This is a genomic window from Cytobacillus solani (assembly GCF_001420595.1).
Classification (GTDB): domain Bacteria; phylum Bacillota; class Bacilli; order Bacillales; family Cytobacillaceae; genus Cytobacillus; species Cytobacillus solani.
The window spans coordinates 1843683-1901353 of record NZ_LJIX01000006.1 but is presented as its reverse complement, the minus strand read 5'-3'; the positions used below and the strand labels follow the sequence as shown (position 1 = coordinate 1901353).

Sequence of the window (57671 nt, the reverse complement as noted above, 5' to 3'; positions counted from 1 at the left end):
GTTTCTTGCATTGATAACTATTTGCTGGTAATGATTGATTGTTTTTTCAAGATTATAGATAAAATGCTGATGGTGCCTCATTTCCTGAACATGTATTCCATTTACAAGCCTTTCAGATTGGAAACTTTCGAGATCTTCTTTTTTCTTTAGTAGACCATATAACTTTTCAGCTGCCTCTTCGAATTTTTTCACTGCCTGATTATAGACATTAAAGGCTTCATCTTTTTCTCTTTCTTTAATAGAAAGAATTTTTGCGAATTTATACTGATAATGCACGAAAGTTACTCTCCTTTCCCTACTAGGCTAAATAATTGCTGAATACTTTCCTGAAATGAGATCTTTTCATGTGTCGCCTGTTTTAAGAACGAAATGATCGTTGGATAAAGTCTGATTGCTTCATCAATATCCATTGAGGAGCCTTTCTTGTATGCCCCAATATTAATTAAATCCTCAGAATTTACATAAGTACTTAATATTTCCCGCAGTTTTTCCGCAGATTTCACATGATTCGTATCTACAATATTATTCATAACCCTGCTGACACTTTTAAGGACATTGACAGCTGGGTACTGACCTTTATTTGCTAAAGCACGATCAAGAACAAAGTGACCGTCTAAAATACCACGGACTGTGTCCGCAATTGGCTCATTCATATCATCACCATCAACCAAAACTGTATAAATAGCCGTAATTGAGCCTTTTTCATTTGTACCTGTTCTTTCCAATAGCTTCGGCAGAATGGCAAATACAGAAGGTGTATACCCCTTTGTTGTTGGCGGCTCACCGATTGCCAATCCAATTTCTCTTTGTGCCATTGCTACCCTTGTCACAGAGTCCATCATCATCATGACATTCAAGCCTTTATCTCGAAAATACTCAGCGATTGCTGTAGCAGTAAATGCACCTTTTATTCGCATCAATGCAGGCTGGTCTGATGTGGCAACAATAACTATTGATCGGCTTAAGCCCTCTGGTCCAAGATCCTTCTCAATAAATTCTCGTACTTCTCTTCCACGTTCCCCTATTAGCGCGATTACATTTAAATCTGCCGTCGTATTCCTCGCTACCATTCCAAGCAACGTACTTTTCCCCACGCCACTGCCGGCAAATATTCCAACACGCTGTCCAATTCCAATTGTAAGCAGACTATCAATCATGCGAACACCAACTTCAATTGGTGAAGAAATCGGCGGTCTTTGAAGCGGGTTTGGCGGATCCTGGTCTGTTGGAACGGACGAAAGTCCTTTCGGCAACACTGATCCATCTAAAGGCTGACCAACTGAATCAAGAACCGAGCCAATTAATTGAGCTCCAACTTTTATTTCTAATGGTTTAGAAGTAGCTTCAACTAAACTGCCAGGAGAAATATCATTGATCGATGTATAAGGCATTAAAATGACATCTTCATCCTTGAACCCTACAACTTCAGCCTTTATGATTCTTTTTCGTTTATGTCCAACATGAATATAACAAACATCCCCAATTGAACTTTCTGGCCCCTGGGATTCAATCATCAAACCGACAACCCTTTTCACTCGCCCATAACGTTTAAATGTATCCAATTGGTCAATCTCTTCAATTAAATCAGCGAGTTCCATTCCTTATTCACCCTCTAGCAATTCGATAAGCTTCTGCTTTATTTCTTCTAGCTGACTATCAATGCTCGCGTCAATTCTTCCATTTTCCGATTCTATTAAACAGCTTGTTTCGGATAAATCATCGTTCGGATAAATATAAAAATCGATGTCTTTCGGAAACAATGCCATGATCTCTTCTTTATTTGCCAAAAGAAAATCATATTGAACTGGGTGAACATGTAGCTGAACTTCCTTATTATCTCTTGCTTCTTTTAAAGCACGTTTTACAACAGATAAAAATTCCTCTTCCTTATCTTTCAATGTTTTCCCAAGAATTTTACCGGCAACTTTTAATCCAAGCTCAAGGATTGTTTTCTCTGATGAATCTACATGCATACGGTAATCCCTTTTTGCCGATTCCACAACGTCCTTAGCAGATTGAATGATTTCATGAAATTCATGATAACCTTGCCGGCGTCCTTCCTCTAAACCCTGTGTAAACCCCGTATTGCGTGCCAGCTCAGCTATTTCTGCTTTTTCAATTTCAAAGGCTATTCTCTCGTCTTCTATTTGTTTACGAAGATTTTCCGCTTCATGTTGAGCGTGACTTACAATCGATTCAGCCTGCATTTCTGCCTCATGTAACATCGTCTGTATCAGTTTTTCTGTATCGATAGAAGTAAATTCTGGTTCTTCTCTTTGATTTAATGGGTCAAACACTTTAATTGAAATTATTTTCTTTTCACTCTGTACGGGAGGAGCCCATCCAGTTCCTTTGATGAGCCTAGACAATAATATCATCTCCTCCGCCACGAGCAACAACGATTTCTCCAGCTTCCTCTAGACGGCGGATAATCGCAACGATTCGAGATTGTGCCTCTTCAACATCGCGAAGTCTGACAGGACCCATAAACTCCATTTCCTCTTTAAACGTTTCTGCCATCCGTGAAGACATATTTTTGAAAATGATATCCTTCACTTCATCACTAGAAACCTTAAGTGAAAGCATTAAATCTTCGCTCTCACAATCACGAATAACTCTTTGAATTGCACGATTATCAAGCGTAACAATATCTTCAAATACAAACATTCTCTTCTTAATTTCTTCAGCAAGTTCAGGATCCTGGATCTCTAATGCATCCAAAATTGTCCGTTCTGTTGAACGGTCAACCCCATTAAGGACATCCACAACCGCCTCAATTCCACCTGTTTGTGTGTAATCCTGTGTAACTGTTGCTGAAAGCTTTCTTTCAAGTATTTGTTCAACTTCATTAATAATTTCTGGAGAGGTACTATCCATCACAGCAATCCTGCGAGCGATATCTGCCTGCATTTCCTGTGGAAGTTCTGATAAAATTTGCCCCGCCTGTGCCGCATCTAAATAAGATAGGATTAATGCTATCGTTTGCGGATGCTCATTCTGAATAAAGTTTAATATTTGTCCTGGATCCGCTTTTCTAGCAAAATCAAAAGGTCTAACTTGTAATGATGAGGTCAATCGATTAATTATTATTGCTGCTTGTTCATTTCCTAATGCTTTTTCAAGAACTGTTTTCGCATAACCAATCCCGCCTTGAGAAATATAATCCTGTGCTAAAGCAATATTGTGGAACTCCTCAAGAATTTCTTCCTTCGCCTGTGATTCAACTTTACGCACGCCAGAAATCTCTAAAGTTAGTTTTTCAATCTCTTCCTCACTTAAATGTTTATAAACAGAAGAGGCTACCTCAGGACCAAGGGAAATTAAAAGGATGGCTGCTTTTTGCTTACCAGTTAATTCTTTTTGATCTCTTTTTGCCACTATTCATTCCCCCTAATCTTCAGCAATCCATGTACGTAACAGTTTTGCAAAGTCTTCCGGTTTTTCTTTAGCCATTTTCTCCAACTGTTTCTTTCTCATTGTGCTTTCTGTTTCATGTTCTTCATTCACATCAGGTACATGTAACAGTTCTTCTTGTAGTGCATTTTCTTCTTCCTCTTGGGCACGTTTCTTTTTCGCTCTAATAAATAGGAAGATAAGCAGTGCAATAATCACTAATAGAATTCCACCTACAATGTATGCCCATAGTGGCAGAAGCGGTTTTGATTCATCTGGGAACTCAACTTTTCCATTGAAAGGCTGAACTGAAACAACCACTTTTTCATTGATTTCTTCGTCCGTTAGTTCTCCATCATTGGCTTGCTTATCAATCGTTGTCCGTACAATGGTTCCGAGGATTTTCGTAATATCATCAATTCTTTCCTGTGGAAGCTCCCCATCTTTTGGAGGATTAACCATCACTTGAATCCCTAAATCTCTAACCTTATATGGACTTTCAACAATTTCTTTGCGAATTTTATTTACTTCATTATTAATCGTTTCTTCAATTCTTTCGTAATCCCCATTTGCTCCATTTCCTTCAAGATAACTAGAACCAAGCGCATCACCTGGATCTTCGCCCTGTGGAATACCTCCTGCAGCATCCCCATTTCCCGTAAAGGTTTCAGTGATTTTATGTGCACTGATCGCAATACCTTCCATATCTTCTTCATTCACAGGAGTTACAAGATTCTCTTCTCTGTTTTCCTGCGTAAAGTCAATATCTGTTGAAACAGAAACAACTACATTACCAGGACCCATTAACGTACCAAGCATATTTTGGACTTGACGCTGAACATCCTTCTCGATTTGCTTCTTAATTTCATGCTGTGAAGCAAATTGAGAACCCGGTGTTGAATTTTCAGTATTTTTTAAATCAAAGTACTCAAAATTCTGATTTGTTATGACGATATTATCAGTGGGTAAATTTGGAATGCTCTTTGATACTAAATGATATAAGGCTTGAATTTGAGATTCTTCAAATTGATAGCCTGGCTTTGTGTTTAATACGATTGAAGCAGAAGCTGCTTCAGAAGGGTCACTGACAAAAATACCTTTTTCTGGTAAATTAATCATCACCTTCGCATCCTGAACGCCATCAATTCCTTTCATAAGATTAGCTAATTCTGATTGCATGGCGTCTAGCTTTAATACGTTAAATTCATTTTCTGTCATTCCGATTCCAGCATTTTGGCTAAAAAACGAATAATCAATGCTGCCTGATTTCGGAATCCCTTCGGCAGCTAATTCAACTTTAAGTGTATCCACAACTTCTTCCGGGACTTTTATTGTTGATCCGCCATCAGCGATTTCAGATTGTATCCCCCTGCCGTCCAGGTTTTCTTTAATTGTGCCTGTTTCGGATGGAGACAGATTGCTATAAAGTGGAACTAGCGTTGTTCTTGTAGAAAAAAAGGATATTAATGCGATTAATACAATGAATAAAAGAGCGGAACCAAAAAGCAATATCTTTTGCTTTTTGGTTCGGCTGCTAAAATATTCTTTCACTTTATCAAAATATCTTCGAAACGATTCTTTCATTTTAATCCTCCGGTTATCTGTCTCATATTAGGCTTTCTAATAACCGCAAATTATTAGTTTTCAGCTTTAATCAAGAAACCTATAATTGCTCTCTTACCTTCAGCTAGTTTCGGTCATTTAGCAAAGAACAAGACTAGAGCTTTCCTATTAAACTTGCATTCTCATTGTCTCTTGGTAAGCTTCAATCACTTTATTACGAATCTCTAACGTTGCTGACATTGCTACACTTGCCTTTTGAGAGGCAATCATTACTTGATGTAAATCTATATTCTCACCATTAACAAGCTTTTCTGTCGCTTTGTCAGATTGAACCTGTAGTTCATTCACCTTATCAATAGATTCCTTCAATACAGACGCAAAGCTTTTTTGTGCTTCAGATGGTGAATTTGTATGAATCTTATTTTCAGTTTGAGGTTTTAATACGTGAGCTGCCGATGTAACTGAGTCGATATTAATCATTTATTCTTCTCCTTTACTTGCCGATTTCAAGAGCCTTCATCATCATGCCCTTAGATGCATTAAAGACGGTTACGTTTGCTTCATAGGATCTTGTAGCACTAATTAAATCTACCATTTCCCGTAAAGGGTCAACATTTGGCAGTTCGACATAGCCTTCAGCATTAGCATCAGGGTGTTCTGGATTGTAAACAAGCTTAAATGGAGTTTCATCTTCAACGATCTTTGTTGCTTTCACACCATTACCAACCGAACCATCATTGCTTCTATTCATAGCAATATGTAAGAAATTAGAAAATTGCCCTTCCTTCGGCTGAAGCACAACTGATTTACGTTTGTACGGCTGCCATTCTCCATTCACATATTTCGCTCTTGTTGAATCTACATTAGCCATATTTGAGGAGATGACATCCATGCGTAATCGTTGAGCAGATAACGCTGATGCAGTATTATTCATACTATGAAAAATCGTCATTTTTATTTGCCTCCCCTTATGACATTTTGTAAGCTGGAGAACTTCCCGCTAATTCTTTCAGTTAATGCGTTGTAATAGATTTGATTTGTAGCTAAATCAGCCATTTCATTATCAATATCTACACTGTTCCCATTTTCATTAAAAGAAACATTTTTCCTTGTAACGACCCCCTTAATGGATGGTTCGCTAATATTAAATTCATAATGCCTGCTATCTGTACGATATGCGGGTATTCCTTGATTAACAGCCGTTTGCAATGTTTCTTTGAAACTAACATCCTTCGCTTTATATCCCGGAGTAGCTTCATTGGCAATGTTTTGCGAGATTACTTTTTGTTTAAGTGAAGAATAATTTAACCCTTTTTCAAGGGTTGTTATCGTATTAGAAAACAACTTCATATACGCACCTCATTTTTATTCAGTTCATTGTAAGTATATTAATTGTAAATGTATTATTTTGATGATTATTCGCATAATTTGTCGACCTATAGTACATTGTAAAGAAAATGAAATAATATGTCTATGCACAATAGAATACTTTTAACAGGACATTCGACCCATTTTCATTATAATTTGATTGTTTGAATTCTTGTACAGGAAATCATTGTAAATAATTACGATTTTCCGAACAATTTAAACCGTACAAACAGACTTTACATATGTATACACTCTTTTCTTTAATTACCTTAGTTCTTTTGTAGCGAGCATTACTTACTATAAATCACCTTGCAATATTGTAATGGTCTTGTAATAAAAAAACACCAACTTGTCGAAAGTTGGTGTTTTTCAATGTATTTTTATTTATTGCACAATTGCATGTTAAATTAGTTTGATTTTAATTTTTCTAGTTCAAATAAAAACTTGTCATTAAGTACCTTAATGTAAGTACCCTTCATACCTAGAGAGCGTGATTCAATCACACCAGCGCTTTCTAATTTTCTAAGGGCATTTACTATAACAGATCTTGTAATTCCTACGCGATCAGCGATCTTCGAGGCAACTAGTAAACCTTCTTTGCCGTTTAATTCTTCAAAGATATGTTCAATCGCTTCAAGTTCGCTGTATGAAAGTGAACTAATAGCCATTTGAACAACCGCTTTACTTCTTGCTTCTTCCTCGATTTCTTCTGCCTTTTCACGAAGAATTTCCATTCCTACTACAGTTGCTCCATACTCAGCCAGGATTAGATCATCATCATGGAACTGCTCCTTCAATCTTGCAAGAATTAGCGTACCAAGACGGTCTCCTCCGCCAATAATTGGAACAATTGTTGTTAAACCATTGCTGAATAGCTCTTTATTTTCGATCGGGAATGCAGTGTATTCACTATTTACATCAATATTTGAAGATGTTTCCTGAATGTTGAAAAGGCTATTTGTATATTCTTCAGGAAATTGACGATCTTCAAGCATTTTTTTCATTCGCTCATTCTCGATTTGTTGATTTGCAGCATAACCTAGAAGTTTTCCTCTTCTGCTAACAACATAAATATTCGCTTCAATTACATCACTTAAAATTTCAGCCATTTCCTTAAAATTTACCGGTTTACCTGCTGCTCTTTGTAACATTGCATTAATTTTTCTTGTTCTCGTTAATAAATCCATTCTTTCTTCCTCCTAAATGCTAAACACAAGTCCTATTTTTATTTATTTGTCTACCCTTTCACAAACAATTTAAAACAAAACCTACAAAATGAATTGGCTTAAATCTTTGTTTCTTGAGATAGCTCCTAATTTCTCCTCCACGTATTGTGGAGTAATTGTAATTTTATCTAACGTAATTTCTGGTGCTTCAAAAGATAAATCTTCAAGCAGCTTTTCCATTATCGTATGGAGACGTCTTGCTCCAATATTATCTGTGTTTTGATTCACTTCAAAGGCAAATTCAGCGATCCTACGTATAGCATCGTCAGAAAATTCAATTTGTATACCTTCCGTTTCCAATAATGCTTCATATTGTTTAATTAACGCATTATCAGGCTCAACGAGTATATTGAAGAAATCATCAACAGTGAGCTTTGTCAGCTCCACTCGAATTGGAAAACGCCCTTGTAATTCAGGGATTAAATCAGATGGTTTTGCCATATGGAAGGCACCTGCTGCCATAAACAGGACATGATCCGTTTTCACAGATCCGTATTTCGTTACAACTGTAGAGCCTTCAACAACAGGTAATATATCTCTCTGTACACCCTCTCGAGATACATCAGCAGTCGATCCACCACTATTTTTGCTAGCGATCTTGTCAATTTCATCGATAAAGATAATACCAGATTGTTCTGCGCGGAAAACTGCCTCTTGTGTTACTTCATCCATGTCAATGAGTTTTTGCGCTTCTTCATTCGTTAAGACCTTTCGCGCTTCACTTACAGTTAGCTTTCTTTTTTTCCTGCGTTTAGGCATCATACTGCCAAGTGCATCCTGCATGTTCATTCCCATTTGTTCCATTCCAGAACCTTGAAGCATGTCGAACATAGAAGGCTGCTGCTCCTCTAGCTCAACTGTAATAACTTCATTTTCAAGCTCACCTAATACAAGCTTTTCCCTCACAACCTTGCGTTTCCCTTGAAGGTCCAAATCATCCGTTGTGTGATTGTCTTGCTCAGATTGAACGTTTCCACCGCCAAATAACATTTCAAGCGGATTCTTGTAATTTACGGACTTTTTACTTGAAGGTACGAGCAATTCAACGATAATGCGATTTGCACTTTCTTCTGCACGTTCCTTTACACTTGCCATTTTTTCCTCTTTGACAAGACGTACCGATGTTTCAACCAGGTCTCTTACCATTGATTCAACATCTCTGCCTACGTAGCCTACTTCAGTAAATTTAGTTGCTTCAACCTTAACAAATGGTGCTCCAACTAACTTGGCCATTCGGCGGGCAATTTCAGTTTTACCGACACCTGTAGGTCCGATCATTAAAATGTTTTTTGGACTGATTTCATCCCGCATTTGGTCTTCAAGCAAACCGCGGCGGTATCTGTTCCTTAAAGCAACTGCAACTGCCTTCTTCGCATCTTTTTGGCCAATAATAAATTGATCAAGCTTTTCAACAATTTGGCGGGGTGTTAAGTTCGTTCCTTTAACCATTGATCGCACACACCTTCCCTTAAAGTTCTTCCACAATGATATTGGTATTTGTATATACGCATATTTCAGCTGCCATCTCAAGGGATGCTCTAGCTATTTCTTTAGCCGATAAATGATCCCCAGCATATCTTTTCAGAGATCTTCCTGCAGCTAGTGCATAGTTCCCTCCTGAACCGATTGCTAAAACGCCATCATCTGGTTCAATAACTTCCCCAGTACCTGAAATAAGAAGCAGGTTTTCAGCATTCATCACAATAAGCATTGCTTCTAACTTTCGTAAAACTTTGTCGCTTCTCCATTGTTTTGCAAGCTCAACTGCTGCACGCTGCAAATTCCCATTATATTCCTCTAGTTTCCCTTCAAACATTTCAAATAATGTAAATGCATCTGCAACTGAGCCAGCAAATCCAGCAATTACCTTTCCATTAAACAGCTTTCGAACCTTTCTCGCAGTGTGTTTCATCACAACCGCATTCCCAAAAGTAACTTGACCATCTCCAGCCATTGCACAATCCCCATTGTGCTGCACAGCGAAAATAGTTGTTGCGTGGAATTGAGACATGATTAATCCTCCTTTTACTTATTATCCATCGTCCTCTTACTAGCCAATACCTTGCCTAAACAAAAGAACGTTTGTTTAGGCTCTAGGGTGGTGGGTATTATATGTTTTTCTTAAGTATTCATTCGAAACATGTGTATACACCTGAGTCGATGACAAAAAAGCATGACCTAGTAATTCCTGAACCGTTCTCATATCTGCTCCGTTCGCAAGTAAATGAGTAGCAAACGTATGTCTAAGCATATGTGGATGTATTTTACCCGTTAAGGTAGATTGTTCAATCAGTTTATCAAGGATCAATCTTATTCCGCGAGACGTTAACTGACCTCCCCGAAAATTTAAGAATAAATAATCATTGGGAGTATCTCTTTTTGAAAGCAAGCTCTTACGGCCGTTGTCTATGTAATTCTGGAGCGCATCATGCGCAAAGCTTCCAAACGGAATATAACGCTGCTTATTCCCTTTTCCATGTACTAGCACTGTTGAGAGATACATATCAAGATCCTTCATGCGAATTTGACTGCATTCACTTACACGCATCCCAGTTGCATAGAGCAGTTCAAGTAGCGCTTTATTTCGTTGACCTAAAGAAGTTTCCGTTTCACAAGCATGAAATAAAGCATCCATTTCCTCTTCATAAAAAAATTCCGGTAGCTTTTTTTCTGCCTTTGGAATAAATGCAAGCGCAAATGGGTTATCTTGTACGAGTCTTTCTCTAACCAAAAACTTAAAAAAACTGCGAAGACAAGAGATCTTCCTTGCAACGGTCTTTCTGGCAAGTTTCTCATCATATAACTTTGTCAAGTAAATACGAACATCTAAATACTTAACATCATCTATGCTGCTAATTGATTGTTCAGTCATGAACATAAAGAATTCACTGATGTCATGGTGATAATGTTCAATAGTATATTGTGAATAATTTTTCTCGATTTGTAAATATTCAATAAACAAAGTTAACGAATTGTTCACATTTGGATCCATTCTATCACCTCACAAGGGCTTCTAAAGCGTAACATATTTTAGAAACCCTTGCAATTAAATCTCCTTATTTTTCGCAAAGTTCTGAATTGTTTCTAACGCTCGAGCAGCATGCTGTTCATTTCTTTCTTTTTTCCCTTTAATCTTAACCGGAAGATCTGGCAGTAATCCGAAATTTGCATTCATTGGCTGAAAGCTTTTAGCATTCGCAGAGGTAATATATCTAGCCATACTTCCTATCGTCGTTTCATGAGGAAATTCAAGAAGTTCCTTGCCTTTTACTAGACGGGCAGCATTGATGCCAGCAACTAAGCCGCTTGCTGCCGATTCTACATATCCTTCCACCCCCGTCATTTGCCCTGCAAAAAATAAATCATTCCGATTGATAAATTGATAGGTAGGACGCAGCACTTTTGGTGAGTTAATAAATGTGTTACGGTGCATAACCCCATAACGGACAATCTCTGCATTTTCTAGTCCTGGAATTAATTGAATGACTTCTTTTTGTGGACCCCATTTTAAATGAGTTTGAAATCCTACAATATTGAATAACGTTCCAGCAGCATCATCCTGGCGAAGCTGGACGACAGCAAACGGTCTTTTCCCCGTCTTAGGGTCTTCTAAACCAACTGGCTTCATCGGTCCGAAAAGCATGGTTTTCTTTCCTCTACCTGCCATTACTTCAATTGGCATACATCCTTCAAAAAAGATTTCTTTTTCAAATTCTTTTAAAGGAACAGTTTCAGCAGAAATTAACGCTTCGTAAAATGTATTGAATTCTTCTTCTGTCATTGGACAGTTTAAATAAGCTGCTTCCCCTTTATCATAGCGTGACTTCAAATAAACCTTATCCATATTAATGGATTCTTTTTCAATGATTGGCGCAGCCGCATCATAGAAATATAAATATTCTTCACCAGATAATTCTTTAAGTTTGGACGAAAGTGCTTCACTCGTAAGCGGTCCAGTTGCAATAACCGTAGGGCCCTCTGGAATCTCTGCTACTTCTTCTGTAATGACCGTTACATTCGGATGATTCTTGACTTTCTCTGTCACCAATGCCGCAAACTCATGTCTATCGACTGCTAAAGCACCTCCGGCCGGAACAGCACATGCATCAGCGGAAGCGATAATGACGGAGTCCAAATTTCTCATTTCTTCTTTCAACACACCAACTGCATTTGTTAGTGTATTTGCTCTTAATGAATTGCTGCATACAAGCTCAGCAAATTTATCTGTATGGTGGGCCGGAGTTTGTCGTACTGGCCGCATTTCGTATAATCGGACTTGGATTCCGCGATTAGCAATTTGCCAAGCAGCTTCGCTGCCAGCTAAACCAGCACCTATAACATTAACTGTTTCCTTCATTTGATAAGAACCTCCAACTATGTAAATGAAACTCCAATCTTAACTTTCCCAAATTTCAAACCATCTTGCATTATATACTACGTTTGAAAAATAATAAAGTTTTAAATGTTAGGCAAAATAACTGTTTTTTTCTTAAAGATTGGCACAATAGAAAAAAGTGAGCCTTTTGGCCCACCTCTTAACCTTGCTTCTCTTCCTTGTAGTCACATTCAACACATTGTACTTGGACACCTTTTTTCAGCTTCTTTTCCACAAGAAGGTTCTCGCATTTTGGACAGCTACGCGGCAAAGGTTTGTCCCAAGAAATAAAATCACATTCAGGGAATCGATCACACCCATAAAAAATCCGGCGTTTCTTACTTTTTCTCTCTATTATATTTCCTTCTTTACAGCTCGGGCACTTTACTCCAACCTCTTTAACAATGGCTTTCGTATTTCGGCAATCTGGAAAATTACTGCACGCCATAAACTTCCCATATCGGCCCATTTTAAATACCATTGGATTTCCACACTGTTCACAATCTTCGCCAGCTGGCTCATCCTTTATTTCTACTTCCTGCATTTCTTTTTCTGCAATTTTTAAATGCTTTTCGAAATCTCCGTAAAAGTCATCGATAATCTGTACCCAATTGACTTTTCCTTCTTCAATATGGTCAAGATCCTTTTCCATTTTAGCTGTAAACTCGACATCAAGTATATCTGGGAAAAACTCTAGAATTAGTTCTAAAACGATTTCTCCTAGTTCTGTAGGAACGAACCTTTTATTATCCAATCCTACATAACCGCGCTTTTGTATTGTATCCAAAGTTGGAGCAAATGTAGACGGTCGCCCTATTCCAAGCTCTTCTAACGTTTTCACTAGCCTTGCTTCCGTATATCTTGGTGGCGGCTGAGTAAAATGCTGCTTAGGCTCGATATCTTTCTTTAACACAATATCCCCTTCTTGGAGATCAGGGAGCATTTTATCCTTTTCTTCAGATGAATCATCCGTTCCTTCTACATATACCTTCATGAACCCAGGGAACTTTACTTTTGATCCTGTCGCACGGAAAAGAACATCTTCATTTTTCAAATCAACACTCATTGTATCCATAATCGCAGCAGACATTTGGCTTGCAACAAAACGCTCCCATATTAATCGATAAAGCCGCAGTTGATCCCTTGATAAATATTCTTTTAAGCTATTCGGTTCTTTCATTATACTAGTTGGACGGATAGCCTCATGAGCATCCTGAGTATTTGACTTTTTCTTTTCTTTTTTCTTTTCAGTTGATAAGTACTCTTTTCCGTATGAATGTTCAATAAATTGTGTTGCCTCCGCCTGGGCGATTTCTGATACACGGGTAGAATCTGTTCGCATATAAGTGATCAGACCAACCGTTCCTTCCTTGCCAAGGTCAATCCCTTCATAAAGCTGCTGTGCAAGCATCATCGTTTTCTTCGCACGGAAATTTAATTTTCGTGCAGCTTCCTGCTGTAAGGATGAAGTAGTAAACGGTGCGGCAGGGTTTCGCTTTCGCTCTTTTTTAGTGACAGATGAAACTTGGAATTCGTTTCCCTTCATCTTGCTGAGGACACGATCAACTTCTTCCTTCGAATGTAATTCAAGCTTTTCATTCCCGATCCCGTAAAAGTTCGCTTCAAAGCTTTCCTTTCTCTTTAGAAAGTCACCTTCAATGGACCAATATTCTTCAGGAACAAATGCTTTAATTTCCTTCTCCCTGTCAATAATTAATCGAACAGCAACAGACTGAACTCTCCCAGCACTTAAACCTTTCTTGACTTTCTTCCATAGTAAAGGACTAATATTGTAACCAACAAGGCGGTCAAGTAGTCTTCTGGCCTGTTGTGCATCGACAAGATCCATGTTTATCGGCCGAGGATGCTTAAAAGATTCTTTAATGGCATCCTTTGTAATTTCATTAAAAACTACACGGCAATCCGATGTAACATCCATATTTAAGCTATGGGCTAAATGCCATGCAATTGCCTCCCCTTCACGATCAGGGTCGGCTGCAAGATAGATTTTCTTAGCTTTTTTCGCAGCAGTCTTTAATTCTTTTAAAATTGGGCCTTTTCCGCGTATAGTTATATACTTTGGCTCAAATTGTTTTTCTACGTCGACACCCATTTGGCTTTTTGGTAAATCTCTAATATGGCCCATAGATGCTTTTACTTTATATTTTTTCCCAAGATAACGCTCAATCGTTTTTGCCTTTGCTGGCGACTCAACGATTACAAGAAACTCTGACATCAATAGTCCTCCTTAAGAGGGATTTTTAAATTATTTACTTGCGATTCACTTTGTTATTCGATCATTTTTATAAAACTTTAGACCAACATATGGTTTCTATATTAATAAATGACAATGGTAAAATTTTTTCACTTAAAATTGATTGCATCTCATTTTTGTTTAGAAATGTATAATCATTTTACTTCTATCATGAAATTCTCCATTATTATTGTACATATATTACATATTTGTCAAACATAATCGTAATGTTTCGAAAGCGCTTTTATACTTTACCACATATCTAAGTATAAATCTAAAGAATATGTTTTTTAGAAATTATACAGCAATTTATTAAAAATAATACATAAAGATTAATATATTAATTCTTCTAAAATATCTTCCGGTGTATTGACTAATTTCGCCCCTTGCTGAATGAGCTCATTGGTACCGCTTGAATAGGCACTAAATATACTCCCAGGCAGGGCGAATACTTCTCTCCCTTCCTGCACAGCATAGTTTGCAGTGATCAGTGATCCACTTTTGCTCTTAGCTTGAACAATAAATGTTCCTTTGCTGATTCCGCTTATAATTCGATTTCTCATCGGGAATTGCCATCTATCCGGTTTGGTGTGGGGTGGATATTCTGAAATAATCAATTGATTTTTCATCATTTCTGCCGCCAGACTTTCATTTGTATTTGGATAAATATGAAATAGTCCACCAGCGATCACTCCAATCGTTTGCCCATGATTTTGGATGGCTGAATGATGGGCAATCGTATCAATCCCCAAGGCTAACCCGCTAACAATGACAATTCCTTTCTCTATTAATTTCGGCAATATATATTTTATGGCGTTTTCACCGTACTCTGTATATTGTCTTGAACCAACAACAGCTAATAGATTGTCTTTTTTTAATAAGCGTATATCCCCTTTTGCATAAATAACCCATGGCGGCTGATAGGTTTCTTTTAATAATAGTGGATATTCGTCATCAAAAATAGTAATGATTCGAATGCCGTTTAGTGAATATTGTCGGATTTGTTCAAGAATAAGATCAGAATGAAGGTCATTGATAGCTATAATCGAGGAGGATTTTTGCAGATATAAAGGATCAAAGGTATTGTGATAAAGGGATTTGAGCTCAGGGTCAGATTTTAAAATATAATAAATAGTCTTCCAGCCAATACCTCTGCAATGATGCAAATGAACTAGCCTTTTTGTAAATTCATCCATTGGGGACCTCCTATAAAATTAGATTGGAGTTGAGGAAATATACTTGGGGGATAAATGCATAAATAGTCCCCCTATTTAGGGGGACTTATCATTGATATTTAAATTCGCTTATTAATGTGTCTTACATTTGTCATAAAGCCCTTTTTCTTTAAGGACTTTAATTAATGTTTCACCCATTACAGATGGTGTATCGGCAACTTCAATGCCGCATTCGTTCATTACTCGGATTTTCTCATCAGCCGTACCTTTACCGCCTGAGATAATTGCCCCAGCATGCCCCATACGCTTTCCAGGAGGTGCCGTGCGTCCGCCAATAAAGCCTACAACAGGTTTGGTCATATTTGCTTTTACCCATTCAGCTGCTTCTTCTTCAGCCGTTCCGCCAATTTCTCCGATCATGATCACAGCATATGTTTCAGGATCTTCATTGAATGCCTTTAATACATCAATAAAGTTAGTTCCGTTAACAGGGTCGCCACCAATACCAACTGCTGTTGTTTGTCCGATTCCTGCTTCCGTTAATTGATGAACTGCTTCATAAGTTAATGTTCCAGAACGAGAAACTACGCCAACATGTCCCTTTTTATGGATATATCCTGGCATGATCCCAATCTTACATTCATCAGGAGTAATCACACCTGGACAGTTTGGTCCTACTAAGCGAGTTTTCTTGCCTTCCATATAGCGTTTCACTTTAACCATATCTAGAACAGGGATATGTTCAGTTATACAGATTGCTAAATCCAGCTCTGCATCAACAGCTTCTAAAATCGCATCAGCAGCAAAAGGAGCAGGAACATAAATTACAGAAGCGGTAGCGCCAGTAGCTTTTACTGCTTCTTGTACTGTATTGAATACAGGCACTCCTTCTACTTCAGAACCACCTTTACCAGGTGAAGTTCCTCCAACAATTTTTGTACCATATTCAAGCATTTGTTTTGTATGAAAAAGGGCTGTTGAACCCGTAATTCCTTGAACAATAACCTTCGTATCTTTATTAATAAAAACGCTCACGTCAATTCCCCTTTCTTATCTCCAGTGCTTAGCCAACTAAGGAAACGATTTTTTGTGCACCGTCAGCCATAGACTCTGCTGCAACAATCTCAATATCAGATTCGGCAAGAATTTTCTTCCCTAAGTCTACATTCGTACCTTCTAAACGTACAACTAACGGTACTTTCAAACCAACTTGCTTAGCAGCTTCAACAACACCTGTTGCGATAACGTCGCACTTCATGATTCCACCAAAGATATTAACAAAAATACCTTTTACATTTGGATCAGAAAGAATAATTTTGAATGCTTCTGTAACCTTTTCTGCAGTAGCACCGCCCCCAACATCAAGGAAGTTAGCCGGGTCGCCGCCATAATGTTTAATGATATCCATTGTAGACATCGCGAGACCAGCTCCGTTAACCATACAGCCGATATTTCCATCTAATGAAATATAGCTAAGATCATATTTTGATGCTTCGATTTCTTTCGCATCTTCCTCTTCAAGGTCACGATACTCTAGTACGTCTTTTTGACGGTATAATGCATTTGAATCAAAGTTTAATTTTGCATCCAATGCCATAACTTTTCCGTCGCCAGTGACAACTAATGGGTTGATTTCGGCGATTGAGCAATCCTTTTCAATATAAGCAGTATATAAGCTCATCATGAACTTAACCGCTTGGCCCACAAGCTCTTTCGGAATATTGATGTTAAAAGCGATACGGCGTGCTTGGTACGCGCTTAAACCAACAACTGGATCAATTTCTTCCTTGAAAATTTTCTCAGGTGTCTTTTCTGCCACTTCTTCAATTTCTGTTCCGCCTTCTTCAGAAGCCATCAGAACTACACGTGAAGTTGCACGGTCTAGTACTAAACCAATATAGTATTCTTTTTTAATGTCACAGCCCTCTTCAATTAGCAGGCGTTTGACTTCTTTTCCTTCTGGACCTGTTTGGTGCGTTACAAGTGTTTTGCCAAGAATTTCATTAGCATATGTACGAACTTCATCTAAATTTTTCGCAACTTTAACACCGCCAGCCTTCCCACGGCCGCCAGCATGAATTTGTGCTTTTACTACACAAACCTCTGTGCCTAATTCTTTAGCCGCTTCAACAGCTTCTTCAACTGTGAATGCAACTTTTCCGTTTGGTACTGCTACCCCGTATTTTCTGAGGATTTCTTTACCTTGGTACTCATGGATATTCATTTCCCATCCTCCTATAAGCTCTTTACAAAAAATAGACTGCGCTTTCATTTTATAAAACTACACAAACCTTGTCCACCTTTATTAGGGAAATATTATATTTCTTTTAAAATTTATAAAATTCAGAAACCAAATAATCCATTCCCTATTACAATATTTGCTTGCTTTAGTAGAAAAATTACTTTTTTAATATAAAAAAGATGGGGATTTCGTTTAAAACGAATCCCCCAGATTTAACGCGATTGGAAAAAAATTCAAATTATTTATCTGTTTTTTTCGCTGCTTGGTCCGTACGATAAATAAATGCAAAGATCTCAGCAACTGCTTGATATAGTTCGTCAGGGATTTGCTCATTGATTTCTAGCTTGCCAAGAAGCTCGACTAATGATGGATCCTCTTGAATGGGAACATGATGTTCCTTTGCCTGATCTAGGATGTTTTCGGCAACTAAGCCCTTTCCCTTCGCAATCACTCTTGGAATATCATGCCCATATTTATTATATGATAATGCCACTGCCTCTTTCCGAAGATGCTGCTTTTTCATATTCGAAAATCAACCCCATTAACATGACTCATTGCAGAACGTGAAGAAATCGTCTCCTTCAATTTATTCACATTCTCATCTTTCGGTTTCTCAAATGCAATAGATGATAGCTGATAATTGATCTTTATTAAATTTTCCTTTAACTGGGCAATGAAAGGTGCGGCCAGCATTCTCATATCAGTCCGCTCATTAATAATCGATATGTTCATTACCCTGTTCTGCACCTGTAAATCTACAATTGTTTCTTTTAATTGATTCAGATTCAGATAGAAAAGGACACGGCAGAAATTCGGATCAATCTTGCCATTTTCTGTTTTCCGCCCACTCCATTGCATCGTTAAGTCTGATTTTATCTCCCGGAAAGACAATGGAACTTGAAACACATATTGTAGAAGTGGTCCAACCTCCTGTGAGAGCAGCTGGAACCCTGTTATTTTGAATAATAGCTTCTCTGCAGCATCTTTTATTGCAGGTGAGACTTCCTCCGATAACAGCTGCATTAAAAGCGGTTTAACCGTCTCAGCTTTATTAGCCGTATCCCCTTCTGGATTTTTCAGCGCACTTAACAGTTCATGTTCATAAGAAAGACCGATTGATTGGATTAAATGTTTGATCTGATCCTTTACTGCATGTGAGTTCTCCCACTGCATACCTGCTAATTTTATGTCATTTTTCATTTGATTTATAAGTGTTTGTTCCTCATTCGAAAGATTTGTCGATAATTCAGCCTGATCCATAAATAGCATGTTATCCAGTTTTGAAAGTGACTGGTGCGTTTGGTTTAAAATAGGAAGAATTTGCTTCCATACTGCCGTACCATTGGGTAATTCCATCCTGTCCGTTTCTTGTGCTAACAGTTGAAAAATGGCTTGAGCTAAAGCTTTCATATCCCTTTCATTTAAAGGAAGAGCAATGTTAGAGTTTCTTATATCCGATAGTACTTTCTGGATTTCACTCAAAGCTTTCGAGTCCATCCCGCCGTTTGCATCATTTTTAATTATATTTTGAAGCTTAGTTAAAGTTAAAATAAGTTCCTCTCTGCTGCCAGTACGATTGATCTCTACTAATTCAGGAATAATATTTAACGCTGGACTGCTTTTGGTTTGCACCAAGTCTGCTTTTGCCCATTTTTCAAGACCTTGCTGAACCATACTCTCTTCACTTGCATTAGTGGAAATGAACCCTGTATTCTGCAGGAAATGAAAGGCTGTTTTAGATTTTAGTTGATCCGGCGAACTGAGCCAGTCTTTTACTAGCTTCATTAAGGCAATATTACTTATCTTTTCTTTTTCTGTTATTGTCATTTCTGTTAATATCGCTGAAAGCTTATTACTAGATTCAGTTGGAATTTCACCCTTTATTTGAGTTAATAGATTCTCCATTAACAAGGACATCGGTTCATTTTTTAGGATAGAAGTCAGGGAATGGAAGACATCCTTTGTAAAAGGGAGCTGCTTAGTCAGCAATAATCTTATCCCTTCTAACCCTTCCTGAAAAGAGTCGCTGCTTTTAAGCCATTCAGCTGCCATATGTATTGTATCCTTTGTAATTGGAAGCTGTTCTCTCAAGAAGAATTGGAGCAAGGAGACATATTCTTTTGTAACTGGAAGGTTCAGTTGCTTTAATAGATTCTCTACCGAGGGCTGCTTTCCGTTTAAACCAGGTGATTCCAATACTTTAAGCTGTACTTGTCCATCGATCGATTGAACCTGAAAAAAGTGGCGGTCATTGACGGAAAGACCCACCTCTAATTGTGCAATAACCTTTTGAGAACCCACTTGCACTTCAGCTATCTGATTCGGAAAGAGCTTTAAAACCTTCCCGCTAATAATCTGCCCTGGCCGAAAAGTAAGGGGTCTGTTCGTCGTTCGTTTATCTTGCGTGATTAGATCCTGAACAATATTCGAAGCTCGCATGCTATCACCTTCTTCCTATTTTTCCACATACTCCTTTATCGGAGAAAAGCTTTTTCGATGATAGGGAGTAATACCAAACTGTTGAATGGCTGCAAGATGCTCTTTCGTTCCATAGCCCATATGCTTAGCAAATCCATATTCAGGATACTCCTTTCCTATATCTGACATTAGCCGGTCACGTGTTACCTTAGCAATGATTGAGGCGGCTGCAATCGATATACTTTTGCCATCGCCTTTAATAATTACTTCAGATGGATAGGGAGTGTTGAGTTTAACTGCATCAATTAGCAGAAAATCCGGCTGGACATTTAAATGGATAATGGCTGATTTCATGGCCTTTTTCGTCGCTTCATAAATATTTATGCGATCGATCTCGTCGACGTCGATCATTCCAACTCCAATGGCAATTGCTGATGATTGAAGGATTTCAAAATACTCATCACGTTTTTGCTCTGAAAGTTTTTTTGAGTCATCAAGGCCTGGCAAATAAAAATCGGCTGGTAATATAACGGCAGCTGTTACAACTGGTCCTGCTAGCGGGCCGCGACTTATTATACTTTTTAAACTCATACATTTATCGGGTGACTAGACTAAAACATATAACACCATCGGATTTCGACTAAACTATCAATTAAATTTTGTATGAGTACGTTAGTTCGAATTTGTCTAAGTTTAACCACGTAAACTCAAGTAATATAAAACGGTTCTTATACTAAAAATATATGACTTTGTTTATATTAGTGAAGAAAAATGTCTATTCAACTTTATGATTTAGTCCGATGATTTTCCAAACAAAGAGCTTTTAATCAAATTAAAAACCATAAAGCTCTATATTATTATCGGCTTAATCAACTTCGCTTTTTATATACTCCATAAATTTTTCTGTAATTCGTTTGTTCGTAGCTCAGTGTAAAACAGCTATCTCTGATAAAAAACTTCTCGTGAGGATTAGTTTTCATTGGGATCTTGATTCATCTGTATATTTTTTTCTTCTATTATATATATAAATATTTCTAAAGGACAAAATTTCCTTTCTTATTTTTTTCATTTTTTTCAATTTAAATAAGGTTAAACAATAACCATCAACGTTAGAAGTGAATCTATAATTTTTTTCGAAAATAAAAGTCTCTAATGAGAAAAATTTTTCAAATCATAAATCCCTCTGGTGTGCCATTACATAGCAACTAGAGGGATTTTATTTAAAACGGTTATACAAATAATGCTCCATTAATTCATGTACTTTGTTACGTATCATTGGATTAAAGTAATTATGTTGCTCTTCAAAACCTTCATATAAAAATGAATACATCGTAAATGCTTCGTCATGACCAATTTGCTGAACCTTCATATTCTTCTGCCGCATCTTATCCTTAACAACTTTTAAATCCTTTTGTACAGCTCTTATTGTTTCCTCCACAAGATTTAGATAAGGCTCCTTTAATATAAATGGTGCTTTATCTATAATATTTCGATCTTTTTCCAACACGGTAAGAAACATAGGTAAATACATAGCTTGCTCGATTATATCTCTATCCTCATTAGGTATCCTGATCATCCTTAAATCCTCTCCACACCAGTAATATCATTGATCATTATACTTTCGGTATTTTTGTTAATCTCCATTAGTATGCACAACTTTATCGGGTCAACTTTACCAACTATACCTATAAAATTAATAAAAAGGCCATTACGTCAAATAGTTACTTTTATAGGCAATGTGTAGTTTAGTGAATTCATGACAATAATATTTATGTCTTCAATTTCTTTTTCATCTAAGGTTGGCTTTTCACTTTAGTATCATAATGGTATATCCCCTTTTCATCGTCCATTGCTGGGAAAAAAACTAGCAGCCTACCATTTTTCAATCCGCGATCACGAATCATCCGAATCAACTCCTTATCACTAATTATGCGAACGTATGTTTGTTAAGTGAGTTGGATTCGAGTCATATTGTGTTTCTTTAAAATAAAGTTTGATCAAAGACCTCCTACAAACTTTTTTGTCACTCAAAATAAAAAGTATCCATTTTAAAAAATTGTTCAAAATGGAATCTGATTCAGTAGATTTAGGTTTGATATTATAAAAAATTCGGTTACTCTCATTACTATGCATTGTGGAATAAAAAAATCCTGTATATCACTACAAGACTGTTTAAGTAAAGGTTGTTGAACAGAATATAACTATCACATTATTGGTTTCTTTCTTTTCTAAATTCCTCATTGTATAAATTTACTATTGCTAAAATTACACCTGATATAAAACCTGCTATTGTTATAATAGATATATCAAAAATGGATAAAAGTATTATTGTAAAAACAAGTGTGAAAATTAGCCAATTAATAGATGAAGGAAAGTTATACAATTTTTTCATTCCTTCATTCCCCCATTCTCTTCCCAGTAAACATCTGTAAATACTTCTGCAAATATATCTATTGTCCTATTTAATTCATCGAGATTATTATCAACTCCCCCTACTTCAATTAATATTGCACGATCAGATACGTCCTGATTATACACACCATTTCCATCAGCTGTAGTTTTTAAGAAAACCCCTCTACTTATTCCAGGATATTTATTCTCAATCTCAGTATTAAGTTTTTCTGCAAAAGCCAAATTCTTTTTGTAATCTTCATTCTCTTTACCAACAATGAAATAGAGTTTAGCATACGATTTTCCCTCTATTATTTTTGTTGTCTTTTCTTTACGTGCTGAATCACGGTGTATATCAATAAAATACTCTAAATTGGGGTAATTTGATGTTGCGGTATTCACTATCTCATTTGATACTGCATATGAAGCAGAATACTTCCATCCCCTATTTAACAGTTCTTGATTAATATTTGTTGTATCATGATAGACTTTTAAACCATTGTTAAGTAATTTAGCTGTTAAATATTTTCCTAAACCAACTACATTTGCTCTTTCATTCGATGTTATTGCCTCTTTTGGGGTTGTTGCGTTTTTTAGTAGTGGTAGAAATGATTCCACATTATGAGTATGATAGACGAAAATATTACTATCTTTTGGTGAGGGTAATACTGTGTTATTCGGAGGAGTATTCTCTTTTAAATTTTCTTCTATCACTTCCATTTCTTTCATAAGAACTTCTATTGGAGGTGTTGATTCATATGGCAAAGTTGTAAGGTCAGTTCCTTCTCCGGCAACAACAATTTCGGTATCATAGTAAGATAAACCAGGTAGCCCATTTCTTATGAATGATCGGTGATCAGTTGTTCTAATACTTGACGCTAATGAGAAAAATATATCAGTTAGATTTTTTAGATTTAGTGGGTCGTTATTTTCATTAATAAATATATGATTTACAGAACTCATTGAAGAAAGAAACATATCATCTGATTCAATGTCTCTAATCAATTTTTCCAATGTGCTAGAGCCTAGTTGCAAATTAAGAATTAAAATAAATATTAGGGAGCTAAAAACAATTAAGAAAAATATCGATCTTTCAATTTTCTTTTCACTAAATTTAATAATTTTTATCATTAAAATCATCTCCCCTATTATTTTATGTAATAGACCAGAAAATATTACTATATTAAAGTTAAAACTATGATTAGATGGGGAGCTGAATAATGTAAATTCAATGATTAAGTCTCATAGTTTTTAAAGTTTACTTCTGAGTAATATCTAACCTAACAAATTTTTAAAAAGATGAGATAGATGTTTTAGCAAAAATTATTGAAGAATATAAGATTATCCAATCCATCCCCGGTATCGGTGAAAAAATCGCGGCAACGATTATTTCTGAAATAGGGGAAATTGATCGGTTTAATCACCCAAAGAAACTTGTCGCATTTGCAGGACTTGATCCAAGCATCTTTGAATCTGGAACATTCAAAGGTACTCAAAATCGAATTACTAAAAGAGGCTCCAGTAGGTTACGACATGCCTTGTATATGGCCGTTAAATGCGCCATTCGTGATTGTCGCAAGCAGAAAACGACAGATGAAATAATTCCTCGTAACATGAGATTACGAGTGTTTATGATAAGAAACGTGAAGAAGGAAAACCCTTCAAAGTAGCTGTGATCGCATGTGCCAATAAACTCTTACAATGGATTTATGCGTTTTTAAAAAGTAAATCGATTTTCAAAGATCTAGTCTAGTATAAAAATATAACTAAACAATCTAAATCTTTCCAACCACAGAACCTTGGAAGGTTATTTGGTATGCGCATATTTAGTATAGCGTGAAGTATTTTAAGTTTTATTGAAAAATATTGACAAACTATTAGCTGGTTTAGTTAAAATCTTCTATCGTTTACGTTTTTTGAACCTCTTAATCAAAAATACAATTATGACCATGATGAATGTAATCATTATAGAGTATTCCAGAATCATAAAGAAAAAGTCTGGATAAGGAATTTCCCAACTTGAACGCATTCCATTAAAATCTTCCGATGTTCCCGCTCTATTAACCAATACCAACAATGCTGAAAAAGAAATAATAAAGGAATAAATAGCTGTTTTTATTAAAGTTCTTTCCATGTTCCTCCCCCTTTTATCTTCTTCTTTACTTTACCATAAAAATCTATTTTATTTTTGTGCTAACCTGCTTCTTTAGTGAAAAAGAAATAGCTGCCTAATTGGCAGCTGGATCTTTTTCACAGGCACCCTTTACTTGAAGAAGGAATTATTTTCATTCCAACCTTTTTCCAGTCTAATCAAACCGTAAAAAGCAAAAGTAACCCCTAATTGCAATCATTCAATCTAAAAAATCAATACCTCAGCAAATATTGAAATTTCGAATGATAATTTTCAAATTTCAGCGAAGACACTGGCGTTATAAGCAAAAATAGAAGAAAAAGATGTAGATGAATTTATGCGAGACTTTGATTCTTTAATATTTGAAAAATGCTACCGATTGGCAGTTGTAGTAACTATCATGTTTTGATGGTAATTCGTAATTCCTGTTGTTTATCAAACTACCCGTTACTAGAAGAAAAATGATGCAATTATAAAACCTATTATGAATACAAGGATAAGTATCCCAGTTCCTTTCCACCCAAAACTTTCTACTAAATCCATAAGACTTCCGCTGTTTGCTCTATTGAAAGCATCGTTCAAATTTCCCGTTGGATTTCTTTTCGTTTCCTCTTGCCTTAATCTCTCTCTTTTTTGTTCAGGTGTTTCTTTGTTATAGTGCATTTAAACACCTCCTAAAAAAAATAACAATTATTTTATTTGAATTTTAAATCTGCACCGTTAATTAAAGTACAAACTTACATGAACACCATACTTTCTTTACATTAAGTATTCAATTTTTCTTGAAATTCTTCCTCCATTAAATGGTACTTTTCATGAAGAAAGACGCTTTCCTTATTTCAGAGAAGCGCCCGTTTATGGAATATTGAAGAACTTCAAAAAAAAATAGTTCCTCAGAATTTTGCTAAAGTACCCGTAAGAGAAGTCACTCTAAATTCATTACAATTTCAAGACCTGTTGGTTTATCCTTTATAGTGTCGCTATATTCTTTAAATACTAAATCAATTTCTGAAATATCATCTGGTAACGTTGGTGAAACAATGAAATGGTATGTTAAATGACCTATTGACCCCCCTGCTCGTTTCAGCCAACAATCATATTGCTTGCTTATAAACAGTTCAAACGTATTATTATTGCGTCGATTAATTCGATTATTGTTTGAAAGCTCTTTTCGCTGTTTTAATAAAGCACAAATTTGTTCATCAACTTGGTGAAGTTGTTTATCATAATGTTCTGTTGGACGGGGGTATCGATTTAGCTTCATCTGGTCACTTCCTTTCAGAAAGTTAAGGATTATCATTATTCTTACTTTAGCACAGAAATGGATATTTTGTGATTATTTTACATTAAACTAATCTTTCTGTTAGCTGAAAAAGCGACTGCCCCGTTGAGCAATCGCACCCGTTAGTTAAATAATGAATAGCAGTTTAATGGTATTGAAACCAAACAAACCATCCTTTTTCCTTACTTTTTGCTAAAAATATTTGACCTTGGGCTAAGTTAGCTCCAGGTGCTTTCGGGAAATCTAAACGTACAAGCCATGATTTTTCAGCAATTTCTTTACCACAAAAAGTCTTTGCCATTCCAAAATAGTCTTCTTCTTCTTTATTACCAACTGTTTTAAGAAAAGGTTTGGCAGTTACAACATTCCATTTAGTATATATGTCAGGAAAATCATCTATTCCAATTCCATAAGTTTTCGGTATTAAAGTATTTAATTCTTCAATTACCTCTTTTCTATCCTTAATGGATGTTTGCTTCAATTCACTTAATACAGGACATTCTTTAGGTTGGGCGTGGACTTCAAATGACCCCAAAGTAAAAAAGGATATGATAAAGAGCAGTAAACCCAATGTTTCAAAATAAATTCACCTCTTTTCTAATTTTCCCCAAATAGAAAAGAGTTATCAATTTTCCTTAAAGTAGCCTACTTAATTACTTCAAGTACATTTCTTCACGAACTATTCGAAACATTAACTCTTCTTCGCATCAACGGCTGGCTTTAATAAAAAAGAAGCTAATTATGCACTTATGGGTTCAGTTTAGAGGTTCAAAGAATAAAAGAGTAGCTTGTTGTTTCACTTCCCTAATTTAGTACCAATACTAAAAAATCACATAGGAAAATCGCTTGTTAAAATATGTAATTTAAAACACGATAGGTCATATATATTATTACAGGACAAGTATGGAGGGATAGTTTTGAATAAAATTGTAATTCTGTCTATCGTATTGCTTGTAATTTTTATTATAATTATCTGTATTTACTTTATTTCGAGACACAAACAAAAGGCTATACAAGTATTTACGTTTGAGAGTTTTATAAATGCCTATCATCTGAATGATGATGGAAGTCAGAATAAAGGCATAATTGATTCTATTAATGATTTTTTCGATGATGTCGATGATTAAGGAGACAGTGATGGTTTTGACGACGGGGAAAGCGATGGTGGTGGGGATGATTGTGGAGACTAGTTTTCCCCCTCACAATCGTCAAAACGATTTCATTTAAAGCTGAGCATTTTGCTCAGCTTTTCTTATTCAATGGCTCCGTTGGAATTGGTCATATCTGTTCGACCTTCTATTCAATATTTCTTTTCCCGCCCATTTATAAAAAGGCATTCCACTTATTGTAGAAATGCTATACTTTGTTTAAAGATGATGCAGCTATATTCCTTTTCAGATTGAACTAGATAAGCAGAATGATTGATCATAAACTAGCTTTTTAGTTCATTGATAAATTAATTATGTCATTTGCTACTTTCCCTTCACCAATTACTTGAATATATAAATGATCATTTAGGTATGGCTTATCAATGTTCAAAGTTAAAGAAAAGATATTATCATTTTGATTTTCTCGCATGTCGTATCCAATAAGTTTTCTTTCTGTCCATGTTTGAGTCCCTGTTGGAATCAACCAAAATAAGACACTTTTAGTATTTTCTGCTTCAACATGAAACGTTATTTTATGTGTTTCTTTTGGAATCTGTACCCAAATCCCGTTTTGAGGATAGGCCGTATTAATACTTTTAATTTCAGGTTTAGCTGGTGTATTAGACCATTCTTGAGTAATAACTGATTTTAAATGCTGTTAAGATATTTAAAGCAAGAAGTAATTTTAATATCATTGGTATCACCTCAATAGGTAGTATTCACCTGATATGGATTGAGATGTGTAGTTTAAATAACGGATACGCTTGTTCAATAAGAACAGTCGCCTCATTTCTAACAAACATGTTAGTTAAACATTGAAAATGTATAATTTTTTCCAAAATTACGGAATCTAACTATAAAAAGTCTATTGGAGTGAGAATCATTAAGAAAATAAGTGTTATTTTAGCGATTTTATTATTGTTTGACACAAATTACTTGGTTAGTGCTAAGCCTCCAGAACCAAAGGAAATTAAACCGTATGCAGAAGATTGGTATGTTACGCCAGAAGATATTATACAGGATATTATATTTCCAGCTATTGATAAAAGGGTAATAAAAGAATATGGAGGAAAAGAAGCTTCAGGTTTTGGCTGGCAGCAACGGAAGATTGTTAATATTGTTTATAACAATAATCATTCTTATGATATGTCCATAAAAATTATGGTTCCCAATAATAACTATAAACCATTTGAATATGCTCAAGACTTAGTTAAAGTAAGAGTATCTCCATCTTGTGATAGTCCAAAAATTGGATGTAGTCATGGCTTTAATGTAGAAGTATTGGATTACAAACATATATCAGAATAAGTAACTGTAAGAATTGCCTCCTTAAAATTGGCAATACCTTATTTAGAATGAATCCTGTTCAAATAGGGTGCAATTCTCTAGCATGAATTGTCCTTTACATCAATAAGATAAGGCTATTCTTCTTCTTGAAGAATAGCCTTATCTTATTGATTTTTTTAATTCTCTCGTCTACATTGGATACGACTTTCTTTGCCAGAAATACCTTTTTCAATTCTAACTTGGTTTATTTTAACACCCTTTTCTGGAGTATCTGTCAAAGTAATATGAATTCTGTCATAGGGTTCGTCACCATGATGTGCACTATAATTTAACGCACTTGTATAGATGAAATGTCTCCTTGTATCACCATTTATTCTTTCAATTTTATCTATTTTTGGACACATAATAAAGTCTGAATAAGTTTTGTCGAGATAAGTAAAATACCTTGTATATAAGGTTTCTTCAAACAACTCCTCTTTTGGAGTACCCACACTTTCAAACTTCCACCCAACTAAAATCCAATCAAACAGTTCTAATGATTTCAATCGGACTTTCATTTTATTTTTGGTATATATGACCTCACCATCAGCTAATGTGCATTTCTTCGCTTGTTTTTCAGAAATACAATTATAGGCAGGTTCAATAGTTGCAACTACCCCGTTTTTCATTCTTATTTTCAATTTGGAGATGGGAGTGTTTTTTAGTTCTAACTCAGTTGGTCCTTCAGTAGAACTTGATGTGTTTATCCATTTTACTACTTTATCTATGATTACTTCTTCATATCCATCGCTATACTTAAATATACGAGTACCTCCGTTTAAACGGTTTACTTGAATGGATAAAACTTCATCAGACTTTATTTTTGGTTGAAAACTTGCCACTGCTAATTGCGTTGATGAGAATAATCCATAAAACACTATATATATTATGATTGACCAGATTAACTTTCTCATGATAATCGCCACCTTTGGAACTAGTTTGTGTGTATTTTACCCATTGATTAAAACTAAATTCCAAATTGACTTCCATAAATCTAAAACACCCTATGTAGTTATGCTAAACTGCCCCATTACTTTAGGTACATAATTTCGCAATCTCATTTAAAATGTAACTTAGAAATCTAAACTTTCATTAAAGGAGTTACTCCACAATCTGGTCCGATTGTGGAGTAAGAAAAATCCTGCATATCAATATAGGGTTATTAATCAATTTTTATTTTAAATGATCATTCATTTTATAAAACTGCAGCAAAGAGCATATTGGAAACTAAACATTGCTTAATTAAAGATACTCCCATATAAGGCGATAAAGGGAAATATACACTTCGTACCCATTATCTGGTCTCTAATGGTCCCTTCAGCGCAAAAACAATCGATAGCTGGTTGTAATGACATTTACTTTACTGTTGTAGAAAAGAAAAAGGACATCAACCATCAGTAGCTGCTTGCTGCATAATGATAGATACCCTCGGTTAGGAGATATGCGAGTTTCTTTAAATTCTATCGTAAATTAATACCGATTAAATAAAGAATAATTATATGGATAGGATAAAAGAAGTAAAAAAAGTATTTTAATCCTGCACCCTTTTTTCCGTTATAAAGTAGCAACAGTGGAAGAGCAGAGATCATCATCCACTGAAAATCTGCGAAAGGGAATAGGTAAGCAAAAATAGGCTCCATCATCCTTGAACCCCACTTAACAAAAACTAAATACACGAATAAACTAAAAAATATAAATGTTAATGCAAGGGTTGTTTTATTTTTTGCTAAGTACAGCAGGCCGCCAAAAATTATAAAGAAAATACCGCCCTCAACAAAGAAAACATTACCAAATATTGCACCATAAAATAAGTAGTCTGCACGGAAACTAATAACTACAACCTCAGAAAAGAGGTAACACAGGAAGGTACTAATCATTTGGAATAAAAAGAAGTAAATGAACAACTTTAACTCTCTCTTGTCTAGTAAGTAGATTATTAAACCTATTAAAAAGAGAGTTGAAAAAAAGTTATTGGTAAAAAATACTCCTGTATTACTATAAGCTATATTAAATCCTAAATTAATGAAGGCCATGGCCACCCCGAAAGTATACATTCGAGTTAAGTATTTCTTTTTGTCAGATGTATATTTGTAACCCAACACAACACAATAAATAAAAATCGGCGCAGATACTCTGCCTATCCACCTTAAAAACTCTGGCGTATTTGGGATAAATTGACCAGTATGGTCTATAAACATAGCAATTAGAGCTATTATTTTAAGTAGTGTAGAAGTCATGAAATTTTATCTCCCTAGTTTTTAGAAAAAATAACCAAAAGCGTCAAAGAAGTCCAGAACTATCTAATCCATTGGGTGAAGTTCTCATTTACAATGTCTATTTCCTCATCCTTTAATATCTCAATTGTCACGCTGTCATCTGCTAAGCTTAATTATTAATATCTTGTCCAACAATAATTTTCCAACGTGTTTTTTGTTTTTCAACAGGAAAAATAAATTTAGTTAAATCTCCGCTAATAACTAGTTCAACAGTTGCCTCAAACTCAGTTTCACTAACTTTTTTAGTTCCACTATATCAGTATCAGTCTTCGTCAATTCTTGAATATTGCTCTATTTGATCATCTTTATCTGGAAACCTTACATCATTAGCGTATTTTACCATTGATGATATATCCTTTGTTTCTAAAGTCTCTAAGTAATTATTTACAAGGTTTGTAACTTCTTCATCAGTGGTTAAAGTTGTTTCAGTTGAAGACCCAGATATAAGTATTAACAACAATATCCCCTTAAACTATAAACTTTTTCATTCTTCCCCTCCATTTTACGTGATTATGCATGTAAAATTATACCATTATATATTATTTAAAATGATGGAATTTGGAAACAGAAACCTAAAGGGACAAAAGAAATAACATTTAAAGTTAAAGCAGCAAACACTGAAACTTTTTTATTTTGGCTAATTCCTATTGGTACGCAAACATGGACAGAAAGAAGACTAATAGGCTTTGACATTAAGGAAAACGAAAACGATAATAACTTTTCTTTGACTTGGAACATTGATAAGCCTTACCTACATGACCATTTACATATTCAAGCAATAGGTGAAGGAATAGTAACGAATGACATAATCAATTTATCAATGCACTAAAGGTTGATGCTTCTTCAATTAACCTACCCCGCTAGTGCAGCAAGCATAACTTCACGAATTTGTATAAATATATGCTTATATACATTTTTTCTTGAGTATCGATTCATAAACTTATTGCCAAAACCTACATTCCAGAAATAGTCAAATAAGGGTCTGCCTGATTTACAAAGGAAATCATGTATGCCTCTCCATGTAAAAATGTACGTTTCAAACTGGAAAAAAGCGTCCCAATTTATCAAACAAAAACTGTGTTATCTCTTTTAAGCGGTCACACTTACCCTTAACCTAAAGAAAGAAGTATATTTCTTGCTGCAGACTTGCACCCTATAACTGATGAAAAGTTTTCAAGATAACCTTAAAAGACATTACAATGATCCAGACCTTATTATAAATTATCAATCTTTACTTCAAAGTAACAGGAAATTGTTGCTTTGAAATAAAGTTGATCAATATTATGCTACAAACGATAATTTTATAAATTGAAGAAACCCAAGCATTTTGAACAAATAATGCTCAAAATGCTTGGGTTTAGTTTTACTGTCGGGTAAGGTTTTATATAAAAGACTAATCATTAATTTTTCAAGAGTATAAAATATGCTAAAGTCACCTCACTTATAAACACGAATGAAAAAAAATGTAATTACCTATTAATTGTATCTACAATTTCTTTAAAATCATCCTCATACATTTCTTTAAATGATCTGCCTACTTTATCACTCAACAAACTAATGAAATCATCCATTGGAGGTATTACTGAATTTAATTTTCGCATATCTATAGCTAGATTGACCATTAATTCTGGAGAAAGTGCTGCTTCACTAATACTTCGCTCTAATTCTGCCTTTTTATCTCTCCAATGAGTAACATATTTTAATCTATCCATAACATCATAAATTTTTGCTTCAAAGCCATCATATCTATTTTTTTCATTATAATAATCTACATCATCTCTACTAACAATAATAAAAAATAACTTTTCTTGATAATCTTTATCTTGCATTAAGTGCATAACTTCATACATGCAATTTAATGATTTGATATATGCACTACTCACTACTGAAATAACAAAATCATGATCCCTAATAGTCTTCATAAAATCATCCAAACTATCTCTGTATTCTATAGCTTTTATATCACGACTTATTTCTATATTTTCATATTTATTTAATTCTTCCTCTAGAATATTCACAAGATCGCTTTCTTTATGTGCATATGAAATAAAGACCTTTTTTATCGCCATTTCTTCTACAGCCCCATCATTGTTAATTTTATAAGGTATATTATTTACTTTTACTAACTCATCTGATTTATCAATAGAAATGTAAAAGAGATTATTACCTTCAAATGTAAAAAAATTATATTCTATTTTTACCCCACCATCTAATAATTCTAAAATATTTTCTATATTAAGAATAAACGGGAATTTTTTAATACTTAATGTTATACTATTATCTTTTATACCTAAAATGATATCTCCACCGTTACTATTCGAGTATGCAGCAATTAATTTTGCTATTTCTTCATCACTCGCAATTGGGTGTATATATGTTGTATTCTTTCTATTGTTTGTACTTATTTTATTTTCAATATCTTTAATTGTTCTAAACATTAAAAATTACCTCACTTATATCTTGGTTAGTGGAATTTTAGATATACCTGTTGTTTTAAGCAAATCACCTAAAGTAACCATTTTTTGTTTCTCTCCATCATCCGTCCACAATTGATAGGCGTAATCATCTAAAGCCTCTAATTCTTCATCATAATAAAATATTATTTTTTGATAATCACTTGGACGAATAACGATTCTAATGTCATCTCCCTTATACTTAGCTGGAAATACCGTATCAGAATACTTTTCGTTCATCCATTTTTCTAAAGTTGCTGGAAGCGTATAATTTTTAAGACTGCTTAAATAATTAAAAATATTTTCTGTACTTCTACATAGTAATTTCTCAACATATCGTTTCATTTCTTCGGTTGAGGTAACAATATGCTTTAATTGATCGATAATGTCTTCTCTACTCAGTTCAGAGTTATTAATAATCTCTATTACTTTATCTCGATTATTAATAATTTCATCTAATTCTTCATACTTAATATTATTTTCTTCTATTTTTTCTGCTATCTTATATCTTCTTAGATTTTCTTCCGGAGAAGATAACATCATTCTCTTTGAATATAAATTTTCAAACCACTCTTTTGATTTTTCAGGATTTGATAGAAACCAATTAGTTAATCTATTAAATATTTTTTGAGTAGATTCTTTTCTTTCTACCCTATCAATAGCTTCCTTACTTAAAAGTTGTGATACTTTAATATCAATTTGATCAGAGCATATTTCATTAGTCTTAATTTTATTTGGGTGTTCCTCGAAATAGTGTTCAAATGAAATAATATCTTGGTTCAATAACTGTCCATTAATTTTCCCACCCAATAATATCAAGATATTTTTTAATTCATTATCTATATTTTTATCAAGATAAATATTGCCGAATTGTACAAATTCATTAATTTGATTCGGTACAAATGCCGATTCAACAACTTCCTCAACACCTACATCCCTAATCCAAAGAGAATAAAATGTATTTAACCAATCTGCATATTGAGTTTTATCTTTCAACCAAACGATTAATTTATCAATACTTGAATCTTTAAAAATATTGTTTATCCAATAGAATCCAACATTCTCTTCAAAAACCGCAGCCCAACCTAAGTAAGTATCTTTAATTGGTATCGATACCCCGTTATAATTAGATAAAATATCCCAAAGTAAGTCCTTATGTATGCTTTTTTTTGTTTTTGGTATAGCTATTTTCACTTTACCATTATTATCTTTAAATGCTAATCGCTTTAAACCTCCTAAATGATTATGAATAGGAACAATTGCACTCTTCTCAATATGTTCTTTAATTTCTTTGTAGCTATAAGCTTGAATAGTTGATGAGGTGGAGGGTTTTAAAATACAAATATTAAATTCATTTCTTGTCATTGTACTTTTTGAACAATAATCTATTAATTCCTTGTATAAAGAGACTGCTACCTTTATTAATTCATTATTTACTGGATTGCTATCTCTAATAGCATTTCTATCTCTTTCCACTTCAAATAAATTTGAATTAACAACTATGGGAAAACTAAATTCTTCAGTTCCTAATAGAGGGAATTCACAGAAGATTTTTGGAATAGTACTGGAAAGTGGTAAGAAATATAACTTATCATTTTTACTCTCTATAGAACAACCAATCGTTACATTATTTTCATTTAATATTAGCAACTTTTTATTACTATCAGAAGCGTTAATTTGAACAACCTTTAGCTTGTCATTTTTATTTGAAGTTATTTCAGTTCCCTTCTTGTAACAATTACCATTGTATGTAATAGAGTTGATATTCTCATTAAAAGTTAATACATAAGGAATAGTCTCTTTTAAATCTAATATCCCTTCCTCTACTGCTTCTATTATGTCATCATCCTCTATTGAGTAAATGAATTTTGTATCCACATACTTTTCTTTTAATTCCTCTTGATTTCTGCTTACAAGCTCTAATTGTTCTAACATAATTTTTGTTTTATTCTTAATATCGCTATAATGATCTCCTGATCTATCCACAGTGAACACTAAGTTTGTATACTTATTTTCTTCATGTATAAATGACCCTTCAATTTGTACAATCTCGGATAATAAATGAGTTGACATAAAGCCTGTTCCAAATTTCCCTGTTTTCTTTTCTTCTGAACTTGGCTTAGAGGAGATTTGTGTGATTAAATCTAATAAATTTCCATACGAAAATGGCAGTCCATTATGACTAAATATGATTTGATTATTAGAGTAAACAATTTTTATATCTATTTTCTTGCCTTTAGGTGTACAGTCCGATGCATTTTGAATTAGTTCCCATATCCATCTACGTCTAATAGTCTTTTTTTCTAATTCTGAAGACTCTCTTATCTTCTTCAATTCATCCCAAATTGTATTGGAACTCGCATCTAAAACCTTATTTAATAAAATCTCTTCATTAGACATAGTAATAATCAATCCTCTTTTCCTCTTTATTCTTTTTAATTTCCAAGTATTAAATTTTCACCAATATTTTTAGCTTTTTAAAATTTGGGTTTATGTGTCAATACTCATACATATGACTCTGCGACTTCTAAATCTAATTTTGTTTCTCCAAAAGAAGAATACTGTAATTAAACTGCAGCCCTTAATGATAATTTATGAGTTAATTCTCCCTTTTCACTATCACTTAATATAGATTCTAATCCAAGCTCAAGATAATAACTTAAAAGTAGATTTAAAAACAAATTGCCAATTCCCTTGCTTTATCTTAAATTAGTTATATTGTAACATATTTTACAAATTTTCTAATTTCACATATTCAAGAAAAATTCCCCACAACAAAAAGACCCGCCTATTAATGCGCATCTCCAATTTCCGTTAAGTAAATATTTACTATAAAAATTATGTCTCAATTTGCCACTTAGCTGAGCATATATTTTTGTGGTCTCACCCCTATTCAAAACCAAGTGCTTTGGATCACTTCTAGTGGAACATCGAATAAAAGCGCCCGTTTGTGGAATAAGATAAAATCCTGTTTATTCAACACAGAATTTTTAATCTAGGTGTAATTGCTACTTTTCAATCATTTCCTTCCATTGGTAGCATTTTATAAAGGTTTCGATGCAGTACTTATTGTGCTTTCCATGTTATGGGTCGATTAACGATAAAAATACTCACTGTCTAAAATGATTAGGTTGGAGCGGTAATCTGTTTAGTTCTAGAATCGGTTATGTTGTTTGCATACCATCATTAAATACTATTATCTTAATATCAGGGAATTCGTTAAATAAATCCCAAGCCAAACCGTCGTGTCATGATCTGAAACATTTCACGTAGATTTTTCACTATTTTTCAGCTCTATTACATTAAACCATTAATGATTTCAAATTCCACTGAAAATAAACACATGAGCAAATTCAGGTAAGTTACCCCATTTCCACTCGTGTCAGGGTAAACTATTTATTTATAAAAATGAAAATGTGTAAATTTAAATGTTGAAGAGATCTTACATTTAGGTACTGAAAAGCAGTATTATAGACATATTCTCCGTTTCAAATGTACATAGATAATAAAGATGTTTAATTTACAATAAAGTCTTTTAGAAAATAATAAAGTTGTTATTAAATGCAAGTCATTCTATTCAACAAGCGGGCTAAATTGTTGAGCAATATCTAGATATCTAGGTTAAACTATAGAAGAGATTGTGAAATACTATTCTTAAACTAAAGACAGGATAGTTCAATTAGTATTTTAGAAAATAAATGGTATTTTTAGGTATGATAAAAAATGAGAAGAAGATTAAAGGAGAGCTTAAAAAAAGACATTTTATATTAAAAGGCAAAACGTCAAAAACAAAAGTGTAAAGGAACTCGATGCATAAAGTATGAACTTTTGCCTATCGATGAAGATAATAAATTTGCTATGTTTGTGATGAGATAACTCCCGACTACCTATATCCTACACACTGGATGTTAAACGTGTACATTGAAAAATCTGATAACCTTTTTTAAGTACCATTTTTATTTTTTATCGTTGGTAGTTATAATAGGGAAATTTAGAAGATAGAATTTGAGTGTAAATATTTTATTTTTATACTTTTGTTTGTATTGATAAATAATAATTGGTCATTTTGAGACTAGATTAATAAGAGTGGAGGGATTTTCATGGAAAAGTATGGACTAAGTTTTAGTTTGAGAGCTTTGAAAGAGAGTAAACCTGAAGTGTGGGAACGAATTAAAGATGACTTTAATGATATTAAGATTGAGGATGAAGAAAAAGTTTACTTTAATGACTTTACTAAACATATGCAAGGGAGAACTGTATTTCATTTTTTGCAAGAATTGATTCCAGACGAATTGAAAAAAGAACTTGAGGGACCAATTAAATAATAATCTTTTGGCTAAGCAAAGAATGTAATTTCTTTGCTTTTTTTTGGAAATCCAATTCAAAAGTGCTACTTGAAGGTAGATTAATAGCTGTTGCTGATATACTGCTCCTAAAAGATGTATTGGATTTAATCAAGTCGCAACAAAATAAGTCCATTTATGAAGAAAAACAAATCGAAAATTTAGCTCCACTTTTATGTAAGCAGGTTTCACTTTAAATATTTTATTCATAGTCCAATTAATCGCTCACAGGAGTATACCCTAATCTAGTAAGATGGTTAAGCTTGCTGACATACGTGATCATAATAAATTTTGATAAATTTATAGTAGTACCCACTAACAACAAAACCTATTGATATGATCTTATGTTTAGAAAAAAATAAAAGCAAGGGATTGCTCCCTTGGCCAATTGTCTTATTATTCCTCAGTTTCAGCAAAACGCTTAATTCTTTCTCCAACTTCATCACGAACTCGCTGGAAGAAAGCCCATTTTTCCCCTTCTGTGCCTTCTGCCTTTGCTGGATCATCCAAACCCCAGTGTTCCCTTTTTACGTGAGGTGGTGTAATAGGACACTTATCAGCTGCATCCCCACATAGTGTAACCACTAAATCAGCATTATTTAATATTTCAGGATCAATTATGTCGGATGTTTGATTGGAAATATCAATATCACTTATATATTTACCTCAATTATTTCTATCATAAGACAAGGTGCTATGAAATAAAGTTTGTTTAAACTTATAGTTTTTAGTAAATATAAAAAATCCATTTTGATAAAGAATGAACAAAATGGATTTTTATTGAGTAAATTTATTTTCAATTTAATTATAATGTTTGATTAATTAATACTTATTCAGTTCAATAATCGCACCTGATTGTTGATTAATGGATTTATAATTTTCTAATTTACCTCGACAACTATTGTACCAAAATGTTCGATACCGATAAGGAATTCTAAACACCATTGGAAGGTATCGAGCTATCCGAACACCTTACTCCGTTAGGGCTATAAACTAATTGCCCATAATTCCAAACTTTTCATTCATTAACAGTGCCAGCTTCAGTTATTAAAACCATTTCTTTTTCTCCTGTGTCTTTATTGACATATACCACTTTAAAGTTGCCACTTTATATAGTTTGTTTACCTCCCAATTAATGGGTAGGAAAACAAAAAAGAGAACTGTAAGTTACCTCTACTGTTCTCTTTTTAATTACATTAACTTTTAAACAGAAAAAAGGTGGATTTTCAAATCTAAAGACAAGTAGTTCACTAGATGATGAACAGTGATTCTCAAATATTGTGAACAAAATCAAAATGATCCACAAACAAATAATACTCGGACAGTTATTTAACCTTTTTAATAAGGATTGGCGGAGATGTAAAAATCAATAACATTTATGGAGAATTAATTGATTTTTCAACTATTATGAATTGTTTCCAAAAATTTCCTCAAGGCTTTAATTTGCTCTTTATTTAATTTTTTGGCGGTACTAAGCAAAGTCTTTAAATTCTCATCTGAATTTTCATCGAAAAATTCAGAAAGGGTAATACCATAAAAATCACAAATTTTTATTAAGTTTTCAAGAGTGATCGGTACACGGCCATTTTCAATTTGTGAATAATGTGGCTGAGAAATATGAATAGCTTCAACTACCTCATTAGATGTTTTATTAAATTCTTTTCTTAACTCTTTTATTCTTAGCCCAACTTTTTCCATTTTCCAATCCATTAATATCACCTATTACTAAAGTATATTTTTAAGCTAACTTTTATTAGGGTTGAAAAGCAATAAATATTTCCATTTATTGATATAATCAATAAAATATGGATATAATATTTATTACATAAATATTTTTGAGGTGATTATGTTTGGCGATGTATAGAGCAGAAGTTGAAATTACTGGGACTAGACCTATACTGTTCAATTGTTTTTCCCCTGAATGCATACCATTGGAGAGAAAGGAAAAAAATGGTGTCGCTGGAAATAATCCTGAAGAATGGAAAAACACTTACAAAACAACTGATGAAGGATTTTTATATGTAGATGGGAGCTATATTCATCGTTGTTTAATAAATGCTGCTAAATTCACTAAACGGGGATTACAAAGCACACTCGCAGCAACTCTTGATACACTCACAGACAAACTTGTCTTCGAGAATCGAAAAGTGCCTAATCAAGAGAGAATAACAACAGATGCTTCTCAAGAGGTTTATATTGATATCCGTAGTGTTAAAATGGCTAAAACCTCTTCTAGACATATTCGATACAGACTAGCGTCATCTATTGGTTGGAAGACATCTTTTTCAATTTTATGGGATAGTTCTCTAATTAATAAGGAACTTTTAGAGAGCGTCTGTCACGATGCTGGGTTATTTGTAGGGATTGGGGACAATCGTTCAAATGGTTTTGGACGATTTGAAGTAAATTCCTTTAAAGCAATCCCATTAAGGAATCGACGAAATGCCTAAAAGTCGTTTACCTAAAGAGATTTGGTTTAACAACATTCGCCCTATCGTTTGGAACAGAGACAAGAGAAGATGTGTAAGGTGTCATAAACAGATATCACTTGAGAATTGCCATATCGATCATAAACAGTCTGGAATTTATGGTAATAATAAAATTTCCACATTGAGAACTCTCTGTTTTCCGTGCCATGCGTTAAGAAGTTGTTATTTACATAGAGGACTTACATCCAGAGCGATAGAAAAAGGAATTATTCCTCCAAATTGGAGGCATTTAACATGGGATGATGAAAAGTGTTAATTCGAAACTAGACACTACCTAGTCTGGTCAAGCTTGTGCCTACTTGACCACTGAAGAGAAATTGGTACATTACGGTTAGGTCCAATACGGTCTTGGCGGGGTGTGTTACGGTTCGGCTAGGTTTAGTTAGGCTTCACTTGGTACGGGATTTTTCTATTTTTTATTTATCATTATTATTGGGAGGCATTTTCTATGAAGCTAATATATTTTAATGATACAGGTAGGTTTGTTAGAATCCATCCAGCAACACTTGGACATGGTTGTATAGTATCTAAGGATCCAATAAAACCTTTAGAAACCAGAGAATTTTTATTACCTAAAGATACGATTCCTTGGGTCAAAATGTGGGATGAAAAGGAAATGGGGTTACGCATATTGGTTTCACCATTAAAAGAGACTGAAAAATAAACTTATTGCTCTGGAGGAGAATTAATTTTGGGGACGTATATAAATTTGACTGTTTTACCAAATAATATATCAATTTCGGAATGGGAACAAATTTATGAGGAAAGTTTAGTATTATTAAAAGCTTATCCTTATGCTGACATTGAAGAACGAGATTTTTTGGGATATAAAGTACAGACCTATGTTAAAGCAACAGAAAAAATAAATTCTGAACGCTTTTGGTCCGTTAGAGGGGATTTAAATAGTATGAGGTACGCAGAAATATTCAAATTGTCCAGAGATATAAGTAAATATCAAACTTCAAAAATTGAAAATAGTGAAGATGACATTTTATTTGAAGTGAATCTCAAGAAAACTAAAGATATTTTTAATTCAAAGACACAAGGATTTGACTATCACCTTTACATTTTATCTATTGCAATGTTAATTGAGAGTCGCTTGGGGAACAGAGCTTTAGTAGGTGGAGATATAGATTATGATCAATGCGTTAAGGCTAAACGATGGGCTGATCAATTTCTTTCTTCACCAATTGAAATTCCAGCACGAGTAGATTACGAAAAATTACTTTCTCGTTTCTCACACTCCACAAACGAATTTCAGCAGATCCAATTCATTGAAAAATGGTTTATTGCGGACGAAGAAGAATTTTTCCAAGTGATTTTTAACCGTTTTTCACGAAAAACCTTTATACACTGGTTTTCCAATAAATTAAAAACCTTTTCCTCTCCTAACCAATCTGGGGCTTTGAAAATGTTAATATACTTCTTAAATGCCACAACTGATTTAAAGAATCTTGTTTTCATTTGTTGTAAATATGAAAAAGGGCCTAAATTTTCATACTCAGAGATAATAAAATCTATTGCTCATACTTGGATTTGTTTATCACCTGATAAATTTTCATTCCTAGATTTATTAGCTAAAAATTCCGGTCAGCCACAAATTGTTGAAAGACAGCTTGGTACGGAAGTTCTAGAGATGCTGTTTTCTGGACGGGATATAAAAGCGTTTATCCCACTGACCGAAGTGGTGAATATTTTAATTGATTACATACCTGATTCAGCCAACAATATCGAATTATCTTTACGTCAAGAAATGTCTAAGATTGAAGACCAATTATTATCATTTAATAGACAGATTCAACCATCTATTGAACTTTTTAATGTTTCTACAGAGGATAGAATATATTTAGCAGACCAAGATGCCTTTTTATACTTTGATGGTTACAAAATAGCATTAACAGAAAAACAGGAATTGACATTAAAAGCCATTGCCTACAGTATAAAAACTCTATTAGATCAAGAGGGAAAAGGTGATTTAAAGCAATTTTTTTTTGGACCTTTAGAGAAATTGAAGCTGATCTTAGCTGCCTTTGTTAATGAAAAATTCCATATGATATTAACTGAGCAAGCATGGCAGTGGATTAATAAGACAGATAATCCCCTTTTGATAAGAATATTGATAGTCAAAGTAATTATTGATGATGCAAACGGACTTCAATCTGTCAAAACCCAAGATGACATAAGAAAAGCTATGTTTGAAAACAAATTCCTTACAAAAACAATTGCAAATTTCATGGATGATGCAATAGCTATGAAAGAAATTGCGAGATATGCAACAGACTGATACCGGCCATGAGAATGCATCACCCCTTACATATTTCACTAATAAATCCCACTAGATATACCACTGATCACCAATGCATTTACCAACGGTGTAATGTCAAAATTAGATTTACAACACTGTATTTTGAAAGATAAAAAGAGTCTAATTCCTTCGCATTATAACGGAGGAATTAGTCCAATGATATTACACAAGCGCCTGAATCCTGTAAAAGGTGAAATCAAACCGGCTATATACCTGAAAGATACAAAGAATACGAAACCATCCTAAAAGTATAATTTTACTAATGTATTACTTTAAGTAATTTATTCTCATCAGTTAAAGTTTCTATAACATATTTCTTGTACTTTTCAGGAAACTTCCCAATACCTGTAGTTAATATTATCTGAAAGTTTGGTTCCGACTGCTTTTCCCCTTCAATTTGCTCTCCATCTTTGATTTTTTCTGTATTTTCGCCTTGCTCTTTCTCTTCCTTAATAAATAATTCATCTATAAGCGACAAAGTGGATATTAAATTTTTCTCATCAATTCCCAAATTTTCTGGCGTATCAATTAACAAAAACTTTGGAAAAGGAACATTGTCAGTGTCAATAGACATATTGATTAGTGTTAAGTAATATACAAGTCTTCTTGTAACATAAGAACTTGCTTGTCTGTAAACCCCATCATTAATAACTGGCATGTAATTATCATCCAACTCAGCTTTAATTACGTTCTTATCTGCTTGCTTTATCAATACACTATATATTTTGTCGAACTTCTCTATTTGGACTTCCATTAACTCTTTCAAAGAGGTTTCCATATTTCTTAACTTTGCAGCTAATGAAGCCAATGTTTCCTTAGATGAATTAAATTCCTTTTGAATTTTTTCATATTGCTCAATGTTTTTTAAATTTTGTTCGACAGTTTGAATATTTGACTTTACCTCTAAAATCTTATCATTTACATTATTTAACTCCACATCATTAGAGGTATTTGTAATATTTTTTTCAACTTCTTGTAATTGAGCTTTAATTTTATCTTTTTCTAGCTCAAGCCTTGTAATTGCTGCATTTAAATCATTTAATTCTTCTTTACAAGAGCTAATTGCTGTCTCAATTGTTTCAACCGATTTTTGCCTTGATTTTAAAATATCAAGATATTCGTCAGCACTATAAAAGAACTTTTCATATTGACTCTCATCAATGGAATTTCCGCAAATGCAGTGATTTTCTTTTCTCGTTACTTCCCTTAAACAGCACGGGCAAGTATTGGGAGAAAAAAGTTTCAGTTCTTCGTGTGCCAAGATGATTTTTTTAATCTGAGTAACTTCCAAAATCAAATCTTCCTTTAATCTTAGCAAATCTCTTAGTTCAATAGTGATTGCACTCTTGTCAGCTTTTAAACCAATGTATGTACTATCCACTCTGAAAAGTTTTTCCCTCAATTGATGAATATACTTATCATATTGGGTTGAACTGTATTGGTTCTTTTTTAGACTTATTCGATACAGTTCTAATTTTTGCAGTTGTAATTGCAATTCCCTCAATTGGTTGGTTAATTCTTCTTCGCTTAAACCAGTAATTTTGAATCCCATTTTACTAACCAATTCTACATAGTTATCTAGGGTTTCTCTTAGTGTATTTTTTTCTCGCTCAGTTTTGTTATAATCGCCTATAAGGGAATAATATTCAGAAAACTGATAACCCACTAATAATTCAAAGATAACCTTTCTTACTGCAGCGGAATCTGAAACGAAATTATTATCATTCCTATGCTCTTTATAGATATTTTGTGCGTTAGTATCTTGGTCATAATGGATTAAACGAAAAAGGTCGCTGAAATTAATTCTGAATTTTCTAACACCCTGAAAAATTTCACACACTTCTATCCCAAGCTTGTATAATATCCAATCGGAGAAAATCCAATCATCTTCATTCTTTACAGCATTACGATATATTGGATAGCTTTCTTCAAAGTTCTCCCCCTTCACAAAAATAGCATTACTATTTGCAGGATTGAAATACCTTGTAAATTCAAATGGCTCCTCGTTTATTAAAACTTTTAAAAGCACATAATTGTTGGTATCACTATAAATTTCACTATGATTATCTTTATCATTCCTAAAATCAAACTGTCTGACATACATTCCAATGCCATAGCTAATAAGTGAACTAAAAGTAGTTTTGCCTGCCCCATTATCAGCCTCGACAATTTGGACTCCATTTTTAAGGTCTTTGGATGAGTAGTAATATTTATCACCTTTATAGATGATTTTTCTTAATGCTAAGCTTCCCATACTCTCACCCCATTGTTTTTATAAAGTCTTTCTAATAATGTTTTAGACGATAAACCTTTTAATCTACTAATTGCAGATCTTAATTTATTTATATTTTTTATCTCTACTTCAAATAGATCTGAGTTCAATAATGTTTCTGGAATTTTCTCCTGATTTATCCATATATCAATCGTATGTCTTTTCTCATTTTTAACTAAAGATACCATTTCGTTCGTTTCTAATGTAAATAAAATGGATGAAATCAACTGTATCCTTAATCTACTTTTAAAATAAGTTTCTCTTAAAATTTCAATGTCTTGCTTTGGAGGGATTCTATAATTATCCAAGTAACGAATAAGCAAATCCAAAAGAGATGAATCCGCTACTAAAGGTAATATATAACTTAATTTTGTATAATCTGTCCATTTGGTCCTAGCATCCTTACAACCAAATGCTTTTAGAATAATTAAGATATTGTAGGTTATAAAGTAGTAATCCTCATCCTTGTTAAACATTATCCTTTTTTTGACATTTAGATGCTGATTGTCTTTATCATTTTCAAAATTTTTTTCCATTATTCTCACCCATCAAAAGAAAGATAACAACTATCAAATAATTCAAGGATAGTGTTTCTTAATGTGTCTTTATTTTTGAAAGGGTATGTGAAATCCTTTGACTTTTCGGCTAAATGTGTTTCTGCAAATTGTACTAAATCATCTATCCAGCCATCCACAACCCTCGGTTCTACTTCACTACCATCATATGAATCTAATATCTCCAATAATCTTTCTTCGCAAGCATCATATATTCGATATTGATAGGCTCCTTTATCCTTATTATCAATTTTGGCTAATTCTATTTTGACAGCACCAATTTTTCTAGCAAACATATTTAATTTCTTCTTACTGTAACTTATTGATACTGCTTTAATTTTTTCATCAACGTTTCTCTTATCATCGGGAGATTCTAACTTCTCCCATTGTTCATAAACTGGGTCGCTCATTTTATACTGGTTATTACCAACTTCAAGTAGTTTCAAACGAACTTGTGCATCATTAATTAAACGACCAAAATGGTCTTTTATATTTTGCCTTTTTTCGAATTCGTCTAATAATGCTGAAATGACATATGATTCTTTACCAATTAAATTAACTTTATAAAACGATTGTTTTCGGATTTCTTCAATCAAAGTTTTTTCCAGTTCTTCTTCATCCTCCTGTTCAAACTTCCAATCAATTTTATTTAGAAAACTAATCCATAATTCATCTGACAATTCTTCAAGCAACTGAAGAAAGCCATCACTTTCTTTACCCTTGTATTGCTTTCTATATTCATCTAAAAGAACTGTTTTAACAGTTGAAAGTAGGTTTTTTTTATCGAAATCTTTTTTTATTAGCAACTTGATTATTGGTTCATCTGGAAGGTTAATATTAAGACTTTTAAGATATTGAGTGTTATATTCCTTACCGATTTTAACATTGGTATAAAAACAGAAAATAAGACCTTTAATATCGTGCTGAAACCAACAATCTAAAAAACTAATTAAACTATTCTTTACTTCATTTGACATAAAGGAAAAGGAAGGCTTTGAATCATAATTTTTATCACCTTCAGCGATTACTTCAACCTTTTCATCTTCGATTGCTTTGATGTAAACATCGTCAAAAAATTCCGTTCCCGCATAGATAACAGCTTTTTGAGAGGCATTCATTTTTTCAAACAAAAGTTTAATTGCCCTAAGTCTTTGCAGCCTAAACCCTTTTCCCTGTTCTCCAACTTCTCTGTTAATCGTAGACATTAAGTAAACACCCTTTAATCATTTTCACTTTGCAAAAGTTTCGACAAAATCTTTCTCACCTTCTATTTTACTACAATTCCCCAATTTTCCAACTATTTTCCTATTGGTAATCACCTATCCAATAATATGAATACGCTGTTAATCCCCACATCAACTGTGTACCTCAGACTCACAAAAAGATATCTATTTGCTTCTTTATTACCACCCTAGCATTTATTATCTATTTTGATTTAAAACTCAAAATCCACGCCCTCAGAGTGTTTATTAATCAGCGTCAAATTAACAAACAGTTCAAAGGCATTTTTACGTTAAACCTATAACTGACTAATAAATATTCCTATTTCAATTATTTTCCTAAACCAACCTTGAAAAATTACAATGTATAATCAGATATCTGGCTCTCTGAGTAATCTAATGTTAATAACTCTTCTAAATTCAAATACCGTACTAATAGAATTCTTGTGATTTAAAAGAGAGAGTCTTAAATTTTTTCTGTAATTCTCTATTGATCTAATTTCATCTCGATTTTTTTCCCTTCTTTTTAGGCATAATAAAAACCGGGCAAAAATCACCCAGTTCTTTTTTATGTAGTAGACATATGATATTTTATATTCTGGGGCAACAATCAGGCAGAAATTATTCTAGTTGCGACCTAACTCTAAAAATATAGCTTTTCAAAAGCTTCAAATATTTCTTTATTGACAGGATCATCGAGAACATCTAATAATCCATTATGAAAATAACGATTTACCAAATGGACATAGTATTTATATGTTGTATCTATATTCTCATGCCCCATCCACTCACGCAATTCAGCATCAATTACGGCATTATAAACATAAGCTTTTCCTAGTGAATTATATTGTTTTAATCTATCCAAAACAAAGTATGTTGCAAAAGCATGTCTAAACATATATGGAGTAATTTTCTTCTCAGGACACCTAGGATCTTTGGCCACTTTGTTAAAGTTATCTCGAAGCATTTTTGGTGTAACAACCGTCCCGTTCTCGGATAAAAACAACGCATTATTTGGTGGCATTTTACCATTATTTCTTTCTTGGTATCTTGCTGCCCGTTTAACTCGTTCAGGCATCCATTTTCTACAAATAATAGACCATACATCGGGTGGAAACTTGATGTCCCTATCTTTTCCTTTTGATTCAAACCGAAACAAAATTTCTTTAAGATCTGATAACTCTTCGTCACGATAACGTTTCAACCCAGCATTTAACCCTGTACCCATATATGGTAACTGGAATAACTCTTTTGGTCTCAGTGCTGTTTTCCATAAAACAATCACAATGAAGGCGTATACAACATCATCAATTAATTCTATGATTTTAGGAATATTTTCTCTGTGAATAAACTTATCTCGCTCACGGGCAACATGAGTCGTTGACCCATTCCCTATACGCGTTCGCTTCTCTACTTGTATTTTTGTTTTAACCATTGCTGAGCTACCCTGTATTTGAACGGTAATTTTCTTTAGTTCCATATTCCAATAATGTCTATATCCTTTTTCTGTTGCCCATTTAAAAAAGTATCTCAATGTAGCTATATAATCCTCAATAGTTTTATTACTTGGTCTACCCTCAAAGTCTCTATTATTTATTAAATAACCGATATAAGCGTTTATTACATCCTCATCTGTCAATTGCCAACTCATTGCTTTGATCCCTTTATCATCTCGCCATTGAAGAAATCTTGCTAACACCGTTGTATATTGCTTTAGCGTTTCTATACTTCTAGACCTTTTTTGCGCTAATTCAATTGCCCAATAACTTGGGCCTTCTATAACTCGAAAGTCTTCATCTAAAAAGATGGGAACAGTATCTTTAGGGGATACATCAGTATGTTTCAAGCCATCAGTATTAAACAGATACATATTACCTTCCACTACCTTTTTAACATTTTAGCCTTATAAGAAGACATAAGGTATTACTAAAATGGATTAATCTAATCTTTCCAATTCCAATTTGTATAAAGCAATCATTTTATTAACCATATCCATACTCTCTCTCAGTTTCATTAACTTTTCATCATATGACTTAACAAACTCATTTTGGTCAGGAAAATTAAGATCTTCCTGCTGAAAGGAATTACTCCTTAACACTCCTTCTTGCAGTAACTTCAACTCAAGATTTTTTAACATATCTTTAAGGAATGGATTTTGTATCAAGGCACTTTTACTAAAGCCACACTCTGCACATATTTGTGATCTTCTTAACTTTCCTTTACTTGGATTAAGGTAATTGTGCCAATCGCCCTGTAGATAATGTAGCTTAATAAATTCATCAAATGCCTTTACGTTGTTAGCTCCTTTAATACGCCCCGATTCAGACATCAAGCGCGCCCTCCGATGATAATTTCATTGAATCCTTCATTAATCGAAACCTCTTCAAATTTCTCAGCAAACCTAATTATTAAATCACTAGGAATAGTAGTTTTAAGTCTAATCCTACTCTCGCTTACATTTCTCTCTAAACACTCTTTCGTATCACATAAAATTCTCACACAAACAATCTTGCAATCAGAATTTAAATTTCTTATATACTTCAAGATCATTCTCCTTATTAATTGAGAATGATTTGTTCCATCAAAGTACACTACTGAACCTTCATTTTGTGGTTTGTGATCTACAATCCAAGAGGATTTACCACTAGCAAAGTTTCCGCATAATACATAAACGATTTTAGGAGGATAACTTTTACTAAATAATTTATTTATATTCAATAAAGATTCATAAGTTAACTCAAGTAAATCTAAATTAGTTATTTTTGATCTTTGAGTTTCCGAGTACACATCAATTATTTCTTTTTTAACAAAGGGAACCATATTGGCATTGCGAACTGAATCAATTTTTAATCTATTAATCTCTGCTTCATAGAATTCACAACGATCTTTTAGTTCATTTAACTCGATAAGAGAATTGGTTTCTTTTTCTATTCGTTCAGGTGTCTTTTTGGCTAGATACATATATTTATGAAGTTCATCAAGAAGTTTCTTGAATACATTGTCAGCCTGCCCACTTATGAAATCTAAAGTTTCTTGGCAAGTTCTTAATTCATTTTCAAGACGTTGAGCTTCTATTTGCCACTTGGTTTCCTCATATTTTTTTGTCGAAGCTATTTTGAGCCTTGAAGATGGCTTATTGTTTTTTATGACATCACGTACTTCAACCCAATCGGGGTGTTTCGAATAAATAGTTGCACGACTAACTTCAGAGATTTCAGCCACCTCAGTAATCGCAATTTTTTCCTTTCCACTTTCTCGCAACGATGCAATTACGGAATAAACTAGTTTAAGTGCTTCATCATGCTTTAATATTTTGTTTGCCATAATTATCCCTCCCCGTCTCGGAAATCAAGAAACTTTCTCTTACAAGATCAGGAAAACAGCTTTTTAAATAATCAATTCCTTTTAATTCGTACAACCTTTCAATGCAATCCCTTATAGTTTTGTTCGAAAAACGCTTCTGACTCTCACTACAATATTCATCTTTTATAAAATTAGCATGAAATTTGATAGTATCTTCAAGGTCTTCTATCGAGTTGACGGTGAATACAGACCAACTACAATCCGTAACATTGCAATTACAAGATTCCGGCGCTAAATGAACTAATCCTGAATGAGTATTTGTACAAATTGCTCCAAAAGATGTCCGATGCAAAATATTTAAACCGTCCTGTAGTAAGATTTGAATATACTGCTCAAGGCCCTCCCAACCGTCATCATTCAATTTGGCCTTAAATATAGTTGATTCATCAACTAATCTTTTAATCCTTTTTCCTGCTTGACCGCCAATACATTTTTTGTCTATAGCCTCAAGTAATTCACTAAGTAACTCTTTATTTTTTTCAATAACAGCAAGTTTGATTTCTTCAGCCATACCAGGCATTTTCACTATATACGAGAGAGTCATCGCTAGACTCTTGTGGGAAAATAGTCTTCTAATAACACTGATGTTGTTCGGATTTTGATAAATTGCAAACATAGCAATAGTTTTACGAAACTGATGGGGATGAATATGTTCTATTCCAAGATCTTCACACCAACGTTTAAGAAACTGATTGATACTTCGAGCAAGAATCTCTTTTCCGAAGCTTGAAGTAGAACTAATCATCAATTTCTTTGATTTTCTCGATATACGAGCCTTTTCTGTTAATGCTTCTAAGCAAATAAATGCTTTATATGCTATTTTTGGTACTGGAAGGATAATCGGATCGCCTGTAGAACCTTCGGATGTTTTAGAAACAGTTATTCTGATTCGAAAATCATCTTCTGACCCTTTAACTGGCCAACAATTATTAGCTTCAAGAAGATACATTTCACTATTTCGCATTCCCGTAACCAAAAAGAGAATGAAAACGCATGAATTTCTTAACTCCGTTACAAGTTCGATAGCCTTCATCTTAATTTTAAATACATCATATACAATTGCAATGTCTAGACTCTCTAATTCAATCCCTAAATCCAAGGCTATATTTATTACTTCACTTTGCTTTAATTTCCAAATGTTAGAGCTATAATTTGGATTTTGCTTATTCCAAAGTGGATGATTGTTAACGGCATATCTAAGTTTATTATTTAAGTCTTTGCTCATCGTAACTTGACTATAATCCGTAAATTTATAGCTTTGAAGATCTAATATCTTCAAATCCATATTCAACAAATTTATAATAGCCTTCCCCCATTCAAAGGACTGGATTTTAGCAATATCCCCACCGGCTATAATGGGCCAAAGGGCAGTGTAGAGTTTCAAAACTTCGACAGATTTTTTTTCAATATTATCTATGCAATAAGGAACTAACTCCGAAAGAGTATCAATTGATATAGGCAAATACTCGCCCTTATTATCTTCCGCATTTTTAGCGAGTTTTGAATACATATCTGCATCGAACGGTTCAAAATTCAGGCGATAATCAACTGGAATCAACTTGTTTTTAGATAGTCCCACCCAATGTTTAACCTGTTTAGCGAAGTCATAGATAGCACTTGAATCTTTCAAATCATATTTGATAAAATCTGTAAAATGATCTTTTGTTAAGTAAAAAGTGTTAGTAAAAGACCCATTTTCTTGAATATCAATAAAAAGCCTATGTTTATAAAGAAACTTCCCTAATATTTGTAAACTCCACAAATTTTTTTTCGATGTATTAAAAGACTTTACATTTTGTAAACAGGCATTTTGAGGCAAGGAATAAAACGCTATCATTTTGAGCAACCAACAAAGGTATCTGTTTTCATTTGAAAGCAGCGAAACACCTTCTAAAACTTCTTTGTCCCAAGAAAAAAAGCAATCATCTTTATAAATTGGGCTTCCCTCTTGCCTCCAATCCCAAAGAGTATCTTTAAAAGTACTTAGTTTACTTACCTTAAAGTCTTGTATTTTGTCAAATGGGATTTCTGATAGACTATAGAAATTAATAGATATTTCATCTATCTTTTCTTCCTCGAATTGAGGATTAGCATCGTCTATCTCTTCATCCATAAGTTCTGCCTTGTATTTTTTTGCTATTTGGTCAATAGCTAGTTCATACAGATTCTTCCCCATCCTACACACCTCTCATTATCTGCGGTAGTACTACAAAACCCATCCTAGCTAATTCCCATGCAGTCTTTACTTGGTCCTTGTTGTTCCAATATTCAAAAATTTGATTCCATGCTTCATACTCATCACCGTATTTAAGTATCCAATCAGAAGAACTATGTGTTTTTTTCAACTTATCCAAATCTAGAATCCGTCGGGCGATATACGGCAGGGCCTCGGGGAATACAATAGCTTGTTTACAAAGTGCGCACTTGTTAAAATATCTACATTTTTTACCTTCACCAACATAATCATCAAACCCGGGCCACGACGGCTTCGTAGCGTCTTCACAAGCGAGTATATATTTTTGCGAACCTGCATCTAGTATGTGTATTATCGTTTTTTCATCCAAGTTAAGTTTAATTGCTTCTGTTTTTATTAGTTGCAATTTTTCTCGCTCTGTCTTTGCCTCATTGATGGAATTACATAGAGAACGAAAGGATGTTGACTCCACTATCCGAACTTTAAAATTAGTTAGATCTTCAACAAATTGCTTTTGTATCTCTTTTATCCTTGAATCAAGTACAAGGTTGGTACTTTCATCAGATATATAATGTTCTATTGATCCTCCGTCATTATGACTTAGATCTTCACTGAGTTCGAGTTCTGATTTACCCAAAAGTTGTTTAATTGATACATAACCAGAACGAACCTTGGGATGAGAAATACCGGTTGTATCTGAAAAATATTTAAAGTTATGACGCTCAATAAATCTCTTACTAAAACCATTAAAACTTTGTTGTTCATTGAATGATGAAATAATTTCTTTTTGAGATTCAGGTATAGTAAATTGCCATAAAACTCCCGGCCTATAGGGGCTGTTGACAAAATGGGAAAAGAGCTTTGCTCCTTTCCCATTCTCTTTTTAAGAGTATATTTATTAGTTTTCTTTATAATTTTTGTCTTAATTCATTACCTTTATAATTCTTTTTAAATTTAATGCCAACGCTGAAAAAAGGCATTGTTCAGAAATTTTTTCAATGCCCCTCTTATATGTTTTATACAGGTTATGCTTAGATTTCAATGTTCCGAAGGAACCTTCACACCAAACTCTTCGGAGCTTTTGGAATGCTTTATATTCACTAGTTTTTGCCCTCTGAGTATTTGCTTCCAACAATTCATGTGCAATTGGTCGAGAAATCGTTCTTTTACTTGCTGTTTCCCCAAAACAACATTCTCGAAATGGACAGACTTTACAGTCTTTACTTTTAGCAGAATACGTTTTTAAATAATTATCAGTTTCTTTTTTTCTTAAATGGGTAAACGTAAGTGTTTTTTTATTGGGGCAAGTATACGTATCAGTGTCAATGTTGTAGGTAAACTCCTTATAAGACGTTGTTTCGAAAGGTGTAGTATATCCTATGGGACTAATATAACCTGTGATTTCCAATGTTTTTAAGCCATGATGAATCTTAGTTTTATCATATCCTTTATCAGCTGCCACATTTTTAATGTTTAATTCAAATTTTTCTTGTATCACATTTAATCTATCTATAAAAGGCTCACAATCATTTATGTTACCAGCACTCGGATGAATATCAACTATGATTCCGTTTTTTGTATCAATACTTGCATGTGCTAAGTAGTGGGGACCAGATGGCTTTCCAGGGCGATTTAATAAGCCAGAGTCAGGGTCCGTTTTTATTACAGAAATCTTTTCGGTAGATGAACTCTTTGATTTTCTGCCTCGTTTCTTCTTCCCAGATTCAATTCTTTTATCCTCAAGCTCTTTTTCAATTTTTTTGGCTTCCTTTTCAAGGGTATTCAAATATTGAGAAGGTGTTTTCTCTACAACTACCTTTTCGGCCTTAGCCTTTGCAGCACTAGCTTTAATATGGGTAGAATCAGTAACAATGACTTCACCAGTCACTAACCCATTCTCTATACAAAGATCTATAATATAATCAAAAATTTCTTGAAAGACAGTACTATCCTTAAATCTCCTTCGTCGATTCTGGCTAAATGTGGAGTGATCAGGTACAGTGTCAGATAAATCAAGGCCTAAAAACCAGCGATAAGCAATGTTTAGATTGACTTCTTGTTCTAACACTCGTTCTGAATCAACATTATAAAGATAGCCAATGAGTAACATCTTAAATAAAAGTACAGGATCAAGTGATTTCCTGCCGAGTTTCGAATAATATTTTTCCATTTTGTTATATACAAAAGAGAAGTCTATCTTTTCATTAATTTGGCGAAGAATATGATTTGAAGGAACAAATGTATTTAAATCAATAAACTCTAGTTTACTTTGATATTCATCTTTACGACCCATCATAAAAATTCCCCCAATACAAAACCTGTATAGAATAATTAAATTCTACACAGGTATTGGTAAATCCTATTAGTTTGTCAACAGCCCCTATAGTAAGGGCTATTTTTATATTGGGTAATTATGCTTTCAACATATTTAAGTAGCTGATAAGTGTCTAACATTTTGTTTTTGTTAGAGCGTCTTGTGACTTTTAGAAATCCCATACCATTTGAACCGCGTATTTTTCTCCCGTGAATTATTACATAATTTTCAGGATCTATTAGATCCGGCGTTATATGTGCATCCACATCATCACTTATTGAGAGTAAACTTTCAACATTCCACCCCGTATTTATTAAAGCCAGAAGGAAAAATGGATATAAAGTATCGCTTACAAAGTGTTGTGCGGCATAAACCGACATTTTTCCTAAAGTTCCGTCCATGAATTTGATTTTACGAGAACTATAAGATACAGCACTGTTAACCATGTATGCCAATGGATCTTTAGTCTTTAGAATTGTAGAGTTTCTAAGATTTTTGTTATTTAACAAACCCTTAGCTTTCTCAATAGGCAAATGATACGGGAATAGTGGGAAACGTTTCTTTAATGTGCCTAAAGCTAAATTAAATTGTGATATGGCTCTTTCTTGGTCAGGGTGTTGTGAAATTCGGGTCGCAGATGGGGAACGTCCGCAAGAGGCTAATTCCGCCCCTCTTTGTATGTAAAAATCTTGTATCTGATCAATTGTGTAACCTAGTTCTACCATTGCTTTCAGCGCATTTGGAGCATTACTAATAAGCCTCTTAATCCAAGCTCTTTCAGTCCCCTTACTCTTTAAACGACTTTCTTCAGTTCTCCTCATACCCTCATGAAGAAAATACATTAAATTCTCGATATTCCATTCTTCTGTTACAAGTTCTTCATCAAGGCTTAGATACGCCTGATGAAAACTCTTTATTTCCCTGATATCCTTTATACAAGCATCAATTAGCTCTTTCATTTCTCTTGGATGATATCCCTCAATTGTACCCTCATTTTTTCCCGGACCTGTTGGCCAAGGAAAACCCACTCCTATTGACGGGTCCTTTGAAAATTGCTCTTGTAATCGTTGGACAATTCGTCTAATTGCTGCAAACCATTTACGGCAATGACTGTTCTTCGGATAGGTACTCCGTAAGTAATTAGAGAATGATTTTGCTATTAATATGTTAATGTCATTTACTTTTGTTACTGAATTATTACTCAAATTGTTATCGCTATTAAGAAACTCAAGAAAAACTCGAACTCCTTGAGCATTATCTTTAATAGTATTCCGGCTACAATCTGGTACTATAATTTCGTTTATGCCTACGATAAGCTGCTCAATTAAGTACTTGTTTTTTGGATATTTACTGACTAAGTCAGAGAAATCAACTGTATAGATACCAGCTTTTCCTCTTTCCTTTACGTGATAATTATTTACATATGCTACAGAAGGCAAATACTCTCTTGCAGCAGCCCTTGAAAGAATAGACTCCTCAGAAACATCCAGTGTTATAGAGCCAATATTCAAACGTTCTTCAGCTTGCCTTCCAACCGTTTTCTTTAATGACGCTTTTTTTGCCATTAAAACAATTCCAATTGTTTCTCTAATAACTTGCGAACGGGAGCATATGTTTTCCGATGGATAGGGCAAGGTCCATATTCCTTTAAAGCAAACATATGATCTTTTGTTAAATAACCTTTGTGTTTGTCAAAACCATATTGGGGATAAATCTGGTGCAACTCCCTAATTGCTTTATCCCGTTCGACTTTAGCTAAAATAGAAGCTGCACTTATGGCAGGAACCAAATCGTCACCCTTCACAATAGCCTCTGCCGGAATATCGATGTTAGGCAATTTATTCCCATCGACAAATACTTTATTAGGCTTAATATGCAACCCCTCTATGGCCCTTCTCATGCCAAGAAGAGTTGCGTTCAGAACATTTAAGGCTTCTACTTCCTCAAGGGATGCTATTTCGATACTCCAGCTAAGAGCTTTATGTTTAATTTCTTCAGCCAGCTCTTCCCGTCGTTTAGCAGAAAGCTTCTTCGAGTCTCTTAACCCCTCAATAGGTTTGTCGGGATCAAGAATACACGCTGAAACCCATACCCCTGATATTGCCGAACCCCTACCTGTTTCATCCACTCCACATACCAACATCACTCATAACTCCCCTTTAACAGCTTAAAACTAAAACCAATTTTACATTCTATATGAATTTATGGATTATTTTCTTTGTATACTCCTCGGTCAATCATATATATACTTTCAGAATATCCAGTTATAGCTTTCTATCTTTACTAAACAGTATAGTACAGAATCTACATATTTCACTAATAAAGAACTTAGTTCTACTCCCCTAACCTAAGCTCCCCCCACTAAATATCCCTAAAAAAAAATCACCTCTTCAGGTGATACATAACTATAATCATTCTAGATAACAACCCATAGTTAGTCAAACAAATTTTTGGTAATATATTTTTTAGTTAGACACTCTCTTCTAAAGTCATATAACTCTTCCCACTTCATCAATTCCAGCAATATGTTGAAAGCCAAGATTTCTATATTTCTTTTCATAATTAGTCATTAGCACATACTTTTCGTGCGCCTTCTTTTCTTCTTCCTTCCGCCTGTGCCACTTTTTTAATAGCTGTTGAACACCCTTTCGTTCATCTTTGGCTAGCAATTCAATAAAGGAATCATCTAAGCGATCCTCTGCAATTATTTTTTCTTCAATTTCACGAATACTTAACTTTCCCATGATTGTTCCCCTTCATTTTCTTATAACCTATGTATCGGCGTTTAGGAAAAAAAATGAAGGCCTTCTATAAGGAGAAGGCCTTAAGTACTAGATTGTATTTATTGCTCATTGGATAATTCTAATAAGTCCTCAGGGCGCTCCAAGGTAATGGCTCCTAATTTCTCTGAGCGAAATTCTCTAATCACCAGTTCTGTTACTTTATCATAATCGATTTCGCCGCGTCCCATGAGGCATCCCCTCGACTTTCCAATTGCATCGAACAATTCTACAATGTCTTCAGGAATGACTTCAATTTGAAATCGCTCTTTCAATCGATCAGGATATTTGTTTTCCAGAAAACGAAGAGCAAAAACAGCGATATCTTGTAGGTTTAAAATTGTATCCTTTATTGCACCCGTAAGGGCCAATTTTAAGCCGACTTCTTGATCTTCGAATTTCGGCCATAAAATTCCTGGTGTATCAAGTAATTCTAGTTCCTTCCCAACTTTAATCCACTGTTGTGCTTTTGTTACTCCAGGCATATTTCCTGTTTTAGCAATATTTTTCTTGGCTAGTCTGTTAATTAACGTGGATTTTCCTGCGTTTGGAATACCTACGATCATCGCCCGTATCGCTCTAGGTCTGACACCCTTCGCTCTCATGCGGTCAAATTTCTCCTGCAGTATCTCCTCAGATGCAGCAACAATTTCCTTCATCCCTTGTCCTGCTTGAGAGTTTATCGCAAGTGCCTTTATCCCTTTCTCTTTGAAATATTTAATCCATTGCTTTGTCGCTTCTTTATCAGCCATGTCCGCTTTATTAAGAAGAACTAATCTTGGTTTATGTTGAATGATTTCATCAATCATTGGATTT

General features: G+C 34.0%; 52 protein-coding genes and 3 pseudogenes (2 of these 55 cut by a window edge). 8 read left to right on the top strand and 47 right to left on the bottom strand.

Annotation, left to right across the window (positions count from 1 at the left end; all coding sequences use genetic code 11):
- The 23 genes and pseudogenes from fliJ to spoIIP all read right to left on the bottom strand — a co-directional run.
- A protein-coding gene (fliJ, locus tag AN957_RS11335; RefSeq protein ID WP_053475665.1) for a flagellar export protein FliJ crosses the window boundary here: on the bottom strand, positions 1-276 show its 5' portion. The gene continues 168 nt to the left of window position 1, outside the view; the window shows 276 of its 444 coding nt (coding positions 1-276); the start codon lies at positions 274-276; its stop codon lies off the left edge, out of view.
- A 5-nt stretch (positions 277-281) separates the two neighbouring features.
- Entirely contained in the window at positions 282-1598 is a 1317-nt protein-coding gene (fliI, locus tag AN957_RS11330; RefSeq protein WP_056684170.1) for a flagellar protein export ATPase FliI, read from the bottom strand.
- 3 nt (positions 1599-1601) lie between these two features.
- On the bottom strand, positions 1602-2378 hold the full coding sequence (fliH, locus tag AN957_RS11325) for a flagellar assembly protein FliH (RefSeq protein WP_056684167.1): 777 nt from the start codon (positions 2376-2378) through the stop codon (positions 1602-1604).
- On the bottom strand, positions 2362-3378 hold the full coding sequence (gene fliG / locus AN957_RS11320; protein ID WP_053475662.1) for a flagellar motor switch protein FliG: 1017 nt from the start codon (positions 3376-3378) through the stop codon (positions 2362-2364). The genes fliH and fliG overlap by 17 nt, the downstream gene beginning before the upstream one ends.
- Positions 3379-3390: 12 nt before the next feature.
- Entirely contained in the window at positions 3391-4977 is a 1587-nt protein-coding gene (fliF, locus tag AN957_RS11315) for a flagellar basal-body MS-ring/collar protein FliF (protein ID WP_053475661.1), read from the bottom strand.
- A 147-nt stretch (positions 4978-5124) separates the two neighbouring features.
- Positions 5125-5436: a flagellar hook-basal body complex protein FliE gene (fliE, locus tag AN957_RS11310; RefSeq protein WP_082446535.1), complete on the bottom strand. Its 312-nt coding sequence runs from the start codon at positions 5434-5436 to the stop codon at positions 5125-5127.
- A 13-nt stretch (positions 5437-5449) separates the two neighbouring features.
- The gene (gene flgC, locus AN957_RS11305; protein WP_053475660.1) at positions 5450-5908 is read right to left on the bottom strand and encodes a flagellar basal body rod protein FlgC; all 459 of its coding nucleotides are present in this window, start codon (positions 5906-5908) and stop codon (positions 5450-5452) included.
- A 2-nt stretch (positions 5909-5910) separates the two neighbouring features.
- Positions 5911-6306 (bottom strand): flagellar basal body rod protein FlgB, encoded by a 396-nt coding sequence (gene flgB / locus AN957_RS11300; RefSeq protein WP_056684164.1) that lies wholly within the window; start codon positions 6304-6306, stop codon positions 5911-5913.
- 425 nt (positions 6307-6731) lie between these two features.
- A complete protein-coding gene (gene codY, locus AN957_RS11295; RefSeq protein ID WP_053475658.1) occupies positions 6732-7511 on the bottom strand; it encodes a GTP-sensing pleiotropic transcriptional regulator CodY in 780 nt (259 codons plus the stop codon).
- A gap of 81 nt (positions 7512-7592) precedes the next feature.
- On the bottom strand, positions 7593-8999 hold the full coding sequence (gene hslU / locus AN957_RS11290) for an ATP-dependent protease ATPase subunit HslU (RefSeq protein ID WP_053475657.1): 1407 nt from the start codon (positions 8997-8999) through the stop codon (positions 7593-7595).
- Between the two features lie 19 nt (positions 9000-9018).
- Positions 9019-9561, bottom strand: coding sequence for an ATP-dependent protease subunit HslV (gene hslV / locus AN957_RS11285; RefSeq protein ID WP_053475656.1), 543 nt, complete (start codon positions 9559-9561; stop codon positions 9019-9021).
- Positions 9562-9636: 75 nt separating this feature from the next.
- Positions 9637-10542, bottom strand: coding sequence for a tyrosine recombinase XerC (gene xerC / locus AN957_RS11280; protein ID WP_053475655.1), 906 nt, complete (start codon positions 10540-10542; stop codon positions 9637-9639).
- A 54-nt stretch (positions 10543-10596) separates the two neighbouring features.
- Positions 10597-11907: an FADH(2)-oxidizing methylenetetrahydrofolate--tRNA-(uracil(54)-C(5))-methyltransferase TrmFO gene (gene trmFO, locus AN957_RS11275; protein ID WP_053475654.1), complete on the bottom strand. Its 1311-nt coding sequence runs from the start codon at positions 11905-11907 to the stop codon at positions 10597-10599.
- 178 nt (positions 11908-12085) lie between these two features.
- Positions 12086-14161 carry a type I DNA topoisomerase gene (topA, locus tag AN957_RS11270; RefSeq protein ID WP_053475653.1) on the bottom strand — a complete coding sequence of 692 codons (2076 nt, stop codon included), beginning with the start codon at positions 14159-14161 and terminating at the stop codon, positions 12086-12088.
- A gap of 350 nt (positions 14162-14511) precedes the next feature.
- Positions 14512-15375: a DNA-processing protein DprA gene (dprA, locus tag AN957_RS11265; protein WP_053475652.1), complete on the bottom strand. Its 864-nt coding sequence runs from the start codon at positions 15373-15375 to the stop codon at positions 14512-14514.
- A 111-nt stretch (positions 15376-15486) separates the two neighbouring features.
- On the bottom strand, positions 15487-16389 hold the full coding sequence (gene sucD / locus AN957_RS11260; RefSeq protein ID WP_053475651.1) for a succinate--CoA ligase subunit alpha: 903 nt from the start codon (positions 16387-16389) through the stop codon (positions 15487-15489).
- Between the two features lie 28 nt (positions 16390-16417).
- The gene (gene sucC / locus AN957_RS11255) at positions 16418-17578 is read right to left on the bottom strand and encodes an ADP-forming succinate--CoA ligase subunit beta (RefSeq protein WP_053475650.1); all 1161 of its coding nucleotides are present in this window, start codon (positions 17576-17578) and stop codon (positions 16418-16420) included.
- A 256-nt stretch (positions 17579-17834) separates the two neighbouring features.
- A complete protein-coding gene (locus tag AN957_RS11250; RefSeq protein WP_053475649.1) occupies positions 17835-18119 on the bottom strand; it encodes an EscU/YscU/HrcU family type III secretion system export apparatus switch protein in 285 nt (94 codons plus the stop codon).
- Entirely contained in the window at positions 18116-20035 is a 1920-nt protein-coding gene (locus tag AN957_RS11245; protein ID WP_056684161.1) for a hypothetical protein, read from the bottom strand. The genes AN957_RS11250 and AN957_RS11245 overlap by 4 nt, the downstream gene beginning before the upstream one ends.
- A gap of 15 nt (positions 20036-20050) precedes the next feature.
- Positions 20051-20587 (bottom strand): annotated as a pseudogene (locus tag AN957_RS11240) (ribonuclease HII); the annotation flags it as partial.
- 643 nt (positions 20588-21230) lie between these two features.
- A complete protein-coding gene (locus AN957_RS11235) occupies positions 21231-21590 on the bottom strand; it encodes a YhjD family protein (RefSeq protein WP_056684158.1) in 360 nt (119 codons plus the stop codon).
- A 633-nt stretch (positions 21591-22223) separates the two neighbouring features.
- Positions 22224-22406 (bottom strand): hypothetical protein, encoded by a 183-nt coding sequence (locus AN957_RS11230; protein ID WP_056684155.1) that lies wholly within the window; start codon positions 22404-22406, stop codon positions 22224-22226.
- Positions 22403-23536: a stage II sporulation protein P gene (gene spoIIP, locus AN957_RS11225; protein ID WP_075209130.1), complete on the bottom strand. Its 1134-nt coding sequence runs from the start codon at positions 23534-23536 to the stop codon at positions 22403-22405. The genes AN957_RS11230 and spoIIP overlap by 4 nt, the downstream gene beginning before the upstream one ends.
- A 170-nt stretch (positions 23537-23706) precedes the next feature.
- Here spoIIP and AN957_RS26815 point away from each other — a divergent pair.
- Positions 23707-24158 (top strand): annotated as a pseudogene (locus AN957_RS26815) (transposase); the annotation flags it as partial.
- 147 nt (positions 24159-24305) lie between these two features.
- Here AN957_RS26815 and AN957_RS11220 read toward each other — a convergent pair.
- Positions 24306-24539: a hypothetical protein gene (locus tag AN957_RS11220; RefSeq protein ID WP_056684152.1), complete on the bottom strand. Its 234-nt coding sequence runs from the start codon at positions 24537-24539 to the stop codon at positions 24306-24308.
- A gap of 307 nt (positions 24540-24846) precedes the next feature.
- Between AN957_RS11220 and AN957_RS29135 the strand changes: the two genes are divergently transcribed.
- On the top strand, positions 24847-24945 hold the full coding sequence (locus AN957_RS29135; protein ID WP_425388942.1) for a hypothetical protein: 99 nt from the start codon (positions 24847-24849) through the stop codon (positions 24943-24945).
- Positions 24946-24986: 41 nt separating this feature from the next.
- Here the strand turns inward: AN957_RS29135 and AN957_RS11215 are convergent, their stop codons facing one another.
- The 3 genes from AN957_RS11215 to AN957_RS11205 form a co-directional block, all read right to left on the bottom strand.
- The gene (locus AN957_RS11215; protein WP_056684149.1) at positions 24987-25199 is read right to left on the bottom strand and encodes a DUF6366 family protein; all 213 of its coding nucleotides are present in this window, start codon (positions 25197-25199) and stop codon (positions 24987-24989) included.
- A 262-nt stretch (positions 25200-25461) separates the two neighbouring features.
- Positions 25462-25800: a hypothetical protein gene (locus AN957_RS11210; RefSeq protein WP_056684147.1), complete on the bottom strand. Its 339-nt coding sequence runs from the start codon at positions 25798-25800 to the stop codon at positions 25462-25464.
- A 163-nt stretch (positions 25801-25963) separates the two neighbouring features.
- Positions 25964-26299, bottom strand: a complete 336-nt coding sequence (locus AN957_RS11205) for a hypothetical protein (protein WP_245637778.1) — start codon at positions 26297-26299, stop codon at positions 25964-25966.
- A gap of 436 nt (positions 26300-26735) precedes the next feature.
- On the opposite strand from AN957_RS11205, the gene AN957_RS11200 reads away from it, so the two are divergent.
- Complete coding sequence (locus AN957_RS11200; protein ID WP_245637777.1) at positions 26736-26945, top strand: hypothetical protein; 210 nt, start codon at positions 26736-26738, stop codon at positions 26943-26945.
- An 894-nt stretch (positions 26946-27839) separates the two neighbouring features.
- The gene (locus AN957_RS11190) at positions 27840-28274 is read left to right on the top strand and encodes a hypothetical protein (protein WP_245637776.1); all 435 of its coding nucleotides are present in this window, start codon (positions 27840-27842) and stop codon (positions 28272-28274) included.
- 155 nt (positions 28275-28429) lie between these two features.
- On the opposite strand, the gene AN957_RS11185 is transcribed toward AN957_RS11190, so the two are convergent.
- The 5 genes from AN957_RS11185 to AN957_RS11165 form a co-directional block, all read right to left on the bottom strand.
- Positions 28430-29206 (bottom strand): hypothetical protein, encoded by a 777-nt coding sequence (locus AN957_RS11185; protein ID WP_056684141.1) that lies wholly within the window; start codon positions 29204-29206, stop codon positions 28430-28432.
- Between the two features lie 546 nt (positions 29207-29752).
- Positions 29753-30529: a TraX family protein gene (locus tag AN957_RS11180; RefSeq protein ID WP_056684138.1), complete on the bottom strand. Its 777-nt coding sequence runs from the start codon at positions 30527-30529 to the stop codon at positions 29753-29755.
- A 301-nt stretch (positions 30530-30830) separates the two neighbouring features.
- Complete coding sequence (locus AN957_RS11175; RefSeq protein WP_056684135.1) at positions 30831-31025, bottom strand: hypothetical protein; 195 nt, start codon at positions 31023-31025, stop codon at positions 30831-30833.
- 1012 nt (positions 31026-32037) lie between these two features.
- On the bottom strand, positions 32038-33006 hold the full coding sequence (locus AN957_RS11170; protein ID WP_056684132.1) for a TIR domain-containing protein: 969 nt from the start codon (positions 33004-33006) through the stop codon (positions 32038-32040).
- Positions 33007-33021: 15 nt separating this feature from the next.
- Positions 33022-35433: an ATP-binding protein gene (locus AN957_RS11165; RefSeq protein ID WP_156341137.1), complete on the bottom strand. Its 2412-nt coding sequence runs from the start codon at positions 35431-35433 to the stop codon at positions 33022-33024.
- A 1688-nt stretch (positions 35434-37121) separates the two neighbouring features.
- Between AN957_RS11165 and AN957_RS11160 the strand changes: the two genes are divergently transcribed.
- Positions 37122-37346: a hypothetical protein gene (locus tag AN957_RS11160; RefSeq protein ID WP_056684128.1), complete on the top strand. Its 225-nt coding sequence runs from the start codon at positions 37122-37124 to the stop codon at positions 37344-37346.
- Between the two features lie 414 nt (positions 37347-37760).
- Here the strand turns inward: AN957_RS11160 and AN957_RS11155 are convergent.
- Together AN957_RS11155 and AN957_RS11150 are read right to left on the bottom strand one after the other, a co-directional pair.
- Positions 37761-38012: pseudogene (locus tag AN957_RS11155) on the bottom strand (arsenate reductase/protein-tyrosine-phosphatase family protein); the annotation flags it as partial.
- A gap of 750 nt (positions 38013-38762) precedes the next feature.
- On the bottom strand, positions 38763-39074 hold the full coding sequence (locus tag AN957_RS11150; RefSeq protein ID WP_056684124.1) for a helix-turn-helix domain-containing protein: 312 nt from the start codon (positions 39072-39074) through the stop codon (positions 38763-38765).
- A gap of 140 nt (positions 39075-39214) precedes the next feature.
- On the opposite strand from AN957_RS11150, the gene AN957_RS11145 reads away from it, so the two are divergent.
- The 3 genes from AN957_RS11145 (at position 39215) to AN957_RS11135 (ending at position 42137) form a co-directional block, all read left to right on the top strand.
- A complete protein-coding gene (locus AN957_RS11145) occupies positions 39215-39814 on the top strand; it encodes a hypothetical protein (protein ID WP_056684121.1) in 600 nt (199 codons plus the stop codon).
- Positions 39815-40301: 487 nt separating this feature from the next.
- Positions 40302-40517 carry a hypothetical protein gene (locus tag AN957_RS11140; RefSeq protein ID WP_056684118.1) on the top strand — a complete coding sequence of 72 codons (216 nt, stop codon included), beginning with the start codon at positions 40302-40304 and terminating at the stop codon, positions 40515-40517.
- A gap of 27 nt (positions 40518-40544) precedes the next feature.
- Positions 40545-42137, top strand: a complete 1593-nt coding sequence (locus AN957_RS11135; RefSeq protein ID WP_056684114.1) for a hypothetical protein — start codon at positions 40545-40547, stop codon at positions 42135-42137.
- A 280-nt stretch (positions 42138-42417) separates the two neighbouring features.
- Here the strand turns inward: AN957_RS11135 and AN957_RS11130 are convergent, their stop codons facing one another.
- The 13 genes from AN957_RS11130 to ylqF all read right to left on the bottom strand — a co-directional run.
- The gene (locus tag AN957_RS11130; protein WP_056684111.1) at positions 42418-44412 is read right to left on the bottom strand and encodes a coiled-coil domain-containing protein; all 1995 of its coding nucleotides are present in this window, start codon (positions 44410-44412) and stop codon (positions 42418-42420) included.
- The gene (locus AN957_RS11125) at positions 44400-44966 is read right to left on the bottom strand and encodes a hypothetical protein (RefSeq protein ID WP_056684107.1); all 567 of its coding nucleotides are present in this window, start codon (positions 44964-44966) and stop codon (positions 44400-44402) included. Before AN957_RS11125 ends, AN957_RS11130 begins: the two co-directional genes overlap by 13 nt.
- 5 nt (positions 44967-44971) lie before the next feature.
- Positions 44972-46189, bottom strand: a complete 1218-nt coding sequence (locus AN957_RS11120) for a hypothetical protein (protein WP_056684104.1) — start codon at positions 46187-46189, stop codon at positions 44972-44974.
- A gap of 658 nt (positions 46190-46847) precedes the next feature.
- On the bottom strand, positions 46848-48074 hold the full coding sequence (locus AN957_RS11115; protein ID WP_056684101.1) for a tyrosine-type recombinase/integrase: 1227 nt from the start codon (positions 48072-48074) through the stop codon (positions 46848-46850).
- 66 nt (positions 48075-48140) lie between these two features.
- A complete protein-coding gene (locus AN957_RS11110) occupies positions 48141-48533 on the bottom strand; it encodes a hypothetical protein (RefSeq protein WP_056684098.1) in 393 nt (130 codons plus the stop codon).
- Positions 48533-49528 carry a helix-turn-helix domain-containing protein gene (locus AN957_RS11105; protein ID WP_056684095.1) on the bottom strand — a complete coding sequence of 332 codons (996 nt, stop codon included), beginning with the start codon at positions 49526-49528 and terminating at the stop codon, positions 48533-48535. The genes AN957_RS11110 and AN957_RS11105 overlap by 1 nt, the downstream gene beginning before the upstream one ends.
- On the bottom strand, positions 49503-51743 hold the full coding sequence (locus tag AN957_RS11100; protein WP_056684092.1) for a tyrosine-type recombinase/integrase: 2241 nt from the start codon (positions 51741-51743) through the stop codon (positions 49503-49505). The genes AN957_RS11105 and AN957_RS11100 overlap by 26 nt, the downstream gene beginning before the upstream one ends.
- Before the next feature lies 1 nt (position 51744).
- A complete protein-coding gene (locus tag AN957_RS11095; RefSeq protein ID WP_180320705.1) occupies positions 51745-52398 on the bottom strand; it encodes a hypothetical protein in 654 nt (217 codons plus the stop codon).
- A gap of 285 nt (positions 52399-52683) precedes the next feature.
- Positions 52684-54057 carry an IS1182 family transposase gene (locus tag AN957_RS11090; protein WP_056682886.1) on the bottom strand — a complete coding sequence of 458 codons (1374 nt, stop codon included), beginning with the start codon at positions 54055-54057 and terminating at the stop codon, positions 52684-52686.
- A 74-nt stretch (positions 54058-54131) separates the two neighbouring features.
- The gene (locus AN957_RS11085) at positions 54132-55640 is read right to left on the bottom strand and encodes a hypothetical protein (RefSeq protein WP_180320704.1); all 1509 of its coding nucleotides are present in this window, start codon (positions 55638-55640) and stop codon (positions 54132-54134) included.
- Entirely contained in the window at positions 55640-56218 is a 579-nt protein-coding gene (gene rnhB / locus AN957_RS11080; RefSeq protein ID WP_056687142.1) for a ribonuclease HII, read from the bottom strand. The genes AN957_RS11085 and rnhB overlap by 1 nt, the downstream gene beginning before the upstream one ends.
- Before the next feature lie 346 nt (positions 56219-56564).
- Positions 56565-56819: a hypothetical protein gene (locus AN957_RS11075; RefSeq protein WP_056684089.1), complete on the bottom strand. Its 255-nt coding sequence runs from the start codon at positions 56817-56819 to the stop codon at positions 56565-56567.
- 98 nt (positions 56820-56917) lie between these two features.
- A protein-coding gene (gene ylqF / locus AN957_RS11070) for a ribosome biogenesis GTPase YlqF (protein WP_053475646.1) crosses the window boundary here: on the bottom strand, positions 56918-57671 show its 3' portion. The gene runs 119 nt beyond the window's last position; the window shows 754 of its 873 coding nt (coding positions 120-873); its start codon lies beyond the right edge, outside the window; it ends in the stop codon at positions 56918-56920.

Bases quoted from the DNA above. Each gene is read 5' to 3' on its own strand.
- fliI (WP_056684170.1), bottom strand. From the start codon at position 1,598: ATGGAACTCGCTGATTTAATTGAAGAGATTGACCAATTGGATACATTT.
- fliH (WP_056684167.1), bottom strand. From the start codon at position 2,378: ATGATATTATTGTCTAGGCTCATCAAAGGAACTGGATGGGCTCCTCCC.
- fliF (WP_053475661.1), bottom strand. From the start codon at position 4,977: ATGAAAGAATCGTTTCGAAGATATTTTGATAAAGTGAAAGAATATTTT.
- fliE (WP_082446535.1), bottom strand. From the start codon at position 5,436: ATGATTAATATCGACTCAGTTACATCGGCAGCTCACGTATTAAAACCT.
- flgC (WP_053475660.1), bottom strand. From the start codon at position 5,908: ATGACGATTTTTCATAGTATGAATAATACTGCATCAGCGTTATCTGCT.
- flgB (WP_056684164.1), bottom strand. From the start codon at position 6,306: ATGAAGTTGTTTTCTAATACGATAACAACCCTTGAAAAAGGGTTAAAT.
- codY (WP_053475658.1), bottom strand. From the start codon at position 7,511: ATGGATTTATTAACGAGAACAAGAAAAATTAATGCAATGTTACAAAGA.
- hslU (WP_053475657.1), bottom strand. From the start codon at position 8,999: ATGGTTAAAGGAACGAACTTAACACCCCGCCAAATTGTTGAAAAGCTT.
- hslV (WP_053475656.1), bottom strand. From the start codon at position 9,561: ATGTCTCAATTCCACGCAACAACTATTTTCGCTGTGCAGCACAATGGG.
- xerC (WP_053475655.1), bottom strand. From the start codon at position 10,542: ATGGATCCAAATGTGAACAATTCGTTAACTTTGTTTATTGAATATTTA.
- trmFO (WP_053475654.1), bottom strand. From the start codon at position 11,907: ATGAAGGAAACAGTTAATGTTATAGGTGCTGGTTTAGCTGGCAGCGAA.
- topA (WP_053475653.1), bottom strand. From the start codon at position 14,161: ATGTCAGAGTTTCTTGTAATCGTTGAGTCGCCAGCAAAGGCAAAAACG.
- dprA (WP_053475652.1), bottom strand. From the start codon at position 15,375: ATGGATGAATTTACAAAAAGGCTAGTTCATTTGCATCATTGCAGAGGT.
- sucC (WP_053475650.1), bottom strand. From the start codon at position 17,578: ATGAATATCCATGAGTACCAAGGTAAAGAAATCCTCAGAAAATACGGG.
- AN957_RS11250 (WP_053475649.1), bottom strand. From the start codon at position 18,119: ATGAAAAAGCAGCATCTTCGGAAAGAGGCAGTGGCATTATCATATAAT.
- AN957_RS11245 (WP_056684161.1), bottom strand. From the start codon at position 20,035: ATGCGAGCTTCGAATATTGTTCAGGATCTAATCACGCAAGATAAACGA.
- AN957_RS11235 (WP_056684158.1), bottom strand. From the start codon at position 21,590: ATGATCAGGATACCTAATGAGGATAGAGATATAATCGAGCAAGCTATG.
- AN957_RS11230 (WP_056684155.1), bottom strand. From the start codon at position 22,406: ATGAAAAAATTGTATAACTTTCCTTCATCTATTAATTGGCTAATTTTC.
- spoIIP (WP_075209130.1), bottom strand. From the start codon at position 23,536: ATGATAAAAATTATTAAATTTAGTGAAAAGAAAATTGAAAGATCGATA.
- AN957_RS11220 (WP_056684152.1), bottom strand. From the start codon at position 24,539: ATGGAAAGAACTTTAATAAAAACAGCTATTTATTCCTTTATTATTTCT.
- AN957_RS11215 (WP_056684149.1), bottom strand. From the start codon at position 25,199: ATGCACTATAACAAAGAAACACCTGAACAAAAAAGAGAGAGATTAAGG.
- AN957_RS11210 (WP_056684147.1), bottom strand. From the start codon at position 25,800: ATGAAGCTAAATCGATACCCCCGTCCAACAGAACATTATGATAAACAA.
- AN957_RS11185 (WP_056684141.1), bottom strand. From the start codon at position 29,206: ATGAGAAAGTTAATCTGGTCAATCATAATATATATAGTGTTTTATGGA.
- AN957_RS11180 (WP_056684138.1), bottom strand. From the start codon at position 30,529: ATGACTTCTACACTACTTAAAATAATAGCTCTAATTGCTATGTTTATA.
- AN957_RS11170 (WP_056684132.1), bottom strand. From the start codon at position 33,006: ATGTTTAGAACAATTAAAGATATTGAAAATAAAATAAGTACAAACAAT.
- AN957_RS11160 (WP_056684128.1), top strand. From the start codon at position 37,122: ATGGAAAAGTATGGACTAAGTTTTAGTTTGAGAGCTTTGAAAGAGAGT.
- AN957_RS11150 (WP_056684124.1), bottom strand. From the start codon at position 39,074: ATGGATTGGAAAATGGAAAAAGTTGGGCTAAGAATAAAAGAGTTAAGA.
- AN957_RS11140 (WP_056684118.1), top strand. From the start codon at position 40,302: ATGAAGCTAATATATTTTAATGATACAGGTAGGTTTGTTAGAATCCAT.
- AN957_RS11130 (WP_056684111.1), bottom strand. From the start codon at position 44,412: ATGGGAAGCTTAGCATTAAGAAAAATCATCTATAAAGGTGATAAATAT.
- AN957_RS11125 (WP_056684107.1), bottom strand. From the start codon at position 44,966: ATGGAAAAAAATTTTGAAAATGATAAAGACAATCAGCATCTAAATGTC.
- AN957_RS11120 (WP_056684104.1), bottom strand. From the start codon at position 46,189: ATGTCTACGATTAACAGAGAAGTTGGAGAACAGGGAAAAGGGTTTAGG.
- AN957_RS11115 (WP_056684101.1), bottom strand. From the start codon at position 48,074: ATGTATCTGTTTAATACTGATGGCTTGAAACATACTGATGTATCCCCT.
- AN957_RS11110 (WP_056684098.1), bottom strand. From the start codon at position 48,533: ATGTCTGAATCGGGGCGTATTAAAGGAGCTAACAACGTAAAGGCATTT.
- AN957_RS11105 (WP_056684095.1), bottom strand. From the start codon at position 49,528: ATGGCAAACAAAATATTAAAGCATGATGAAGCACTTAAACTAGTTTAT.
- AN957_RS11100 (WP_056684092.1), bottom strand. From the start codon at position 51,743: ATGGGGAAGAATCTGTATGAACTAGCTATTGACCAAATAGCAAAAAAA.
- AN957_RS11090 (WP_056682886.1), bottom strand. From the start codon at position 54,057: ATGATGGGTCGTAAAGATGAATATCAAAGTAAACTAGAGTTTATTGAT.
- AN957_RS11085 (WP_180320704.1), bottom strand. From the start codon at position 55,640: ATGGCAAAAAAAGCGTCATTAAAGAAAACGGTTGGAAGGCAAGCTGAA.
- rnhB (WP_056687142.1), bottom strand. From the start codon at position 56,218: ATGTTGGTATGTGGAGTGGATGAAACAGGTAGGGGTTCGGCAATATCA.
- AN957_RS11075 (WP_056684089.1), bottom strand. From the start codon at position 56,819: ATGGGAAAGTTAAGTATTCGTGAAATTGAAGAAAAAATAATTGCAGAG.